The organism is Fusibacter paucivorans (assembly GCF_018390735.1).
Lineage (GTDB): Bacteria > Bacillota > Clostridia > Peptostreptococcales > Acidaminobacteraceae > Fusibacter > Fusibacter paucivorans.
Genome location: NZ_JAHBCL010000022.1, coordinates 1 through 57,671 on the forward strand (window position 1 = coordinate 1; position 57,671 = coordinate 57,671).

The 57,671-nt window shown below is 42.4% G+C and carries 49 protein-coding genes and 1 other annotated feature (1 of these 50 running past the window's edge); of the genes, 36 read left to right on the forward strand and 13 right to left on the reverse strand.

The window, feature by feature from the left end; translation table 11 throughout:
• Positions 1-357 precede the first annotated feature (357 nt).
• Positions 358-2,907, forward strand: coding sequence for an HD domain-containing phosphohydrolase (locus tag KHM83_RS12765; protein ID WP_213237411.1), 2,550 nt, complete (start codon positions 358-360; stop codon positions 2,905-2,907).
• A 137-nt stretch (positions 2,908-3,044) separates the two neighbouring features.
• Here KHM83_RS12765 and KHM83_RS12770 read toward each other — a convergent pair whose 3' ends face one another.
• Positions 3,045-4,646, reverse strand: a complete 1,602-nt coding sequence (locus KHM83_RS12770; RefSeq protein ID WP_213237412.1) for a peptide chain release factor 3 — start codon at positions 4,644-4,646, stop codon at positions 3,045-3,047.
• A 223-nt stretch (positions 4,647-4,869) separates the two neighbouring features.
• Between KHM83_RS12770 and KHM83_RS12775 the strand changes: the two genes are divergently transcribed.
• Both KHM83_RS12775 and KHM83_RS12780 read left to right on the forward strand, forming a co-directional pair.
• A complete protein-coding gene (locus tag KHM83_RS12775) occupies positions 4,870-5,325 on the forward strand; it encodes a GNAT family N-acetyltransferase (protein WP_213237413.1) in 456 nt (151 codons plus the stop codon).
• Positions 5,326-5,369: 44 nt separating this feature from the next.
• Positions 5,370-7,679 carry a methyl-accepting chemotaxis protein gene (locus tag KHM83_RS12780; protein ID WP_213237414.1) on the forward strand — a complete coding sequence of 770 codons (2,310 nt, stop codon included), beginning with the start codon at positions 5,370-5,372 and terminating at the stop codon, positions 7,677-7,679.
• Positions 7,680-7,831: 152 nt separating this feature from the next.
• On the opposite strand, the gene KHM83_RS12785 is transcribed toward KHM83_RS12780, so the two are convergent.
• The 3 genes from KHM83_RS12785 to KHM83_RS12795 all read right to left on the reverse strand — a co-directional run bounded on the left by KHM83_RS12785 (position 7,832) and on the right by KHM83_RS12795 (position 9,976).
• Positions 7,832-8,197: a rhodanese-like domain-containing protein gene (locus KHM83_RS12785; RefSeq protein WP_213237415.1), complete on the reverse strand. Its 366-nt coding sequence runs from the start codon at positions 8,195-8,197 to the stop codon at positions 7,832-7,834.
• Positions 8,198-8,427: 230 nt separating this feature from the next.
• Positions 8,428-8,790: a hypothetical protein gene (locus KHM83_RS12790; protein WP_213237416.1), complete on the reverse strand. Its 363-nt coding sequence runs from the start codon at positions 8,788-8,790 to the stop codon at positions 8,428-8,430.
• Positions 8,791-8,803: 13 nt separating this feature from the next.
• On the reverse strand, positions 8,804-9,976 hold the full coding sequence (locus KHM83_RS12795; RefSeq protein ID WP_213237417.1) for a cation:proton antiporter: 1,173 nt from the start codon (positions 9,974-9,976) through the stop codon (positions 8,804-8,806).
• A 271-nt stretch (positions 9,977-10,247) separates the two neighbouring features.
• On the opposite strand from KHM83_RS12795, the gene KHM83_RS12800 reads away from it, so the two are divergent.
• The 8 genes from KHM83_RS12800 (at position 10,248) to KHM83_RS12835 (ending at position 20,073) form a co-directional block, all read left to right on the forward strand.
• Positions 10,248-11,357 carry a GGDEF domain-containing protein gene (locus KHM83_RS12800; protein WP_213237418.1) on the forward strand — a complete coding sequence of 370 codons (1,110 nt, stop codon included), beginning with the start codon at positions 10,248-10,250 and terminating at the stop codon, positions 11,355-11,357.
• Positions 11,358-11,689: 332 nt separating this feature from the next.
• On the forward strand, positions 11,690-11,929 hold the full coding sequence (locus tag KHM83_RS12805; protein WP_213237419.1) for a (2Fe-2S) ferredoxin domain-containing protein: 240 nt from the start codon (positions 11,690-11,692) through the stop codon (positions 11,927-11,929).
• Between the two features lie 5 nt (positions 11,930-11,934).
• Positions 11,935-13,647, forward strand: a complete 1,713-nt coding sequence (locus tag KHM83_RS12810) for a [Fe-Fe] hydrogenase large subunit C-terminal domain-containing protein (RefSeq protein WP_213237420.1) — start codon at positions 11,935-11,937, stop codon at positions 13,645-13,647.
• On the forward strand, positions 13,647-14,831 hold the full coding sequence (locus KHM83_RS12815) for a SpoIIE family protein phosphatase (protein WP_213237421.1): 1,185 nt from the start codon (positions 13,647-13,649) through the stop codon (positions 14,829-14,831). The genes KHM83_RS12810 and KHM83_RS12815 overlap by 1 nt, the downstream gene beginning before the upstream one ends.
• 28 nt (positions 14,832-14,859) lie before the next feature.
• Positions 14,860-16,287: a 4Fe-4S dicluster domain-containing protein gene (locus tag KHM83_RS12820; RefSeq protein ID WP_213237422.1), complete on the forward strand. Its 1,428-nt coding sequence runs from the start codon at positions 14,860-14,862 to the stop codon at positions 16,285-16,287.
• 289 nt (positions 16,288-16,576) lie between these two features.
• Positions 16,577-17,482 carry a DMT family transporter gene (locus KHM83_RS12825; RefSeq protein ID WP_213237423.1) on the forward strand — a complete coding sequence of 302 codons (906 nt, stop codon included), beginning with the start codon at positions 16,577-16,579 and terminating at the stop codon, positions 17,480-17,482.
• Positions 17,483-17,614: 132 nt separating this feature from the next.
• On the forward strand, positions 17,615-18,823 hold the full coding sequence (locus tag KHM83_RS12830) for an EAL and HDOD domain-containing protein (RefSeq protein WP_213237424.1): 1,209 nt from the start codon (positions 17,615-17,617) through the stop codon (positions 18,821-18,823).
• 242 nt (positions 18,824-19,065) lie between these two features.
• Positions 19,066-20,073, forward strand: coding sequence for a hypothetical protein (locus tag KHM83_RS12835; protein WP_213237425.1), 1,008 nt, complete (start codon positions 19,066-19,068; stop codon positions 20,071-20,073).
• A 291-nt stretch (positions 20,074-20,364) separates the two neighbouring features.
• On the opposite strand, the gene KHM83_RS12840 is transcribed toward KHM83_RS12835, so the two are convergent.
• Both KHM83_RS12840 and KHM83_RS12845 read right to left on the reverse strand, forming a co-directional pair.
• Positions 20,365-21,570, reverse strand: a complete 1,206-nt coding sequence (locus tag KHM83_RS12840) for a thiolase family protein (RefSeq protein ID WP_213237426.1) — start codon at positions 21,568-21,570, stop codon at positions 20,365-20,367.
• 153 nt (positions 21,571-21,723) lie between these two features.
• Positions 21,724-22,788 (reverse strand): LacI family DNA-binding transcriptional regulator, encoded by a 1,065-nt coding sequence (locus KHM83_RS12845; protein WP_213237427.1) that lies wholly within the window; start codon positions 22,786-22,788, stop codon positions 21,724-21,726.
• A gap of 327 nt (positions 22,789-23,115) precedes the next feature.
• On the opposite strand from KHM83_RS12845, the gene KHM83_RS12850 reads away from it, so the two are divergent.
• From KHM83_RS12850 to KHM83_RS12865, 4 genes are all read left to right on the forward strand, one after another.
• Positions 23,116-23,526 (forward strand): MarR family winged helix-turn-helix transcriptional regulator, encoded by a 411-nt coding sequence (locus KHM83_RS12850; protein WP_213237428.1) that lies wholly within the window; start codon positions 23,116-23,118, stop codon positions 23,524-23,526.
• 34 nt (positions 23,527-23,560) lie between these two features.
• The gene (gene lon, locus KHM83_RS12855) at positions 23,561-25,948 is read left to right on the forward strand and encodes an endopeptidase La (protein WP_213237429.1); all 2,388 of its coding nucleotides are present in this window, start codon (positions 23,561-23,563) and stop codon (positions 25,946-25,948) included.
• 431 nt (positions 25,949-26,379) lie between these two features.
• Positions 26,380-26,772, forward strand: coding sequence for an OsmC family protein (locus KHM83_RS12860; protein ID WP_213237430.1), 393 nt, complete (start codon positions 26,380-26,382; stop codon positions 26,770-26,772).
• A gap of 24 nt (positions 26,773-26,796) precedes the next feature.
• Positions 26,797-27,411, forward strand: coding sequence for a glucosaminidase domain-containing protein (locus KHM83_RS12865; protein WP_213237431.1), 615 nt, complete (start codon positions 26,797-26,799; stop codon positions 27,409-27,411).
• Between the two features lie 103 nt (positions 27,412-27,514).
• Here the strand turns inward: KHM83_RS12865 and KHM83_RS12870 are convergent, their stop codons facing one another.
• Positions 27,515-27,823, reverse strand: a complete 309-nt coding sequence (locus tag KHM83_RS12870) for a hypothetical protein (RefSeq protein ID WP_213237432.1) — start codon at positions 27,821-27,823, stop codon at positions 27,515-27,517.
• 82 nt (positions 27,824-27,905) lie between these two features.
• On the opposite strand from KHM83_RS12870, the gene KHM83_RS12875 reads away from it, so the two are divergent.
• From KHM83_RS12875 to KHM83_RS12895, 5 genes are all read left to right on the forward strand, one after another.
• Positions 27,906-29,684 carry a DUF4153 domain-containing protein gene (locus tag KHM83_RS12875; protein ID WP_213237433.1) on the forward strand — a complete coding sequence of 593 codons (1,779 nt, stop codon included), beginning with the start codon at positions 27,906-27,908 and terminating at the stop codon, positions 29,682-29,684.
• A 173-nt stretch (positions 29,685-29,857) separates the two neighbouring features.
• Positions 29,858-30,508 (forward strand): HAD family hydrolase, encoded by a 651-nt coding sequence (locus KHM83_RS12880; RefSeq protein ID WP_213237434.1) that lies wholly within the window; start codon positions 29,858-29,860, stop codon positions 30,506-30,508.
• A gap of 322 nt (positions 30,509-30,830) precedes the next feature.
• Positions 30,831-32,120, forward strand: a complete 1,290-nt coding sequence (locus KHM83_RS12885; RefSeq protein WP_213237435.1) for a glutamate-cysteine ligase family protein — start codon at positions 30,831-30,833, stop codon at positions 32,118-32,120.
• Between the two features lie 110 nt (positions 32,121-32,230).
• A complete protein-coding gene (locus tag KHM83_RS12890; protein WP_213237436.1) occupies positions 32,231-33,562 on the forward strand; it encodes a glutathionylspermidine synthase family protein in 1,332 nt (443 codons plus the stop codon).
• A gap of 14 nt (positions 33,563-33,576) precedes the next feature.
• Positions 33,577-34,584 (forward strand): TRM11 family SAM-dependent methyltransferase, encoded by a 1,008-nt coding sequence (locus tag KHM83_RS12895; RefSeq protein ID WP_213237437.1) that lies wholly within the window; start codon positions 33,577-33,579, stop codon positions 34,582-34,584.
• A gap of 41 nt (positions 34,585-34,625) precedes the next feature.
• Here the strand turns inward: KHM83_RS12895 and KHM83_RS12900 are convergent, their stop codons facing one another.
• The gene (locus KHM83_RS12900) at positions 34,626-35,078 is read right to left on the reverse strand and encodes an Rrf2 family transcriptional regulator (RefSeq protein ID WP_213237438.1); all 453 of its coding nucleotides are present in this window, start codon (positions 35,076-35,078) and stop codon (positions 34,626-34,628) included.
• A 256-nt stretch (positions 35,079-35,334) separates the two neighbouring features.
• On the opposite strand from KHM83_RS12900, the gene KHM83_RS12905 reads away from it, so the two are divergent.
• The 7 genes from KHM83_RS12905 to KHM83_RS12935 all read left to right on the forward strand — a co-directional run bounded on the left by KHM83_RS12905 (position 35,335) and on the right by KHM83_RS12935 (position 43,984).
• Positions 35,335-36,267 (forward strand): alpha/beta hydrolase, encoded by a 933-nt coding sequence (locus KHM83_RS12905; RefSeq protein ID WP_213237439.1) that lies wholly within the window; start codon positions 35,335-35,337, stop codon positions 36,265-36,267.
• 285 nt (positions 36,268-36,552) lie between these two features.
• Positions 36,553-38,724: an ATP-binding protein gene (locus tag KHM83_RS12910; protein ID WP_213237440.1), complete on the forward strand. Its 2,172-nt coding sequence runs from the start codon at positions 36,553-36,555 to the stop codon at positions 38,722-38,724.
• 12 nt (positions 38,725-38,736) lie between these two features.
• The gene (locus KHM83_RS12915; RefSeq protein WP_213237441.1) at positions 38,737-40,062 is read left to right on the forward strand and encodes a sigma-54-dependent transcriptional regulator; all 1,326 of its coding nucleotides are present in this window, start codon (positions 38,737-38,739) and stop codon (positions 40,060-40,062) included.
• Between the two features lie 426 nt (positions 40,063-40,488).
• Positions 40,489-41,721, forward strand: a complete 1,233-nt coding sequence (locus KHM83_RS12920; RefSeq protein WP_213237442.1) for an SLC13 family permease — start codon at positions 40,489-40,491, stop codon at positions 41,719-41,721.
• A gap of 171 nt (positions 41,722-41,892) precedes the next feature.
• A complete protein-coding gene (locus KHM83_RS12925; protein ID WP_213237443.1) occupies positions 41,893-42,747 on the forward strand; it encodes a VIT1/CCC1 transporter family protein in 855 nt (284 codons plus the stop codon).
• 33 nt (positions 42,748-42,780) lie between these two features.
• Positions 42,781-43,236, forward strand: a complete 456-nt coding sequence (locus KHM83_RS12930) for a hypothetical protein (protein WP_213237444.1) — start codon at positions 42,781-42,783, stop codon at positions 43,234-43,236.
• Between the two features lie 82 nt (positions 43,237-43,318).
• On the forward strand, positions 43,319-43,984 hold the full coding sequence (locus KHM83_RS12935) for a hypothetical protein (RefSeq protein ID WP_213237445.1): 666 nt from the start codon (positions 43,319-43,321) through the stop codon (positions 43,982-43,984).
• A gap of 72 nt (positions 43,985-44,056) precedes the next feature.
• Here the strand turns inward: KHM83_RS12935 and KHM83_RS12940 are convergent, their stop codons facing one another.
• Both KHM83_RS12940 and hydE read right to left on the reverse strand, forming a co-directional pair.
• The gene (locus KHM83_RS12940) at positions 44,057-44,605 is read right to left on the reverse strand and encodes a gamma carbonic anhydrase family protein (protein ID WP_213237446.1); all 549 of its coding nucleotides are present in this window, start codon (positions 44,603-44,605) and stop codon (positions 44,057-44,059) included.
• Positions 44,606-44,699: 94 nt separating this feature from the next.
• Positions 44,700-45,797: a [FeFe] hydrogenase H-cluster radical SAM maturase HydE gene (gene hydE / locus KHM83_RS12945; RefSeq protein ID WP_213237447.1), complete on the reverse strand. Its 1,098-nt coding sequence runs from the start codon at positions 45,795-45,797 to the stop codon at positions 44,700-44,702.
• A 244-nt stretch (positions 45,798-46,041) separates the two neighbouring features.
• Between hydE and malQ the strand changes: the two genes are divergently transcribed.
• The 4 genes from malQ (at position 46,042) to KHM83_RS12965 (ending at position 49,969) form a co-directional block, all read left to right on the forward strand.
• Complete coding sequence (gene malQ, locus KHM83_RS12950; protein WP_213237448.1) at positions 46,042-47,550, forward strand: 4-alpha-glucanotransferase; 1,509 nt, start codon at positions 46,042-46,044, stop codon at positions 47,548-47,550.
• Positions 47,551-47,571: 21 nt separating this feature from the next.
• The gene (locus KHM83_RS12955) at positions 47,572-49,020 is read left to right on the forward strand and encodes an aminoacyl-histidine dipeptidase (protein ID WP_213237449.1); all 1,449 of its coding nucleotides are present in this window, start codon (positions 47,572-47,574) and stop codon (positions 49,018-49,020) included.
• Between the two features lie 344 nt (positions 49,021-49,364).
• Positions 49,365-49,688 (forward strand): NifU family protein, encoded by a 324-nt coding sequence (locus KHM83_RS12960; RefSeq protein WP_213237450.1) that lies wholly within the window; start codon positions 49,365-49,367, stop codon positions 49,686-49,688.
• Positions 49,685-49,969 carry a hypothetical protein gene (locus KHM83_RS12965; RefSeq protein ID WP_213237451.1) on the forward strand — a complete coding sequence of 95 codons (285 nt, stop codon included), beginning with the start codon at positions 49,685-49,687 and terminating at the stop codon, positions 49,967-49,969. The genes KHM83_RS12960 and KHM83_RS12965 overlap by 4 nt, the downstream gene beginning before the upstream one ends.
• On the opposite strand, the gene KHM83_RS12970 is transcribed toward KHM83_RS12965, so the two are convergent.
• Both KHM83_RS12970 and KHM83_RS12975 read right to left on the reverse strand, forming a co-directional pair.
• Positions 49,937-50,161, reverse strand: coding sequence for a hypothetical protein (locus tag KHM83_RS12970; RefSeq protein ID WP_213237452.1), 225 nt, complete (start codon positions 50,159-50,161; stop codon positions 49,937-49,939). The two genes, KHM83_RS12965 and KHM83_RS12970, sit on opposite strands and share 33 nt — an antisense overlap.
• 91 nt (positions 50,162-50,252) lie before the next feature.
• Positions 50,253-51,227: an acyltransferase gene (locus KHM83_RS12975; protein WP_213237453.1), complete on the reverse strand. Its 975-nt coding sequence runs from the start codon at positions 51,225-51,227 to the stop codon at positions 50,253-50,255.
• 425 nt (positions 51,228-51,652) lie between these two features.
• Positions 51,653-51,853, forward strand: a binding site (T-box leader).
• A gap of 62 nt (positions 51,854-51,915) precedes the next feature.
• On the opposite strand from KHM83_RS12975, the gene proS reads away from it, so the two are divergent.
• Positions 51,916-53,364: a proline--tRNA ligase gene (gene proS / locus KHM83_RS12980; protein ID WP_213237454.1), complete on the forward strand. Its 1,449-nt coding sequence runs from the start codon at positions 51,916-51,918 to the stop codon at positions 53,362-53,364.
• Between the two features lie 213 nt (positions 53,365-53,577).
• On the opposite strand, the gene KHM83_RS12985 is transcribed toward proS, so the two are convergent.
• Entirely contained in the window at positions 53,578-54,579 is a 1,002-nt protein-coding gene (locus KHM83_RS12985; protein ID WP_213237455.1) for a LysR family transcriptional regulator, read from the reverse strand.
• A 350-nt stretch (positions 54,580-54,929) separates the two neighbouring features.
• On the opposite strand from KHM83_RS12985, the gene KHM83_RS12990 reads away from it, so the two are divergent.
• From KHM83_RS12990 to KHM83_RS13005, 4 genes are all read left to right on the forward strand, one after another.
• On the forward strand, positions 54,930-55,478 hold the full coding sequence (locus KHM83_RS12990) for an HD domain-containing protein (RefSeq protein ID WP_213237456.1): 549 nt from the start codon (positions 54,930-54,932) through the stop codon (positions 55,476-55,478).
• Positions 55,479-55,701: 223 nt separating this feature from the next.
• The gene (locus KHM83_RS12995) at positions 55,702-56,724 is read left to right on the forward strand and encodes a tripartite tricarboxylate transporter substrate binding protein (RefSeq protein WP_213237457.1); all 1,023 of its coding nucleotides are present in this window, start codon (positions 55,702-55,704) and stop codon (positions 56,722-56,724) included.
• A 32-nt stretch (positions 56,725-56,756) separates the two neighbouring features.
• Positions 56,757-57,299 carry a tripartite tricarboxylate transporter TctB family protein gene (locus KHM83_RS13000; RefSeq protein ID WP_213237458.1) on the forward strand — a complete coding sequence of 181 codons (543 nt, stop codon included), beginning with the start codon at positions 56,757-56,759 and terminating at the stop codon, positions 57,297-57,299.
• Between the two features lie 3 nt (positions 57,300-57,302).
• On the forward strand, positions 57,303-57,671 hold the start of the coding sequence (locus tag KHM83_RS13005; protein ID WP_213237459.1) for a tripartite tricarboxylate transporter permease. 1,140 nt of this gene lie beyond the right edge of the window; only the first 369 of its 1,509 coding nucleotides appear in the window; its start codon is at positions 57,303-57,305; the stop codon falls past the right edge of the window.

Sequence of the window (57,671 nt, forward strand, 5' to 3'; positions counted from 1 at the left end):
AATGAACTTGGATCGGAAGCTAAGGTCCTTTTTGTCTCAATTTTGGATTCGATTAATTTTTGCATTACGAATCAAAAATCTGGCTGCTGTAATTGGATTCTGATCCGTTCAGCAAGCCCTACTTATTGGAAAATAATTCGAAATAGTGCGCATACGTATAAAATAAAAACGACAACTGTCGACTTTGAGCACAACTGTTGTTTGACAAGTAAAGCGGGATTCGCTAGAATAAAATAATAATCATTATCGAAAAGCACAGCTTACGGCTGTGCCATTTTTTGTATGCTTGCATCATTGCAAAGCAGTATTTGTGCTTTATGAAGATAATACTGTCTTTGAACGTTTAGGAGCGCCCTAATGAATCGAGTTGTTAAAACGATCTATGTGACGATTATTGCATTGTTGGTCGTGTCGCTGTTTATACTTAATGTCAATTATTATAAAGCAGATGCCTATATTGATGAAGAAGTCTCTATGAGGATTTCTCAGGCTTCAGATCGCATTAATAGTGAAATCGATCACTGGGCGATTACGCATCGGACGATTTTAGAAGGTCTTAAAGACGTGATCCAAACGGCAGGGCCTTCAAAAGCTGAAGCAATAAAAAAACTGTTTATTGAAACCGTTGCTGAAAATCCAACATTTACATCAATCTATTTTGGTATGCCGGATCAAACACTTTGGTTTTCACACGACTGGACGCCAACGCCTGGTTTCGACCTAACCGTTAGGCCATGGTATGCTGAGGCGGTTGAAGCCGGACATAGTATCTTGACAGAGCCGTTTGAAGATGCTTACACAGGCGAACCTGTTGTCTGTATTGCCATACCGATCTATTATGAAGACGGAAAGCTGATGGGTGTTTTAAGCGGTGATATTCTCATCGAGACCATTGAAACGGCGCTGGAAGATTTTACTTCTGAAATTGGCGGTGTTTCATACCTCGTCGATTCTGACGACAATAGCATTATTCAGTTTGGTATGATCGATGGTGGTGTTGGCTTTTCACAGCTTATGCAATATTACGAACAGCTTGATGAATCTAATCGTCAAAATACGAGCCTTGATGCCGTCATCGCTGGAACAGACGGCTTTTTTCTAAATTATGCAATTAGAGGAACTGATTGGCACTTATTGAGCTTCTCACCGATGACTGCCCATAATGCACATGCCAAAGATCTGAGAATTGCGGTAAGCCTTCTCATTATTTTGCTCATTGGCACTTTTCTCGCCTTTCTGGCCTTGCAGCGTAAACATGTTGTACAACCCCTTGTAAATCTAGAAAATCAAATTGCGGCAATTGATGTTGAATCGTTGTCGGAAACCTATACGATAAACCTTGGCGACAACGGTCTCTTTGAACGCGTCCAAAAACAGATTAATGCACTGTTATACAAAATTCAAATGCATGTCGTACAGATCAGTTCAGACAAAGAGGAGCTGCATGCACTCAATGAAGAATTGGAGGCTTCGTTCAGCCAGATGGTAGCGGTAGAGCAGGAAGTTTCGATGCAGAAACTTAACTTCGAAGCCTTATTTAAAAATTCACCAAATGCCATCGCCATGTTTGATCAGAATCATCGGATTATCGATATTAATAATGCATTTGAAACGCTCTTTGGCTATACTTTAAAAGAGGTTTATGGTGTGAACTTGGATGAAGTTGTTGCACAATCAATGGATTCGGAAGCTTTTCTAAGAACGGAAGATGTTTTTCGAGGCGATTTGGTAGATTTTGAATCGGTTCGGTACAATAAAGAACGAGAGCCGATCGACGTGCGGATCACAGGCGTCTCAATAAAGTTTGACGGTAAAGTGATTGGTGGATATGGTATTTATACAGATATAACGACCAGTGTTGACAGAGAAAAGCATCTCGATTTTGTCAGTAAACACGACTATTTGACGGATGTTTTTAATCGCAGACATTTTGAAGAGGTTATTGCTAAGTGCGACAAAGAATCTGCATTGCCGCTGTCGCTGATTATGGTTGATGTTAATGGACTGAAGCTCATAAATGATGCTTTTGGCAATGAAATGGGTGATCGGATGCTCAAGATGACGGCTGATTTTTTAAAAACGCAGGCAGCGGCTGTTGAAGCCCCGGTGTTTCGGATCGGCGGCGATGAATTTGCCATTGTTTTAGAGCGGACAGAAGGCCATCTGACAGAGCGATTGACGAAAAATATCCGGAAGCTGTGCAAGACGCAGAAACTTGGAGAGCTTCAACTTTCGCTCGCGATTGGATGGGCAGAGCGGATGTCTCTTGAGATGCCAATGCAGCAAGTGCTGAAAGAAGCCGAAGATTTCATGTTTAAACATAAACTTAATGAAAATCCAAGTATTCGCGGTAAGACGATTAATACAATCATGAATACACTGCATGAGAAGAGCAAGCGTGAAGAACAGCATTCTAAGCGCGTGAGCGAGATCAGTTATGCACTGGGAAAGGCCTTGGGCTTAAAGCAGCGTGATTTAGATGCGCTTCGCATGATGGGACTTTTACATGATGTCGGCAAGATTGCCATTGACGATAAGATACTCAATAAGGCGGGAAAATTGACGCCGGAAGAATACGAAATCATGAAAAGACACCCTGAGATTGGTTATCGCATCTTAAGTTCCGTCAATGATCTTTCAGAGATTGCAAGTCACGTATTGGCACATCATGAACGTTGGGACGGCAAAGGCTATCCAAAAGGGCTTCAGGGGGAAGCGATTCCCTATTTGGCACGTGTTATATCAATTGCCGATGCCTATGATGCCATGACGAGCAACCGCAGTTATCGACAGGGGCTCTCCGTTGCTGAAGCCATTGACGAATTAAAGCGCTTTTCGGGGATACAGTTTGATCCGGAAATCGTCGACGTTTTTATTCAGCTGATTTTGGAGTGGGAAGAAGCATGATGTCAAACATCCGCGTGAGGATGACAGCCATGTCGGCAGATAAGTAAATAAATACACAGGTTAGCACTAAAAAAGGGCTCATTCATCAGGATGTGATACATCTTGTTGAACGGTGCCCTTTTATTTTAGGAACCCTATTAATAAAGTGATGTCTCATGCAGGATGAGCCCCTTGTTGCGGTCGATGAGCTGATTGATGGACCATTCGTTCTGAAAGAGTAAGACTGGCTGTTCCAGATCATTTTGAACCAGCAGTGTATCCATGGTAATGGAAAACTTATCTGGATTAAAAGTCTTTGGATCAATCCATCGAATATAGCGATAAGAAAGCGTTTGGATGAGCATATCGACATTGTATTCATGTTTTAATCGGTACTCGAGAACCTCAAATTGAAGAACGCCAACGACGCCGACGATTAGTTCTTCCACACCGATGTTCGGCCGTTTATAGACTTGAATGGTCCCTTCTTCCGAAAGCTGCTGAATACCTTTCAGGAATTGCTTCCGTTTAAGCGAATTCTTGATGGTCACTTTTGCAAAATGCTCAGGCGCAAAAGAGGGAATACCCTGAAAAGCCATGGTCGTGCTCTTTTCGCTCAGTGTATCGCCTATATTGAAAATGCCCGGATCGTGAAGACCGATAATATCGCCCGGATATGCTGTCTCAACGATGATGCGGTCCTGCGCGAGAAATTGCTGTGGCTGTGCAAGCTTGATTTTTTTGCCGGAGCGAATATGATTAACTGTCATGCCTTTTTCGAACTTGCCGGAACAAATTCTGAGGAAGGCAATACGATCGCGATGTGCGGGATTCATGTTTGCCTGAATCTTGAAGATAAAGCCCGTTAAATCTTCAGATGTCGGCGAAATTTCACCCTCGTTGCTCTCGCGAGGCCGCGGCGGCAACGACATTTTCAAGAAATCTTGCAGAAACGGTTCAACGCCGAAGTTGGTCAATGCGCTTCCGAAAAAGACAGGTGTCAAATCGCCGGCGTGAATGCGTTCTAAATCGTAGGCATCACCAGCGACATCAAGCAGTTCTATATCGCCAAGCAATTGCTGATGCAGGGAGGTACCAAGCAGTTCTTCAAATTTTGGATCATCCAAATCCCCGGCGATCGTTTTGGTTTTGCTCTGACCGTGATTGCCCTCGCCAAATAGTTCAATTTGACTCTTTTGACGATTGTAAACACCTTTAAAGTGTTTGCCGGCACCAATTGGCCAATTGATGGGACACGACCGAATATCGAGAACTTTTTCGATATCTTCAATGAGTTCGAAGGGATCAAGACCTTGGCGGTCCATTTTATTAATAAAGGTAAAAATAGGAATGCCGCGCATTTTGCAGACGTGAAAAAGTTTCTTGGTCTGCGCTTCGACGCCTTTGGCACTGTCGATAACCATGACGGCACAATCAGCTGCCATCAAGGTACGATAGGTGTCTTCACTAAAGTCCTGATGCCCAGGGGTATCCAATATATTAATACAGCAATGATCGTATTCAAATTGAAGAACACTCGACGTAACGGAAATGCCCCGTTGCTTTTCGATTTCCATCCAGTCTGAGACGGCATACTTTTGAGCGCGTCTGGATTTGACAGATCCCGCTTCACGAATAGCACCGCCAAAGAGCAGAAATTTTTCTGTAAGGGTTGTCTTACCGGCATCGGGGTGGGATATAATCGCAAAAGTCCTTCTGCGGGTAACTTCGTTTGCGATTTGTTTTAACTTTTCAGACATATTAACCTCAAATTTCTAATAAAGTGTAAGTGCAACCTTATAAAGGGTATCGCGTAATGCTATACCTGTCAATATAATTTTTGTTTATTTTTAGAGAATTAAAGTAGCGCACAAGGTCATTGTGGTGCTATAATCTCATTGATTGCTGTAAGAAAAGCCGTGAGGTGTGAAGGGGGCAATTATCGTACGACAAATTCATCAATAGAGTACAGAGGTGACGCAGATGGCCTATGGATTTTCATTGCTCAATATTCAGCAGGTGAGGGTTATTTCACGCTGGATGATGTCAAAGGCAGAAGGCAAGGTTGATATGAGCGCGTATATTAAAAGTTATGAACGTGGTGACAAAGTGCTTAAGGGCCCCGGAAACTGTCTGGGGTATGCCGTGTTGGATGAGGCATCGCAGCTAATTGGTTTATTTGAGTATTATCGCCGCGGCAAAGATTTTGAAATTGGATTGGCTTTAACACCAGCACTACGCGGCAAAGGAAAAGGCTATGCTTTTATTGAAGCGGGCATTCTATTTGGCGAAAAAATTTTTCCGGAAGCCCATGCAGTGATGCTTGAAGTAAAAAAGAGCAATCGCGTTGCAATAAAGCTCTATCGACAATTGGGATTTTTAGAAATTAAGGACCTTAAGAGTGATATTCGCATGAAGAAAGTACTAAAAAAAGATTAGAAGGCACAAAATGGGATATGACTATCTTGAAAGGGGGATGGTTTATGCTGAAATCCATACAGAGCCGGCTTATCTTTTCGGGCATTCTGTTTGTTGCCTTATTTTACGCAAGTATTTTGTTTACATTCAGCATTTTAGAAGAACAGGAACAGGATGCGCTACTGGTTAATATATCAGGACGCCAGCGTATGCTCAGCCAGCGAATAAGTAAAAATCTATTGCTCCTGCACAGTGATTTTTTAGATGAAGCTTCAAAAGAATCTGTGCAGGCAGAAGTAACGGGTGCCATGACGCTCTTTGATGAGACGCTTAAAGGGTTTGAAGAGGGCGGCGAAGTCACTGACACAGATGGGACGCGTTCGGCGATCAAACCATTAGTGGGTTTTGAAAGTTATTTAGAGGAAATTAGAAACATCTGGACGCCGTTTAAGAGATCGGCTGTTCAGCTCATTGAAGCGGATGATTCGGCGGCACTTCATTACATATACGAAAACAATAATGCGTTGCTCGCAAAATCCAATAGCCTTGTCACCGCTCTTCAAAGCAGTGCGCAGGTAAAAGTGGCACACCTTAAGCGATTTCAGATCACATTTGGGATATTATCGCTGGTTTTATTTGTCATTGTCATCAGCATTTTGAAAAAATTTGTCATTCGTCCGATATCAGAAATTGATTCGGCGCTAAAAGAAGTTGCTAAAGGCAATTATACGGTTCATATCGAACATGGGAGCGACGATGAAATTGGAAGACTGGTGAAATCGCTCAATCAGGTTTTGACGCATATCAACAAGAGCGCTGCGCAATTGTTGGCGCTTTCACAAGGAGAGGCGGTTACCAAAGCGGTCGATGTACTCGAGACGGATACGCTGAGCTTAGCGCAAAATGCATTGATTGACAATGTTGATGCGCTATTTACGGAAATAAATATGGTATCGCTTTCTGTGGCAAAGGGTGCGCTGAGTGATAGAACCGAAATCGTGAAATTTGAAGGTCGATGGCGAGCCTTGCTCGAACAGGTCAATCAAATTTTAGATCAGTATGAAATGCCCATTAAGGAAATCATTCATATGGGTGAAGCGCTTTCGGTTGGTCAGTTGGATGTGACAGTACAAGAAGCGTATGAAGGTGACTTTAAGGTATTGATGCAGAGTCTGCTTCAAATAAAAGAATCAGTAGAAAGTCTTATTCAGGAAATTAAACTGCTTATCCATGCGGCAGAAATGGGCGATTTGAAAGCGCGAAGTGATAGCCGTGTGCTGCGCGGCGAATATCGAATGGCGCTTGACAACATCAATTGTCTGCTCGATCTCATTATTAAACCGATTAATGAATCAGCTGCGGTTCTCGGCAATATTGCTACCGGACAGTTTGATCGTCGCGTTGAAGGCGATTACAGGGGTGATCATGCGATTATCAAAGATGCGTTGAATGATACAGTCAATAGCATGAAACTCGTTCTGAATGATCTAACGTCACAGATGAGCTATATGGCAACGGGTGATTATACAAAACGCATTGACTCGGGTTATCTTGGTGAATGGGCTGACTTAAAGACAGCTTATAATCAAACGGTCGGCAGTGTTCGATATGTGCTCAATCAAACGCGTGATTCTTCAAGAGCAGTTGATGGCGCCGCTGAAAGTTTAGGGGTATTAAGTCATGAATTGTCTCAGGCGTCTACAGAGCAGAGTGCCTCAATTCGTGATATCATGCAGTCAGTTGACGGTTTTGCTAATCAGATCCACAACAATGCCACCAATACGGCAAAAGCAAACGAACTGATTAAGCAAGTGGATACCAAAACGGAAATCTGCAATCAGAGTATGCTTGGATTAGAGCAGTCTATGCAAAAGCTATCTGAATCGTCAGCGGCTATTTTAAAACTCGGTTCCGTGATCAACGAAATTTCACTTCAAACGAATTTGCTGGCGCTTAATGCCGCGGTTGAAGCAGCCAGGGCCGGTGAGCACGGGAAGGGCTTTGCCGTCGTTGCAGAAGAAGTTCGGAATCTCGCTGTCCGAAGTGCGGCATCTGTTGAAGAGACGACAGCGCTGGTCGAACAGTCACTTGTCGATATCAAGACGAGCAAGCTTAAAACGGGAGAGACTGCTGAAGATTTACGTGCGATACAGGCGGATATGCAGCGCGTAACCAGTCTGATTGAAGAAATCAAGCGCACGTCACAAATGCAGTCGGATACGAGTCAGCAGATTCTTTCAGGTATTGAACAGATTTCCATTGCAACAGATATTAGTTCCAAGACAGCTGAAAAGACGGCAAATGCTTCGGAGTCGCTTATCCGGCAATCAGAGAAAATGAGTGAACTCATGGGACAGTTCATACTTGATTCATAAGCTTTTAGCATCGCTGCTTTACGGTTCAATCAACGGAAAGATTTATAAAGTGTATTGTTTAATTTAAAACCCGGCATTTTTGAAATGCCGGGTTAATGTTTAGCGGATTGTTTAAAATCTGCAATGCAATATGAATTGATTGATGATGTGGCCTAACCTCTGTAAGCGGCAATGCCGCCGCGAAGGTTGATGACGTCTGCCATACCGACCTTGCTGAGTACTTTGCATGCTTTAATGCTTCTGCTGCCTGAGGCACACATGACGACGACGGGTTTATCCGGTGTGATTTCTTTTAATCGACTGCGGATCTGATCCAGTGGAATGTTTTTAAAACCTTTGACATGATGCTGTTTATACTCTTCTGAGGTTCGGACATCAATAAGCTGAAGCCCCTTTTTATTTTTTGAAAGCATGGATTCGAGTTCAGTACCAGTTACCATTTTAATGTTTCGTGTCGACCACTTCTGATAGAGCAGATAGAGTATGATGGCGATGACGACTGCGATAATATTATACATAAGTGATGCCTCCCAATTTATTATACCCCCCTGCATAGGGGTATGGTTATCATAACACTTTTTTGCTTGTTTGAAAAGGATAACATTAAAAATAGGGAACAAAAAAGACCTTTGAATTGAATCAAAGGCCATTTTGAATGAAAGTAACAAAAGTTGTGTTATACGGTTGAAAAAATTGCATCATTTTGGTGAAAGATCAGCTGAAGACTGTTATGCAATTTCCCTTGTTGTTAATTTTCGAGATTTTCAAGTTTAAAACCGTGACATTCGACGACGGGTACGACAAAGATAAAGCCGATTCCCCCTTTATTGAGTTCGTCCATGCGCAGTTCTTTTTTGATGAGCGATACAGCTTTGTTCAGTTTTTCCTCATCGCGAATAACGCTGATAATAGTCTTGTTGTATGGTTTGTCGCCGTCAACCAATTTTCGAAGGCCGGCAAAGACGGGGATGTTAATATTGTTTTCTAAAAGTACTTTGCCCATGCCGATGCTGTCAAGTGTGGTTGCACCGCAGCCGACTTCAAAAAAAATGTTGTGTATGGCCTCCAACTTGGAAAGATCATTTAGAATTAGAAACAATGCGTAATTCATGGGAACCTCCATCCTAAATATTTGTTTCATGGGCCTTTGTGATGGCGTATTTCGTCATCATAGGACCAATTATTTCAGTCGCAATGGTTGTTGCGAGCAAAATGGTAACCACCAGTGTTCCCAAATCTGTTCCTGGAAACTCGCGACTAACGGTAATCGCGAGACCGACGGCAACACCCACTTGGGAGAGCAGGCCAAATCCAATATACTGTTTAACAACTTTAGGTGCTTTTGATATTGTAGCGCCAAGTGAAGCACCTGAAACTTTGCCTATAATTCTGAAAAGGAAGTATGCGATGCCCAGCAGTCCGATTTGCGGAATATAAAAAATGTTCAAGCGTGCACCTGCCAAAATGAAGAAAGCAGCAATAATTGGCGGTGAAAAGTTTTCAATCAGCGAAAAGGCCTTGTGCTTTTTCGAAGAAAGATTGGCGACAATAATGCCCAGTGACATGGCTGAAAGCAACGGTGACAAATGGAATGTCGTGGCCATACCGTCCATTAATAGCAGTGCGCCAATAATAAACGGCAGCATTTCCATGTCTTTTTTCGACAGTCTGAGTAGATATGTCAGAACGATGCCCATCAAGCAGCCAACGACGATTGAGACGATAATTTCTTCAAGTGGCAAAAAGAGGACTTTGTTCAAGGTGATGACATCGTGGTTGACAAAAACTTTAGCAACCGATGCAGCCATGGCATAGATAATAAGACAGATGGCATCATCCACGGCAACAACACCCATCAGTGTACTGGCGAGTGGGCCCTTTGCACCATACTCTCTTAAAACCATTACCGTAGCGGCGGGGGCAGTTGCTGCTGAAACAGATCCTAAGATCAGTGCGACTTCGGGTTTTTGTGTAAGCGCGTAAGATATCAATGTTACAAAGAAGAAGGCCCCCAAGGCCTCGCAGAGCGCAATGACGAAAATTGATCTGCCGAGTTTTTTTACAACAGACAGTTCGAGTTCACTGCCGATATTAAAAGCGATGATACACAGTGCGAAATCACTGATTGAGGAAAATTGACTGATGGCATCAGCATTTAAAAGATTAAATCCTGAAACGCCTAAGATGAGGCCGGCGATGATATAGCCTGCCACAGAGGGAACCTTGAGCTTGTTCATGGCTTTGCCGCACAAGACCCCGAAAATAATTGCGATACCGATTCGTATGAACGGATTCATGAGAAACACTCCTTTAACACGATAAAATCATACATTCCATTTTATGCTTTTCCAAAAAAAATGCAACACCTGTGGCAGATATTTAAAATAAATCTTACGTAGCGGTAGATGATGATGCCTAAAAGATAGTGGAAATGCAGGCTAAGATGATGAAATTTCCTAATCAATGTAAAAATTTGTTCTGAGACTGGTATTATAACTTTTAAATGTGTAGAATACTACTATATAGTGGTCGTACAAAAGGCCTGTTTTTTAATAAAGGTGGAGAAAATTGAAAGCACTCTTTGCATATATCAAACGGCAAGTCAGGCTGTTTACTCTTGAAGATAAGCTCTTTGCGATCTTGTTGGTCTTTGGCATGATCCTGTCTATTGTCAACGTCGTTATCAATAATGCCATTGGCTTTCGTTTTGATGCGAATTACAAATGGTTTGTTTTTTTCGCATCAACGGTTCTCGCATTTGTTTACCAAATTAGAGGCGGTAGTGCGAAATATGTGCGTAATGTAATTTTTTTTGAAATCGTTTATCTGTTTTTACCCAACGGCTGGCTGTTAACACGCGGCAATTCGTATTCTACGATGTCATATCTTTTTTTAATCACTGTTTTGATCTGCTTGGTGCTTGAGGGAAAAAGCCGTCTTTTCTTTATTTTTTCAGAACTTGCCATCGTCATTGGACTGCTTTATTATGAATACGTACAGACGATTTCGCAGACAAATGCTGACGATATCGTCTTTAGGATTGATTCGCTGTTTCAAGTGCCCGTGGCAATGATCACGACGATTTCTATACTTGTCCTATTCTCCAATGCACACCGGAAAGAGGAGCGACAGCTTCAGGAATACAGTAATCTTATGGAAGAGAAGAATCGCATTTTGACAGATATTACTGTAACAGACGAATTGACGGGTGTTTATAACAGGCGTTATGTTTTTCAGAAGCTTGAAGAAATAAAAAGTCATTTAGATTTAATGGCATACCAAGTCCATATTGCCATTGTAGATATTGATAATTTTAAGACAATCAACGATGCATTTGGACATGTAACCGGCGATCAGGTCCTGAGGAAGGTTAGCGCTATTATGCGCGAAGTCGTTGCGCAAAATGGTTATGTTGGACGGTATGGTGGGGATGAATTTGTGATTATTCTCAATGATATATCGCATGCAGAGAGCAAACTTATTATTGAGTGCCTGCGGCAGGAAGTACAGGCAATTACTGATTTTAAGGACTTTACCGTGACTGTTAGCGGTGGGATGAGTCGTTTCTATCCATATGACGGCATTGACGATGTGTTGAACAGAGCAGATGCCATGCTTTATAAAGCCAAAAGCGAATCGAAGAATCGCATGATGCTTGAGAGTCAAGAGAATATATAAAAAAGGATACATTGAGATTCTTTTTTTTATGATATAATGTTAAAATATTAACAATTTATTTGATTCGTATGATAGTTCGTTCTGAAATCGCTAAAGTTTGCATATCTAAATGTTACAAAAAAGACATAATATCAACGTGGCTAATCGGATCAATTGTCATTAAGTGGGAGGTTTGTCGCCAAAAGAGATCATTAGTCCGCTGCGATTATGACGAAAATGTCATAATTTAAAAAGAAAAATTTTGAAAGAAGGAATTTACAAACTTTAAGTATTGTGATAATATTAACGATGTAGATAATGTATAATGTATACAATACAATGGAGGAGATTTCATGATGGAAATCAAAGTGTGTATCGGAAGTGCCTGTCATCTTAAAGGTTCTTATGATGTGATCAAGACGCTGCAAGCGTATATCACGAAACACGGTTTGGAAAATCAAATCAACTTAAAGTCCTCCTTCTGCTTGGGGAAATGTGCAGAGGCGGTCTCTGTGCAAATCGATGAGGAGGACATTATTTCGGCGACACCTGAAACAATTGAAGGAATCATAAATCAACGTATGAAGGGGTAATCGTTATGAAATTCATTGAATTCGACGTGGAAAAATGTGATGAATGTTTTAAATGTTTGAGAGTTTGTCCGACAAAGGCCATTGCCTTTACGAAAAACCGTCGGCACATTATTGATGATCTTTGTATTAAATGCGGTCTTTGTCAATTACAGTGTCCACATGGTGCATTGACCATTAAGCTTGATCTTCAATACGTTAAAAACGCTATTTTAGCAGGGAAACGTGTTGTCGCGTCCATTGCGCCGTCATTTGCAGGTGCTTTTAAAATGCAGGAGACGGGACAAATGGCGAGTGCTCTAAGAACACTTGGTTTCTTCAAGGTTGAAGAAACGGCAAGAGGGGCTGAAATCATTTCAGAACTCTATGAGACACGTATTAGTGAGAGCAAACTCGATAATATTATTACCAGTTGCTGCCCGTCGAGCAATGATCTTATTCAACGCTATTACCCTGAAGTACTGCCTTATGTGATTCCGGTTGTTTCACCAATGCTTGCACATGGTTTTGACTTAAAGACGCGGTACGGTGATGATATTGTCGTCGTGTTTATTGGACCATGTCTTGCTAAGAAAGCTGAAGCTGTAGAAATTGAAGATAGCATTGATGCGGTTATTACGTTTAAAGAACTTGAAAACTGGTTCTCTGAAATGCATATTACGCTAGATGCCTGCGAACCGATTTCCTTTGACACGCCAACAACGCGTCGAGGGAAATCCTATCCGCTTGGGGGCAGCTTGTGGAAAAAGGATCTGAAAACGCGAATCAATCCACAGTATCAGTATATGCATGTTGACGGAATAGAAAATTGTCGAACCTTCTTAGATTCCCTTTCAAAAGGTGAACTGAAAGGTTACTGTGTGGAACTCAATATTTGTACGAACAGCTGTATTAATGGTCCCGATATGCCGACAGAATCCGGCAATGTCTACAAACGACGGGACAGACTGGAACACTATGTCGTTCAGAGCCCCGAAACAGTTGCGTATTTGCCGGTAACGACAGAAAGCAATTGCTTTAACAGAACATTTAAAGCAAAAGATGTTTCCAACTTGGCTGTTAACGAGCATCAAATCGCCGAAGTGCTTATCGAAATGGGCAAATATACGGAAAAAGACCAGCTCAATTGCGGCGCATGCGGATACGCTTCCTGTTATGAAAAAGCAGTTGCCATCGTGAAAGGCCATTCAAGCATTGACATGTGTTTAGACAGATTACGGCATAAGGCAGAAAGCCTCCAAGCCATTATTTTTGACAACAGCCCCAATGCGATCTGCATCTTGGACAGCGAGAGGCGTATTCAGGAAGTTAACCCTGCATTTAATGAGATATTCAATGCTTCAAAAATCAAATTAACCTATTGGCCAATTGCGGCTTTTATTGACGATCCGATCTTTGACCAGATTACGGAAAACCAACATCATCGAATGAGTAAAAAAATCTATGTCCCAGAGGTAGAGCGTACCTTCTTTTCAAATGTCGTCAGCATTCAGGGAGGCAACATCCTCGTGGGCATATTTACAGATATTACTGATGCAGAACACAGTAAAGAAGAGCTTGAACGCGTCAAGCGCGAGACGATGATCACCTGCCAGGCCGTCATCGAAAAACAAATGCGCGTTGCTCAGGAAATTGCCAGTTTGCTCGGAGAGACCACGGCTGATACAAAAGTCGGTCTCAACAAACTTAAGCAGCTGGTACTGATTAATGGAGGCGAATAATGCACCATTTCATTGATGTCGCCCATCATTCTCTCAATAAGCACGGCGAGGAGTTATGCGGTGACAAAGTTGAGATTTTAAAGACAGAAGACAGAACGATCATCGTCCTAGCCGACGGCTTGGGCAGCGGCGTCAAAGCAAATATACTCGCGACAGTGACGACGAAGATCGTGATGACGATGCTGCGAAGCGGGGCAGAACTCGATGATACCATCGATACCATTATCAACACATTGCCGATTTGTTCCGTCAGAAAAATCGGATATGCGACATTTAGCATTATTGAAATTGACAACGAGCTCAATTGTCGAATGATTGAGTTTGACAACCCGCCGATTTTCTTCATGCGCAATCAGAAAATGGTTGCACTTGAAAAAACAGAACTCATCCTGTCTGGGAAAAAACTGAAACGATCTCAGGTTAAACTGGCAGTAGGCGATACATTGGTACTATGCAGCGACGGTGTTATCCACGCTGGCGTCGGTGTCCTTTTAAACCATGGCTGGGAATGGTCGCATGTCGCGGCATATTTGGAAGACCAGCTGCATCACTCGTCAGAATACCTCAACCGTCGACTGATTGATACCTGCAATAAGCTGTATGATCAATCGCCCGGCGATGATACGACTGCTGTAACAGTGATGATTAGAGAACCGCAGTATATTAATGTCCTTACAGGTCCTCCAATATCGCCGAGAGAAGATAAAGCGATTGTCGATCAGTTTATGAATTCTATTGGCAAACATGTGGTTTGTGGCGGGACGGCTGCCAATATTGTTGCAAGAGAATTGAATGCTACTGTTGAAACGACACTGGAATACTGTGATCCTAAGATACCGCCAATTGGTTTTATTAAGGGCGTTGATCTTGTCACAGAAGGTGTTTTGACGTTAAAAATGTTATTGAGTAAATTAAAAATGATCAATCGAACCTGTGAAGAACCGGATCTCAGCAAAAAGGACGGTGTGACCAGATTGCTGAAACTCTTTATTGAAGATGCAACCAATATTGAGTTCTGGGTTGGACATGCCATCAATCCCGCGCATCAGAATCCGGATTTTCCAAAGGACTTAGGTATCAAGATCAATGTTGTCAAGGAATTGATCGAAGAACTTTCCACGATGGGAAAGCAGGCGCGAATGCTCTTCATAGATGGCGATTTTAGTAACCAGCGAGAGGCATAAATTAGATGCATAATGATAGAGGCAAAACATGAGAAAATATGAAAATCAAGTACAGATGGTAAAAAGTGAAGTTTTAAAAATGGTTGCGCGATATGCTTTTGAAGGCACGCTTGAATCGAAGCTTCCAGAGATCCCCGTGCTGGTCAATCCCGGCCCGGAAGCGCGATTTAGATGTTGTGTATACCACGAGCGCGCGGTTACGGCCGAGCGTGTCAAGCTTGCAATTGGCGGCAATCCCTATGTGCCAAATGTCATTGAAGTGATCGAACCAGCTTGTGATAAGTGCCCCGTGGACCGTTATTATGTAACGGAAGCGTGTCGAGGCTGTCTTGCTCACCGATGCCAAGGCAGCTGCCCAGTAGGTGCCATTAGCATCGAAAATGGCAAAGCACATATTGATCAGGAAAAATGTGTCGAATGCGGCAGATGTAAAGAAAGTTGCCCATACAATGCAATTGCAGATGTGATGAGACCGTGCAGACGTGATTGTCCAACGGATGCGATTAAGATTGACCATCGCAAAAAAGCGGTGATTGATCACGATAAATGTATTTCTTGCGGCTCATGCGTCTATCAATGCCCTTTTGGTGCAATCCAAGACAAATCAGAAATCACAGAAGTCATTCGCTCTCTAAATGACGCTGATATAAATCTTTATGCAATGGTGGCACCAGCTGTATCAACACAGTTTGAATATGCCAGCTTAGGCCAAGTTGTACAGGGACTTAAGCTTTTAGGGTTTAAAGATGTTGTCGAAGTTGCATTGGGGGCAGACATTGTAACACTTCATGAAGCAGAAGAACTGTTGGAAATGAAGAATCTCGGCAAGACGATGACGAGTTCTTGCTGCCCCAGCTTTGTGATGTATGTTGAACAGCAGTATCCTGAACTGCTGCCGCATGTTTCAAAAACCATATCGCCAATGATTGCCACAGCACGCTTGATCAAGGCGACAGACCCAACGGCTAAAGTGGTTTTTGTAGGACCTTGTATTGCAAAGAAAAAGGAAAAAAATAAAACGGCAGATACAGATTTTGTTCTGACTTTTGAAGAACTGGCAGCACTTATTGATTCCCGCGATATTGATCTTGAAACGTTGGAAGGAGCGCCTTTAGATAACGCTTCTTACTATGGTAGAAAATTTGCTGCCAGTGGTGGTGTAAGTGGTGCGGTTGTCGGACATTTGAAAGAAAAAGGCGTTTCAGATGTCAACGTAGAAGCATGTGATGGTATTGCCGCATGTGACAAAGCGTTGAAGCTTTTGAAATTTGGAAGACTAAAAGCTGATTTCATTGAAGGAATGGCTTGTAAGGGCGGTTGTATCAAAGGGCCGGTTACCATGCACCATGGTCCCAAAGATTTAAAAGCACTTGATCGCTATGCAGGTGAGGCAAAAGAGAAGACCTCAAACAGTGCCGTCCAAGTTTTTGAAAATTTGAAAATTGAAATGCTATAAACCGGGGGATCCCGTTTAGCGCTATCCATCATTAAGCGTACGGCGCCAGTCTTGATACGATGAAAAAACTGGCGCACCGTACGTTTTTTTATTGCATGTAGAGAGCGTGTGAGATGTTGATTATTTTCTTGAAGAACAGTAAAATAGAATTAAACAATGACAAAAGCGTTAAACGCATACAACAGATGAGAGAAAGCCGGTGTTCACAGGCGAAGTGTATTGTGAATCCGGTTTCTTTTAGGCGCATTTGCTATCCTTTGGGGCGATGCGGTCAATCATGAGGTTTAATATGAAAGATAAGCACTTAACACTTTTTTCCGATGCGGCACTTTTGCTGGTAGCGGCGCTTTGGGGCGGCGGTTTTATCGCCGTTAAAGACGGGCTCAATGCATTGACGCCAATGGTATTAGCAGCGCTTCGGTTTATGATTGCAACGATTATTTTTACGATTTTTTTTCATCGTAGAATTGGCGGCATAACACGTTCAGAATGGCTAAAGGGAAGTATCGTCGGTTTTTTTCTCTTTCTTGGTTTTGCTTTTCAAACAGTGGGGTTGCAATATACGACAGCTTCAAAACAAGGTTTTTTGACGGCGACCTATGTGATTATGGTTCCTTTGATTCATTGGGGAATCAGCAGGAAAATGCCGAAGAAGAAGGTGTTTTTGGGAAGCGCATTGACCTTTGTGGGAATTGGACTGGTTAGTTATCAGGGGGCGCTCTCTTTGAATGCAGGTGATACGCTGACGCTTATTTGCGCCGTGTTTTTTGCGCTTCACATTATTGCCATCGATGCTTTTGGCAAGGGGATGTCTTCGCTGAAATTGTCGTATTTGCAAATGCTCGTCGCGTCAGTGCTCTTTGTGGTTTCAGCGATTTTTATGGAGCCGCTGCCTCGAGAATTATCTTGGCAGGCATGGCGTGCCGTGCTCTATTTAGGCGCTTTTTCGACATGTCTGTGTTTTACACTCCAGACAGTTGCTCAGCGTCATACACCGCCCTCACATGCGTCCATGCTGTTATCGCTGGAATCCATTTTTGCTGCCATTTTTGGTATTTTAATACTGGATGAGGTGATGACATCACGTATGATCTTTGGCTGTGCCTTAATTTTTATCGCGATTTTACTCATTGAACTCCAGCTCCCGAAGCGAAAATCTATCTCAGTGGAACCCGCTGAGGCAAAGACGCAATGATATTAAAAAACATTTTGAGAATGCAAACATTGTAATGTTTACAAATCATTCACAATGAAGCTGCATGAAATATCATGCAGCAGGCATACATATAAAGGCATTGAGATGTTTCATAGATAAAGGGGAATGCGTATGTATATTGCAAGGCAACCGATTTTTAAAACAAATTTGGATGTATATGGCTATGAATTGCTCTATCGATCTGAGGAATCGACACTTGTATTCGATGGTACAGATGCGACAAGGGCGACAGCAGGTGTGCTCGCAAGTCTCTATGAGGCTGGAATTGAGGAAATTACCAATCGAAAAAAAGCATTTATAAATTTTGATGCACACTTTTTGCACGAAGATCTGCCGGATTTTATTGCAACGGATGCAATGGTTATTGAAGTACTTGAAGATGTTATTGTTGATGAGTCGCTCATTGAGCGGATTAAACTGCTAAAGACAAAGGGTTACCGCATTGCGCTGGATGACTTCGTAGAAGATTTTGAATCTTATCCGCTCGTTCCCTATGCCGATATTATTAAATTCGACCTGCTCTTAACGCCATTGGATACGATTCGCACTCAGGTTGCCGCTGCACTTATGCAGCATAAAGTCCTGCTGGCAGAAAAAATAGAAACAGAAGACGTTTTTAATGAAGCAAAAGCAATGGGCTTTACCTTGTTTCAGGGCTATTTTTTCAGCAAGCCCGTCGTGATGAAAAAATCGGCCTCAAAGCTCAATTCAAAATCGCAGTACCTCAATATACTCAATGAACTCAAAAAGGAAGAGCCCTCTTATCAGGTGATGGCTGAGATTATTGAAAAAGATGTCAACTTGGCTTACCGGCTGATGCGCGTCATCAAGTCGCGTTCTGGTGATGACCTCGTTTATTCGATTAAACGCGCACTGACTTATATGGGGCTTCGGGAAATCGAACGCTGGGTCAGTATTTTAATGGTGCAGGATCTTGGCTCAGATAAGCCAAAAGAACTGACAACGCTGTCTCTTATTCGTTCAAAGTTTGCAGAATCCATCGGTGTTCATTCAAACCTTAAGCGCGTTAAGCATGAAATTTCCATGATGGGGCTCTTTAGTACCATTGATGCAATGCTCAATCAATCAATGACAGATGCACTTGTTGATATTGCACTTCCGAAAAACATTAAAATGGCACTCTGCGATCACACCGGGCCGCTCTATCCAATCTATGCGCTGATGCTGGCTTATGAAAATGCAGATTTTGATTTAGCAGCCGCAGAGGCGAAAAAAATTAATATTCCAACTTATGCGCTGATGACAGACTATCTCGAAGCTGTCAAATGGGCAAATGAAATGACGTCGATGATTAACTGAAAAATTGTTTTTCAACAGAATAATATTCTGAAAATTCATAAAGTTTTGCCTCGAAATTGCCGATAAATAGTCTGTACATATGTAGGGCAACTGCATCATATCCTCAAGTTGAGCCTTTGTCGCAATATGTTGAATTTTAGCCTTGCGAAGGCTGTCTATATTGTGGTGAAAGGATTGAAATGATAATAATGTAATTGCCTCGGGTAGCATGGAAGCTATGGATTGACGCAAGGAGGTAAAAAATGAAAATCAGTGGTTATGCGGTTCAGCAAGAGGTTCAAACGAGCCTTACGCGAAGCGCAAGCGAAAAGCTGACGGTTCAGGTGGAAGAAATGCTGGAAGATCCAGTCATTAACCTGAGCCCTCTTGGGCTTGCCAAAAGTGAAAACGTTGAAGACGACAAGAGTTTTGAATTATCTGAAGAAGATCAGGTGAAAGTCAAACTTTTAGAACACGTCTTGTCCGTTATTACCGGCAAGCCTTTTAAATTTAGGATGGTCGTTAAAATTCCGAAGAAAAGGGGTGTGAGCTTTGGGCCGGATAATGTACTTGCAGCCTCGACATTTGCCACTGGCGGCAAAATTCGGAAGCAGAATGTATCGGTTTCATTTGACAGAACCTATGCTGAGGAAGAAACGTTCCAATACCACTCAAACGGCATTGTTCGCACAGAAGATGGCAAGGAAATCTCATTCGACTATCAGCTCAACATGAGCAGAGCTTTTTATGCATCAAATTCGGCAAGGCTTGATTTTACACAGGAAGTAAAGGATCCGCTTGTCATCAATTTTGATGGAAAGGGGATTGCGTTTGATCATTTTGACGTTGAGATGGATATTGATCTGGACGGCCGGAAAGATACCTTTAAAGGGCTTGCACCGGGAAGCGGCTTCCTTGCCCTAGATAAGAATGACAATGGTCGAATTGACGACGGCAGTGAGCTATTTGGCCCGAAATCCGGCAGCGGTTTTTCGGAGCTGTCCGCCTATGATATGGATCATAATGGTTGGATCGACGAAGGGGACTATATCTATAAAAACCTAAAAATTCTACAGTATAACGAAGATGGCAGCTCTGAAATGCTGGCTCTAAGTGAAACGGGCGTCGGCGCGATTTACTTGGGAGCAGTGGACGGCAATTATCAGGTTAAAGAAGCGATGGAATTGTCAGGCGCCATTAAGCGAAGCAGTATATACTTAAGTGAAGATGGTAAGGCGGGCGTTATCCACGAAGTGGATTTGAAGATTTAAGGATTTTACCCTATGAATAGAACACAAAATGACTAGAACACAAATGGGTAAAAAAAGATGTCAAAAAATGTGTAAGATATAAAATGATTAGTAGGCAAAGGAAAAACAGACAATAAAAAACGGCTGTTTCATCGCAATGATATTAAATGCGTTGAAACAGCCTTTTTTCATTAAATACGCTACCAATCGCATTTAATGTGATGCTTGTTTTTATAACGATAGCAATTGCAATAAGCTTGTTACAGAATTGTTTCTATTTAATGATTTATGTGCTGAGATTTTTACCGGTCATTAGATTTCCGTTGTCCAAAGTGATGCCATAGATGGACCGCCGCCAACACAGAGTGATGCACCGCCGACTTTGGCACCGGTTCGTTCCATTTCATAATAAAGTGATACGATAATGCGAAGTCCTGTACAGCCCACTGGATGTCCCAGTGAAATGCCGGAGCCATTGTGATTGATTTTATCAAAATCGAGTTCGATGCCCGAATCTTCCTTGATAGCTTTTTCAACACCTAGAACTTGTGCTGCGAAAGCTTCATTAATCTCCCAGTAATCGACGTCTTCGAATTTCATATCAGCTTGCTTTAAGCATTTAGGAATGGCATAGGCAGGGCCAATTCCCATATATTTTGGATCGACGCCTTCACCACAGATGTTGATCAGTTTCATAAGTGGTTTAATACCAAGTGATTCTGCTTTTTCTTTTGACATGATAATGACTGCAGCTGCGCCGTCATTGATTCCGGAAGCATTTGCAGCGGTCACGACACCGTCTTTTTTGAAAATCGTTTTGAGTGCCCCAACGCTCTCCATGGTTGCATCGGTAATAACGTGTTCATCAGTATCAAAGAACTTGACACCTTTTCGCGACTTAAGTTCTACCGGAACAATTTCGCGTTTGAAACGACCTTCTTCGATTGCCTGTGTCGCGCGTTTGTGGCTTAAAACAGCGAGTTCATCACAGGCTTCTCTGGAAATATTGTATTTTTCTGCGACATTTTCTGCTGTCATTGCCATGTGACCTTCAGAAAGTTCATCGTATAAACCGTCGTGAAGCATGGAATCTTCAATCTTTCCCGGGCCCATACGATAGCCTGAACGTCCTTTTGGCAATAAATAAGGTGCGTTTGTCATGCTCTCAACACCAACGACCAAACCAATATCCGTTTTGCCGAGCATGATGTTGTGACATGCGATTTCCAGTGCGCGCATGCCGGAAGTACAGTTTTGGTTAACGCTGACAGCATTGCTTCGATGCGGCATGCCAATGCGCATGGCAACTTGTCTTGCAGGCAATGAACCTTGCATACCCGTGTAGAGTTGCCCCATGCAGATTTCATCAACCATATCGGCTTCAATCCCCGCGCGTGTAATCGCTTCTTTGCCGACTGTCATTGCAAGTTGTCTGGCAGAAACATCTTTTAAGCTTCCCATAAACTTGCCAATCGCTGTACGACAGGCGCTTACCACTACTACCTCATGAGTTTTCATAAAACCTCCCTCTGTTTTACGTAAAAATTTATCTCAACACATCAATTTGTGATGAAAATGATGTGTTTTGAGCACTGTGTACGGTCACAGTTTGAAGAAAAATAACCAATGACATAAAAAATGTCAACGGTGTGTCTTCCTTTGACCGATAATCTATAGCAATTCGTTGATTAGAATCGTGCTGCGGCGCTTAAATTTCAGATTAAGCGGTTTTGATGGAACGGCTAAATATTCGTACATTTGTTTTGCAGCATAATAAACTTCGATATCCGGCGTTTGGCAGACGAGTGCATCAATCGTATTCGTCGCCATAAGGTGCCGTGTGTCTTCGGTTGTTTCGTGCCCGATAATCGATAATTTGTCTTGAAAGCCTAAAGAAAGTGCAGCTCTGCCGACGTAATTCGTCAGACTGTTGGTAACATAAATACCTTGCAGGTCTTCATATTCGAGCAGGATGCGTTCGGTTAAGTGCTGGACGTCGTCCTGATAGTTTTCGTAGTCATATAGATGATTGCCGCCGCTGACATCGTAGACATTCATGACTTCAATTTCAGGGAACTCTGAATGGAGTTTGTGGAGAAATCCCTGAATGCGTTCATCGATGCAGAGTACTTCGCGATGAATGGCAAAAATAAGAATTTTTCCCTTACCCTTAAGATAAAGGCCCATGAGTTTAGCAGCCGTTTCACCGCTCTTGACGTCATCGACGCCCATATAGGCAAGGCGGCGGCTTTCAGGGCTATCGCTGATAAATGTGATGATGGGAATGCCTGCTTCCGCATAAGCATCAATCGTACTGTTGAGCTTTTGAAAGTGATGAGGGACCATGCAAATGCCATGGACACCCTGATTTTTAAGGGCTTCAAGTGCGTTAACCTGTTCCTCGATATTATAGCTTGACGTCGTGTGGACAACAAATTCCACGCCAAGCGGCTGTAGTTCTTTTTCAGCACGGTCAATGCCGTCTTTGACTTTTGCCCAGAAATAACGTTCAACATCTGGGAAGGTAATACCGATTTTAACTTTGCGTCTTTGCTTGGCCAATGACTGTGCTACGCGATTGGGTTCATACTGCAATTTTGCAACAGCCTCTTTGACGGCTTTTTCTTTTTCAAGACTTACATTGCCGCGATTGTTTAGTACGCGGTCAACAGTTCCGATAGAGACATTCGCAAAGCGTGCGACTTCGCGGATTGTTGTTTTTTTGTCAATAGACATGCTGATAACCTTCTTTGTTATGATTTCTATCCGAAATGCTAAAGATATTAAGTTGTGACCGTTAACAGTCAAAGTTATATAAATACTGTGACCGTTAACAGTTCTTAATTTATTATATGCCTTTTTTGTTTGCGTTGTCTTCGAATTTTATAAAAAAATTAAATTTTTTTGTAAGAACCATTTAAAAGCGGTATAAAAGAATGTTTTTAATTGAGAACACTTAATGTTAATAGTTTTGTAACAAATCCTTCAAAGAATGTTAGTAGATATCCGTTCTCAATTATGATAGTTTGTTAGTATGAAACTAACTAATTTGAGGAGGCAGTTGTGAAAGAATCATTGAGAGAAGCATTAGAGCGTTTGCTGACGCTAAAAGGTGAATGTACTTTTCAAATTTTCAACGACTTGAACGCCGGCCAAATTACAATGACGCAACTCAACTATTTAAAATATGTCGATCAGCTGCATGAAACGACGATTAGCGAACTTTCGGAATCTTTAAATTTAAGCAAACCTACGGTGACTGAAACCATTAAAAAACTGCAAAGGTGCGACTTGGTGCATAAGCGCCAATGTCAGGCAGACGGTAGAAAGTATTATATTGAGCTAACCGATAAAGGTGAGAAGCTGGCACATATGGAACAGCTCAGCGTCGTGCGATTAGCGGAGAAAATCACGTTGGAACTTGATGAAGAGGCTGTTCAAAAACTCATTGAAGCGCTGGAAGGCCTTAAATGATACAGAGATAATAATAAATAAGGAGGTATGGACTATGTATGGCGATCAGGAAAAACGCATTTTAAATGTATTAGGCATTTCGGATATTGTTCTTTTTAAAGGCAATGAAATTACGATTAAAATTAGACGTGAGGCAGGTCATAATTTAGAGCAACGCCTTGTGGAAGACCAGATGATGGCACTTGGGATTTCGGTGAAAGAAGCAAAGGAATCACAGTCCTATGAAATAAAAGACTTCTATAAGTCAGGTGTATTAATGGAAGTTAAAAATATTCGATATGAAAATGATTTCTATGTACTCAATATAAAGGCACTCGAGAAAGTTCGCGTTGAACGTTTTTACGAAGAAGCGGGCGAGCTAATGGCGGAATATGACATTTCGCCGGATGTCAATGATTTGGAAGGTGCACCGCTAGCCGAACTCTTGAAGCATATTAAGGGACTCGTCAAAGATATCAGCATTTATTTTAAGGGATCCGAACCCTTTCTTCAGTATATTGAAGAAATAAATGACATCGAATTGCTGGCAGGTGTACTGCTGCAGTACATGAATTTAACAATGGAAGAGAAGTATCAAATTTTCGAGACGCATTCCCATAGTGAAAAAGGTCTGAAATTGATCGACGCTTTGATGAAGCAAAAGGAATTGTTTGCCTTTCAAAAGGAAATGGCCGACAAGTTTTCAACGGAAGCCAATAAGAACTACCGCAAGGCGTTTTTAAGAGAACAATTGCGAGCCATTCAAGAAGAACTCAATGAGGATGCTCCGAGCAGCAATAAAAAAGATTATCGCGAGATGATTGAAAATAGTACGATGCCGGAAGAGGTGCAGAAAATTGCGCTGGATGAAGTGGCGAAACTAGATGGCCTCTCACCGCAAAGTGCGGAACGCAATGTTGTGATCAATTATCTCGACCTTTTAGTCAATTTGCCTTGGGGTAAATTCAAAGCACCTGAAATTGACATAGAAAGTGCACGTGAACTACTGGAATCACAACACTATGGTCTTAAAGAAGTCAAAGACCGCATTATACAGCATTTAGCTGTATTAAAGCTGAAAAAGGAAAAGCAAGGTAGCATTTTACTCCTCGTTGGGCCTCCGGGAACTGGCAAGACAAGTTTGGGTAAGAGTATTGCCGAAGCGCTTGGCAGACCCTATGTGAGAATGAGCCTCGGCGGCGTTCGCGATGAAGCCGAAGTGAGAGGACATCGCCGCACCTATGTGGCAGCGCTCCCGGGACGCATTATTCAAGGCATGAAAAAGGCAAAACAGACAAACCCAATTTTCGTCCTAGATGAAATTGACAAACTGCAAGTGGCAAATAGCGGCGATCCAGCCAGTGCGCTTCTCGAGGTGTTGGATCCTGAACAGAACAGCACCTTCCAAGATCATTATCTTGAAGTGCCGTATGATCTCTCTGATGTCTTCTTTATTGCAACGGCAAACTCGCTTAGAGGGATTCCGGGGCCGCTGCTTGATAGGATGGAAGTCATTGAGGTTTCCAGCTATACGAATAACGAAAAGTTTCATATTGCTAAAAATCACCTTATACCAGAGGTTCTGGAAGATCACGGTTTAACGCGACATGAGCTTGAGATTACAGATGAGGCATTGAAACAGGTCATCGATGTCTACACGCGCGAAGCAGGCGTTCGGAACTTGAAGCGTCAGATTGCAAGTCTTGCACGTGCGGCATCTGAAAAAATTGTCTTGCATGCTGTTGAACTCCCTTATCGGGTACAGTCAGCAGAATTGGAAACGCTTTTAGGGCATCCGATTGCCAGACATGATGTGATCGGCAAGGAAAATGTGCCGGGTGTTGTCACTGGTTTGGCATGGACGCCGGTTGGCGGTGAAATCCTCTTTATTGAAGGTTCGTTTATGCCTGGCGGCGGTCAGTTGATCTTAACGGGTAAGCTTGGCGACGTCATGAAGGAATCGGCGAGAATTTCACTCAGCCTTGTCAAATCCAGACTGGCAGTTCAAACGGCTGGATTTGAATTTGGCAAACGCGATTTGCATATTCACGTCCCTTCAGGCGCGGTGCCAAAAGACGGTCCTTCTGCAGGCGTTGCACTCTTTACGGCGATTTCATCACTGGTGCTTGGCAGAAAGGTTCCTTCTGATTTTGCCATGACGGGTGAAGTGACGCTGAGAGGCTCGGTCATGCCGGTGGGCGGTATTAAAGAAAAAATTATCGCAGCGCATCGCGCAGGTGTTAAACGCGTTATTATACCAAAAGAGAATGAAAAAGACCTTACCGATGTCCCAAAAGAAGTGGTTGAAGCATTGACATTTTATCCGGTTGAGAATATTGAAGCTGTCGTCAAATTAATCTTTGACATTGACTTGCCGGATGCCAATTTTGTAGAGCAGCAGCTTTGGCAATCTGCTGAAGGCGGCATGCACATGCCTTCATAAAAGCAACGCTTTGATATCCGAGTTCCGACAGATCGGAAACGGTGATGTCGATTAAAGAAGCGTTTCATATAGATACAGTGTGCAGCACATTAATGAGAATAAGGTTGAGCCGGTATTTTAAGCACCATTTATGGGCTTTGAATATCGGCTTTTCACTTTAAAACAGACAAAAAAAATCTCAAAACAAGAAGAATATTCTCGTTTTGAGAAACATGTCACTGGGACACGATGAGGTGGAGGTAAGAAATATTACCTGCTCATATTAAGAAAATTATAGAAAGCTACTGATTGGGATACCCCCTATCGAGGGGGTTGTTATGAGTATATCACGCACCTTTAAAACTTGCAAGCATATTCATATGAAACTGTATGAGAATGTGATAGAATAAAAGCAACGATAAAGATAACGTGTACGTTAGGAGATTGAAACGATGGATCAAAAACATGTGGCGTTAAATTTCAGCCAAACATTTTCAGGGACGTTAACAGCACCTAATACAACGGCGGCAATTGGAGCAGTCGAGGGAACACTCGCACCTTACGATATGTTGCTCGGTGCACTAGGTGCATGCCTTTATGCGACTTTTTTAGAGATCGTCAATAAAAAGCGATTGACATTTGAAGAAGCGGTTATTCGTATTGATGGCGTTAAACGTTCAACGGTGCCAACAACGCTTGAAACGGTTAATGTTGCAATGACGATAAAAGGTGCAAGCAAGGAAAAGGGATTTAATCAGGCTTTGCAGCTTGCAACGGAATACTGCAGTGTCTATCAAACGATTTCTAAAGTGGCCGAAATGTCTTATACGCTGGATTTTCAGTAGGTTTTACCGAAAAGGTGTGATGAAATGGGTTTTAAAATTAATTTTAATACGTCTGCCAAAGCGCCTACGCCTAGTCAGTCTTATTATGATACAAAGGCGCGTTTTCAGTCAATTCTTCAGGACAAGTTAAATGTCAGTAAACCGTCGGCATCTGCATCAACTGCAGCAGCAAACAGTGACAATGATGTATCTGCTTCGGGGACTGTGGATTTCAATGATCTTACCAAAAGGAGCGGTGCGTCGGCAACGATGATTGATCAAGCACTTGAGGGCACCAATATGGCTGGATTGGGTCAGGCTTTTGTGGATGCGGAAGATAAATATGGCGTTAATGCGTTGTTTTTAGTAGGATTGGCGGCACATGAATCAGCTTATGGCAGCAGTCGTATTGCGCAGTCAAAACAAAATCTCTTTGGCTTTCAGGCATATGATGCGTCGCCGTTCAACAGTGCTAAGACGTTTGGTACGTTTGAAGATGGGATCGATTCTGTCGCGGAATATTTAAAAACATCTTATTTGACACCAGGTGGGAAATATTACAACGGCGCGTCAATTGATGCTGTCAATAAACGGTATGCAACGGATCAAAACTGGGCGAATGCCATTAAGAAGCACGTTCAAAATATGACAGGGGCATGATGCGACAAAAACGGTGCTGAATCAGCACCGTTTTATAATTAATAATTTTATTCATAGCTGTTAGTGCGATACCTGACTGATTTGAAATAATACAAAAAAGCGGCTATTCTGCACTTTCTTTGTCATCTTGCATCTGCGACATGAATTGCATGGCCGTTTCAATGCCTTTAGTGAGTTCTTCCTGAATGCGAGCTTTGCATGCTTCTGATTGGCCTTCGCGCACGGTGACGCGTGCAGAAACTTTGGACATTTCGAGTTTGATAAAATCATCGCCTAATGTCTTAACGGCCATATCTTTTAGCATTTTTTTAGAATCTTCTTTGACAAAGTATTCGGAAAGATGATCTTGAATGACGATGACAATTCTGCCGGCATCGTCCAGTTTAATGGATTTAATAAACATTTCTAACATTATGAGGCGCCTCCTTTAAGTGTTCACTTTATATTCTAGCACGAAAGGCGCAGGGGTCAAGTCTATGATAAGGAGGGCATAAATGTCAAAGATCAAACAGTGGTTTCAGTTCTTTAAAGCAAATTTGGCGAAAGGGTTTAAACGCTTTCCCGTAACGATCGGTTTTGCCGTCGCCTTTGTTGTTATTGCTATTTATTTTAGCCATGCTTCGGAAAAAGCACCATACATAGACAAAGTAATGATGGCGCTGGCCATTGGCGTTCCGCTCTCAGGCGTTATGAAAATGCTCGAAGAACAATTTGCTTTTCACAAGTGGCTCGACGTCGCTGTCGCGGTTTCATTTGTGGCGGTTTATGGTTATCTGATACCGTTAAATCCAGATGATGTCTTTATGCGGCAATACACAGCGCTATCGGCAGCTTTGTACAGTTTATTTTTCATTGTTCCTTATCTAAAGCATTCAGTGTCATTTTCTCAATATTTGTTTTACAATATTTCTAAATTTTTTTTGACGGTGCTCTATGCGTTTATTCTCTTCGCAGGGTCGAGTGCTGTTTATTTTACAGTCAATGTCTTGTTCGAACTGCAGTTGCCCGAAGTGGTTTATATGGATTTAATGATGATCTCATTTGGTATTTTTGGGCCGATGCACTTTTTGGGACATCTACCCAAAAGTGAACAGCGTGAGCTGCCGTATGCGATGCTTTTTGAACGACTGTTTACATGGATTGTCCTGCCGCTAATAATGATTTATACGGTTATTCTTCATGCCTATTTTATAAAAATTCTACTGACGCGAACATTTCCGGAAGGAATGATTGGCAACCTTGTCGTCTGGTATGGTCTCATTAGCGTGGTGACACTTTTTTTCCTCAACGAGATTCGATCAAAACAGCAGTGGCTGGCAAAAGTGACAAAGTATTATCCGATTGGCATGATCGCGCCGCTTTGCATGCTCTTTGCGGCAGCGTGGATGCGTATTGATCTCTATGGTTTAACACTTTCCAGATATCTGTTAGTAGTTGCCGGCTTGTTTGAGATCATTGCGGTCGTATTGATCTTTTTTAGACGTGAACGCGCCAATGTACCGCTTGGCATTATCGCAGTACTAATGATACTGTTGTCATTTTATGGTCCGATTTCCGGTGACAGTCTGGCAAGACGACAGCAAAATGAGCGGCTTCGGAGTAAAATTGAGATGCTGGGTGCACTTGATACAAATGGCAATGTAAACGTGAATAATCTCGATGTCTTATCACAAAATGAGATTAGTTTAACGGCGACCTATCTGGCCGATACCTATGGTGTCGACAGTCTCTATCTGGCTGAAGAAAATGAAACGGCAGAAGCATTTGAAAACAGAACGGGAATTGATTTAAGAACCTATCGCTACCAAGTCCCAGACAAGGAAACGTATTTTAGCCATTATGATGAATCGCTTATGTCAAAGGTGATGTTGGATGGCGCCGACTATCTTTTAAAGGTAACATCTTATGATTCTCTAAAAATTGAGCTGGAAGCAATTGATATCAATGTCAATGTTGAGAAAGCGGCATCGTCCGATGTTATTGAAGTTCGTTTTGAAAGCAGTAATGGCGCGGTATCAGAACGTGTTGACTTAACGGCGTGGGTGAAGTCAATGATCGCGCTGGAATCTTTCGAAGACGAACGGGAGATTACTTTAGGTGATGCACAATATGCGATTAAGTGGATTCTTTACAATGTTAATGGCTATCGTACAGCAGAGACAAATGCCGCGCCGGATGAATCAGGCTTGAAAACAAATGATTTAGCCAGTCATCAACAAGAGATGATCATTGAGTATTTTGAAGGCTACTTACGAATTGATAAAATAGATTAACTTAAAGTTCATAGAAAGTAAACGCTGCCTTAATTCAAATTTTAAATTGGCTTGCTACAATAAGGGCATATGATTGCGAAGTTCCTTGCGAAACAGCGATAAGTTTGAGATGCAACATAAGGAATTTTTTGACATTGCAAAGTGACTCAAACTTTGTAGAAGGAGGTTAAAATATGATTAAGGCAGCAATTTTTGATTTTGACGGTACATTGATTAATACTAATGATTTGATTTTTGAAGGTCTCCAATACTTGGCAACACGTTATCGCGGCGAAAAATTACCAACATCCGTATTGAAGGGATTGTCCGGGAAATCACTATTCGACCAGCTCTCTGCAATTCATCCAGATAAAGTTGCGATCATGGAGGCACAGTTTCAGATCTGGTACAAACATAACCACAATACCAAAGCGAAAGTATTTCCGGGTGTGCCGATGCTCTTGAACCATTTAAGCAGCATGGGTATCGAGATGGGAATTGTCACAAATAACTCACGTGAGATTCTGACACTCGGATTGAATCATCTCGGCATAGGCAATTATTTTACACATCAGATCACACGAAATGATGTCGCAAAAACTAAACCGCATCCAGAAGGATTAATGCGTGTTCTCGAAGTGATGTCACTTCGGCCGGATGAAGTGATTTTCGTCGGCGATACGGAAAACGATATTCTAGCAGCAGCGCGCGCCGGTGTTATCAGTGCTTTTGTAGGCTGGTCTGTTTTAGACACGGCTCAGCTTCAAACAGCGCCAAATTATGTTCTGAATGAAGCGGAGGACTTGTTGCACATCGTTAAAATGCACAATGATCTTGTCGCCTAGCAAAATCTATTGGGAAGGCCTATCATTTGGATAGTTTTTTTTGATTCTAAGAGAAGGTTCACTGCCTGAAAAAAATAGATGAGAAGGTAGTGAACCGTTGTGTTTCGGTGATGTAAAATAGATAACTTAACCGCAGGATCTAGTGACAAGCCAAATGACGTTTTAAGTGATGACAACCTGCGTGCGGTAAAAAGGTGTTAAGCGTTTACAAAAAATTCTTTTATTGTTATCAATTCATTAATAAACCTAGGAGCCATAAACTTTACAGGAATCGGGAATAACCGTATAATATTTAGTAAGACGAAAGAATGGAGGCATCCTAATGGACGCAAAACGATATACTGAAGCGGCGTTTATTAATAAAATGACAACTGTTTTTAGACAGCGCGCCGTATCAGAGCCATCGCTTTTAGGCGTTGAATTCGAACATTTTTTGGTAGATTCGAAGACGCTGAGAAGTTATGCTTATGATGAAACGCATGGGCAAGAGGCGCTTTTCAAGGCTTTGAGTGCAAATGGATGGGATGTTTTACTGGCTGAAAAAGGGCGTATTCTGGGATTAAAACGCAATGGACACACGCTGACGCTGGAACCGGGCGGGCAAATTGAAATTAGCTTGAAAGCTTATGATACACTGGCGGCAATTGAAACGGCTTATCTTGAAGTTGTCAATGAATTGAAGGGAATGCTTCTGCCCTCTCAGCGACTTGTGTCACTGGGCTATCATCCGGCAACTAAAATTAATGAATTGACACTTTTGCCGAAACAGCGTTATCATTTGATGTATGATTATTTTAAAGACCATGGCAGATACTGCCATAACATGATGAAGGGAACGGCATCAACACAAGTATCAATCGACTATAAAGACGAAATGGATTATCATAAAAAGAACCGCGTTGCACAAATGTTATCGCCAATTATGGCGAGTCTGTTTGATTCAACACCGATTTTCGAAGGCAAACGCTATGATCAGGAAAACTGCCGTGTTTGTATTTGGCAGCAAACGGATATCAAGCGGTCAAAATTTGTTAAAGGCAGTTTTGATCCAAAATTTGGTTTCGAAGATTATGCAGCATATCTGTTGGCGCTGCCGCCGATTGTTCTTAAAAGCAACGGCGATTATTATGATACGGGAGACCGTGTCCTGCGAGATTTATTAAATGATTACCCACTTGACGATTCTGATTTTGACCACCTAATGGGGATGGTATTTCCCGATGTAAGGTTGAAGGGCTTTTTAGAAATCCGTATGGCAGATGCCATGCCATATCCCTATAACCTTAGCGTACCGGCATTGATCAAAGCAATTTTCTATGATGAGGCGTTGCTGACAAAATATGACCAAATGGCAAATGGCGTCAATGAAACGTGGGTACAAAAAGCCAATGAGGCACTCTTGACACAGATAAATCCAGTCGTTGACGGTATAAATTTTAAGGAAGTTAAGGATATGTTGCTGAATGATGCTCTAATGGTTTTGACGCCAGCTGAAGCGAGGCCGCTGATGATGCTTCGCTCCATAGCGAATGAAAATGGTTCCATAAAGCGTTGGCTGTCGGAAATGTATGAACGGGATAAAGAACGCTTTTTAGAAGTTATTGCACTTTAACATTAGATTAGGGTCGGCGTTTGCCGGTTCATGGTCATGGGCGCATATTCATGCGCTTGTTTATAGAGATAAAACATTGAAAAATGGATACGGATGATGAGGAGCTTATTTTGAAAATCGAACAGAGGTTAATAGATGAGGTACGTACGCATTTGATGAATTATCGTGAAGATGCGAACGCCGTACAGGATGCGGTAAAGCATTCCAAAGCAATTTATAAAGGAGAACCTGTTCCCTATTTGTATTTGCCGAGAATTTTTGATGCAGAGGATGTAGAGACGTTTCAGGAAGCTACAGAAACAATGGCGGCGCTCTGTGCGCATGTCATCAAGCTGTACCAACAGGAACAAAGCATTCGAGACTTTTACCATTTTGATGAAAAGCTGGATGCCTTGATTAGATTGCCGCATTATTATGAGACGCAGGTGCCAATGGGGCGTTTTGATATTTTCTACTATGGTAATGGCGCATACCAGTTCTGTGAACTCAATGCAGATGGTGCTTCTGCCATGAATGAAGAATATGAGCTCAGTAAGATATTGGCGCATACACGTGCGATGCGTGATTTTTCATTTGACGTGCAGCCGACAGCATGTGAGCTGTTTGACAGCTGGGTTTCAGAAGTCGCGGAGATCTACGCGGACTATTCTATACAAACAAATCGCAAACAAGACCGCAATAAGCCAGTGAATGTTGCTATTGTAGATTTGCTGGATAAGGGAAGTCCAATTGAATTTGAAATGTTTAAGGAGGCGTTTGAACGCGCTGGCTATGCTTGTAAAATAGTTGATGCTCGATCACTCGCCTTTAAAGATGATCAGTTATGGGCGGAGGAAATGGCAATCGATGTTATTTATCGCCGCCTTGTAACGAAGGATTTGATGGACGCCTATGATGAACTCGAAGATTTTGTAAAAGGTGTAAAGGCCAACGCTGCATGTCTCATTGGCCCGATTAAAACACAGATTATTCACACGAAGCGTTTTTTTGAATTGCTCTATGCACCTGTTTTGCAGCCTTTTCTATCAGAGGAAGAACAAGCATTTATTAAAGCGCACGTCCCGTATACGGCGCCCTTAACACGCAGTCAAGTGTTTATCGATTCGAAAGACGATTACATTATAAAGCCAGTGGACTATTATGCTTCGAAAGGTGTTTGTGCCGGTAGGGATTATACGCCATCGGAATGGGCAATGCTCCTTGAAGATAAATATGATAACGGCTATGTTGTTCAGCGTTATTGCCCGTATGCACTTGTCGATAATGCCGTGCTAGTGGATGGCACGCTTCAAATGGAGACATTCAGGCATATTACGGGACTTTTCGTATACAATGGCAAGCTGAAAGGCATGTATTCACGCGCTGGACGCAATGCTATTATTTCAGGACTGCACGATGGTTTTACGCTGTCATCGCTAGTTGCAAAACCACTGCCGCTTTAGGAGGATATGAAAAGATGGATTACGGCATCCTCAGACTGCCACATCAAAACAGCCGCTATGACGAAGCTACAGAAAAGTTAATGGCACATGAACTTGCCATTGTGATGAACGGCATAGGTCAGGCTTATATTGCCAAAGGCTACCAGTCTTTTGGCAGCATTGAACTCTTTGTTTTTAACGTTTCAGAAGCACTGTCAGAACGCGTCTTTTCAGCGCTGGAACGGTTATCTTCACGTTTGGCACTATTTGAAATTTCAGGTGATTGGCTAAAACCTGTTGAATCGTATTGGTCACCTTACATGAGATCTGATTTTGCCAGTATTCTTAAATACAGCGGCAAAACCAATGAGGCTTTTACCGGAATGATGATTAATATAGGCATCTTTAGCAGTGATTTTGCAGGAGACTTTAATATGCCGCTGACGGTTTTTGATCCGATGAGCGGACGCGGCACAACGCTCTATAAAGCATTGATGGTAGGGTATCATGCAACCGGCGTAGAACTCAACAAACAAGATGCCGTTGAAATGAATCAGTATGTAAAGCGGTACTTGAAGTATCACCATTATAAACATGAAACGCTGCACCAGACCATTGTCAAAGACGGTAAACAATATGGGACGAAGTATACCATCACGACGGCGGATACCAAAGAACACTATAAAGCCGGTGAACAGCGTTCCTTGCAGTTTGCCAGCGGTGATACCGTTATGTCCAATCTGTACCATAAAAAACGACATGCACATGTGCTGGTAACTGACTTGCCATATGGTGTTCAGCATTCGGGGAAGGTTGTTATGACACTGCTTCAGAAGGCACTGCCGGTTTGGCATGCGATGCTGAAGACAGGCGGTGTTGCGGTCGTCGCTTATAACACCTATCATCTGGATCGAGCAGTACTCGTGGATGCGTTTAAGGCTGCTGGATACAACGTGATGACAGAGGCGCCTTACGATGATTTTGAACATTGGGTTGAACAAGCGGTCAACCGGGATATAATTGTGGCAAAATGTGAACGATAGAATGCGCGTATAAAAGCGACTGAAATATTCTTTTAGAATAATCAGTCGCTTTCTGTATTTTGTATTGAATCACGGTTTAGAAGATCGCTTTTATTTTCAATAATATCCTGTAAAGTGAATTCCTGAAGAATGGCCTGAAACTCATTTTCAGCTTTGGAAATGACAAGTGATATAAAGAGTTCCGTTCCCGTAGAAGGAACCGAATCATAGCTGGTGGACTGTGTTTCAAATGCTTGATATACACTTAAAACGGTTATTTTTGCAGGAGATTTAGTGATGCTGTAGCCACCGTAACGTCCGCCAAAGGAACGAACCAGTTTGGCCTTCATCAATTTGGCTAATATTTTCCGAACCGCAGTTGGATCTTCACCAAGTAAGCCGGCAATATAGTTGCTTTTCAAAATTGTATCTGACTCAGCCATTAATGCCATTGCTCTCAATGCCACATGAAACCATTTTGGACCTAAATCACCGGATTGAGTGACGATTTGCATATAAATGCTCCTTTTTGTCGGGATAATACCAAGTAAATGTGCAGGACTATTATAAACTGATTAACTTTTAATTGCAATAGAGGCTACAAGAAACGCCAAACGATGAATTGAAAATTAAATATTTATTGTCAAATAGATTGACGAATTAATTCAGAAGGGTTAAACTTTAAATGTGCAAAAAAAATCACAAATAAATCGCATTTTTAGCGTGTGCTGGTTTAAGTTTTTATTCCCTAGACAATGAATGGAGGTAGAAATGGCGTTTTCTTTAGATCCAGAAATAAAGGCACTGCTTTCAAAGAGTGCACAAAGTGCAACTTCAATTGAACGAGGCGATTGGCAAACTATTCGGGCGACATACAGTGCGATGTGGAATGCGATGGCTGCAGTTGCCCCAAAATATCCTGATGTGGAAAGAAAGTCATTTTCAGTTATGGTAAAAGACGGTACGATGATTGATCTTAGATGGTATACAAAAAAGGGATCGAATCCCGGGTCTGCTGTCGTCTATGCACATGGCGGCGGGAAGATACTTGGCAGTGTGGAGGGTCACGATTCTATTGTCGCTAATTATGTTAGCCAAAGCGGTGTGCCGTTTTTATCTGTAGAATACAGGCTTGCACCTGAATATCCGGGCGCTGTTTGTACAGAAGATACTTATGCAACTTGTGTTTGGCTTGCCGAACATGCCTCAGAACTTGGCGTTGATCCGACAAGGATTGCTGTTGCCGGTGACAGTGGCGGTGCAGGGATTATGGCAGGTGTTGCTATTTTAGCACGAGATCAAGGTTTTTCGCTGGCAAAGCAAATACTCATTTACCCAATGCTTGACGATCGCACAGTTGAACCGGATCCGCTGATGGTGCCTTTCCTTTCGTGGTCATACGACAATAACTATACAGCTTGGTACGCAATTATCGGGGATGACGTGGGTGGTGATCATGTTTCGCCCATCGTTTCACCAGCCCGCAATAAAAACTTTGAAGGATTGGCACCGACTTATTTAGAAGTTGGTGAACTCGATATCTTCAGAGATGAAACCGTTCAGTATGCTTCAAAACTCTGGCAGGCAGGCGTTTCGGTTGAGCTGCATGTTCATCCGGGATGCAATCATGGGTATGATGCAACGCCCATTCAAGTTGCAAAGCGGGTAATGCAAGATCGCATACGTGTAATTGAAGCGATATAAGTGTGTAGAAGCTTTATAAACACAAAAGCAGCTATGCTTATCACTCAAAAAAATGTATCAATTGCGAATAAATGAATAATGGCTTAGCTTAAGTTATAAAGCTGGGGAATGGAATCATCATCGATTCTATTCCCTTATTTTTATGAAAATTAAGATCAAAAAACAAATGATTTACCGTCGCGAATTCAGATTAATGGTAGAATAGTGATGAACGGCGTCTGCGTGTATCTTATTTATGGGGGGAAAATGCAGCGTTAAAGTATGACATGGGATGGGGGTGTCCACGTGTTTAAAAGTTTGAAAATCAGAATACCGGTGGTTATATTGCTTTACGTCTTATCGGTGATTTTTGTCAGTTCATTCATCATTCTTCACACCGTACGCGTACATTCGATTAATGAGGCGCTAAACAAGAACAGCGTTATCTCAGAAACCATTAACGAAAAAATTGCACTCTATTTGGAGAGTGCAAAAAAGACTATCGTTACAGCCGGTAATTTTTCAAGTCACAGTCTATCTGATGAAGAAAAAATCAAAGAAGAGCTTTCGCGTATTTATGACAACTACGATTATTTTGATTTAATTTTCTACATGGACAAAGATGGAAAGCTTATTTTTTCGAAACCGATCAATGAAAATGCCATTGAACGCTATGAGTATACGGATCGTGACTACTATCAGTATATTATGGCAAACGGCGAGCCCTATATCAGTCGGCTCTATATCAGCCGCGTTTTGGGACAGCCGCATTTTGTCGTGGCAGCCCCTATCTTTGATGAAAATCATAACATATCAGGGCTGATTGCCGCAGGGATTCCACTGGAGAATATCAAAAATGTCATTGCATACAAGGAACGGGATTTTAACGGCGATTTTTGGGTGGTTGATTCTTACGGCGCGCTTATCGTCGGTCCGGAATCAGCAGAAGCCCTGCCGGATGGTGAACAAATAGGCTATATGGCGGACAATCCCGTTACACTAGAAGGGCAGGAGACATCGCTCTACGGTGTGCTTGCGGACAAGCTCGTCGGCATTGGGGAAACAAAAAAGAACGGTCAGATGTATTACGAAGCCATCACATACGTGGAGAACACCGGGTGGATGGTTATGGTTGAACAGAGTGAAGCGGTCATTCTGCAGGATACCCAGAAAATTATGGATCGCCTGATGTCCATTTCAATTTTTACCGTCATTGTCAGTTTGTTTTTAGGCCTGTTGCTGGCATACAGCATCACACTTCCGATTGAGAGCCTTGTGAGTAAAGTGCGAAAACTGAGTTATAGCGGTTATGCACCAACACTCTTTGAACATCAGTCTAACGGTGAAATCGGTGAGCTGTACGATGCCTTTAAAGATATGACGGTACAGCTTGACAATAAAGTCGTCGAACTGGAAGCGTCTATTAAACGGGAATTTAACCTACAGCAGTATTTGAACAACATCTTGATGAGTGCGGGCAATGGTGTTCTCGCCATTGATGCCAATCGCGAAATTACTTTATTCAATCATGCGCTTGAAAACATCACAGGGTTATGGAAGCGCGACTACGTGCACTTCCCTTGTGAAACGCTGTCGCAGGCGATCAAAATAGACCTTGGCGGCATTATTGACGAATATGAGAAAAATAATGACAATACCGCAAACTATGAGCAGGTGCTCATTCGCAATCAACAGGAATCCATTCATTGTCGAATCAACATCTCTTCCGTTGCCAATGCGAAGGGAGATGTCGTCGGTTACGTCTTCCTCATTCAGGATACGGAAAAAGAGAAAATGCTGGATGAAGAGCTGAAACGTGAAGATCGCATTAGCATTCTCGGCGAATTCACATCATCAATTATTCATGAAATTGGCAACCCGCTTTCGGGGCTCAGCAATTTGCTGGAACTTTTCCGAAACGACGACGTTACAGAAGAAGAAAAAGAACACATCCTCGATTTGTTTGAGAAGGAACTGAAAGATCTCAATGATATTGTTCTAAACTATTTAAACTTTGCGCGGCAGAATAAAAGCGGCAGTACTGTTGTGAATCTTGGCAAAATCGTTGATGAAGCAGTTAATATTTTGAAAATGGAACTCATCAATCATAACATCAGCATTCGCAGAAATTCTGACAGTGAACATATTGAAATCAAAGTCAATCGCCGCGGCTTAAAACAAACGCTGATTAATATTATGAAAAATTCCATACAGGCTATTCGAGATGAGGGCAGCATCAGTATTACGCTCAGAAAGCGCGGGGAAATGGTAGAAATTATCATACGAGATACGGGTGTCGGCATTCAAGAAGCGGATATTAACAATATCTTCGAACCGTTTTATTCGACGAAGCAATCCGGCAATGGGCTCGGTCTATCCATTGCTTATAAAATCATACGCGACATGGATGGTGAAATTGCCGTCGAAAGTAAGTTAGGCGTCGGGACGACGTTTACAATATCATTGCCAATGGCTTAGGGGGGGCGAAACGTGAAAATATTGATTATTGACGACGAGGAGAGTATTCGATATTCATTGGGATTAAAGCTTTCGAAGATCGAAGGCGTAGAACTGTTAATGGCGGGAACAGGCGAAGAAGGACTCGAAATATTAAAGCGGGAAGCGATCAAACTTGCCATCATTGACATTAAATTGCCAGGCATTGACGGCATTGAAGTATTGAAGCAAATTAATCAGATCAAAATTGACACGGTTGTCATTATGATTACGTATATGAGTGAGGTAAGACTTGCGGTCAAAGCGATGAAAATGGGCGCCTATGATTACTACACAAAGCCTTTTTCGCTGTCTGAGATTAAAAAGTCGGTTGAAAGCGTGCTAGCATTTATTCAAAAGCGTTCTGAAATCGAAGTTGATCAATCAGGCATCAATGGATTTATCGGTTCGGATGAGAGCATTCTTCAAATCAAGGACACCGTTAAACGCATTGTGAACAGCGGAATCAATACCAATATTCTCATTCAGGGAGAAAGCGGTTCCGGTAAAGAAGTGATCGCCAAATACATTTACGACAGTTTTGGCAGTAATCGACCCTATGTGGCGCTGAACTGTGCAGCCGTCCCCAAATCGTTGCAGGAGAGTATTCTCTTTGGCTACGAAAAAGGTGCTTTTACCGAAGCGAGAGAACAGCGAATCGGCCTGCTCGAAAAAGCAAATGGCGGCATTCTATTTCTTGACGAAATTGGCGATATGGATCTTGATCTTCAGGCAAAACTATTGCGCGTCCTTGAGAACAAACAGTTTAAGCGCGTCGGGGGTACAGACGATATTGCCTTTGAAGCGATGGTTATATCGGCAACCAATAAAAAGATTCGCGAAGAGATCACCTATGATCATTTCAGACTCGATCTTTATTATCGGCTAAATATTATTCCGATCAATGTTATACCACTCAGGCAACGGCGTCAGGATATTCCGCTGCTGGTTTCACATTTTATCGATTACTATCAGCAGAAAATGAATACATCCATTATCGGCGTGACAGATGAAGCGATGGCGCTTTTAACCTCCTATGAATGGCTTGGCAATGTCAGAGAACTTAAAAATACCATCGAACGGATTATGATTCTCTCTGACAGACGGTACATTGACGTGGATGACCTGCCTAAAGATGTATTTTTTGAAGTTGGCAGCAACACTGGTATGGATGGCAATCTTGAAAATGCAGAACGGGAAGTGATTGTTCAGAGCCTCGCGAAAAATCAGTACAACATTACGAAAACAGCGAATGATTTAGGTATTTCAAGGACGACACTTCGCAATAAAATGGAAAAATACCGTATTGATAAACCTTAAAAAGCCATTAGGATGCGATCATTTCATAGGAAATTGATATTGTGCATCGTGAAATGGCTGTCAAGAACAACGATAAGGGAATGGCTAACGAAAAGGCAAGTTGATTTAGATAACAACTTTATAAAGCATTGATATTTGACAGGGCAGTGGCTGAAAATTGACCGGAGTGGTTTATTTTTAGCCACTTTTTTTGTTGCGAATGATGCGGTTTTCAATTGACCTGAATCTGGTTCAAACCTTTGGAAAATCAATAACCAAGGGGGAAAACAAATGTTGTTTGAAAGACTGGCATCAAATTTGCGAAATATATAAGTATGGCGCGGGGAGGTGTTATAGGGCGCCGCTTTCCACAGCATTATTGTGATAGGGGAAGAAATCAAGCACTGCATTTATCGACATTATAAAGTTTTTTGGAGGGGGTTTCATATGAACATTCAGCTTATTACGTTGATTGCACTCGTCGTTGCAATCTTTATCGGGTTCAAGCGAAAGGTTAACACGGGGCTCGTCGGCATCGCTTTTGCCTATGTCGTCGGATATTACATTGCCGGCATGTCGGCGAAAGAAATCTATGTATCCGGTTTTCCAACGAAATTATTCATTATTTTATTGGGCATGACACTGCTCTTTAGTATTGCAAAAGTGAATGGTACTCTTGAACTCATTGCCAGAAAAGTTTCGGCAATGGCCGGGGGCAATACAAAACTGCTGCCGATCTTCTTTTTTATCATGTGTACTGTGATTGCTGCAGCGGGTCCGGGACCGATCGTCGTACCGGCGCTGATGCTGCCGATTGCCATGGAAGTGGCTAAAGAAGAGGATATTTCAGACCTTTTAATGGCGACTATTGTTATTGCAGGCTCATTGGCCGGCGGCTTGTCACCGCTGTCTCCTTCCGGCATTATTGCGAGCAATCTTGCGGCAGAAGCAGGGGTTACCAATTATACGCCAATTTTCATAAGCGTTATTTTGACATCGACATTACAGGCCATTGTTTTTTATTTTGCATTTGGCGGTCATAAACTTAAAGGGCGTGCCACAAAAGAAAAAGCGACGATTCAATTTAATAAAGAACAGCTCCAGACAGTGGTTGTCATTTTGCTTGTAATCGTTGCCATTCTCATCTTTAAGCAAGATATTGGCATGACGGCATTTCTTGGTGCCGCTGTCCTGTTGCTCTTATCGCCAAAAGTACAAAAGGACGCCATTGCCAATGTTCCTTGGCCAACGTTACTCCTAATTGCAGGGGTTGCCATTTTAGTCAACGTCGTGAAGGTATCCGGCGGTATTGATGCGCTTTCTACTTTCTTGGCAGGCATTATGAGCAAACAGACAGCACCGGCGATCATGGCGATTATGGGTGGTCTGATGTCATCTGTCTCCAGTGCTTCAGGCGTTGTTATGCCAACGCTGATTCCTACCGTTAATGGTATTGTTGAACAAATGGGCGGCACGATCACTGCTTCGTCGCTGATCTCAGGGATCGTCGTCGGTGCACATGTGGTCACATATAGTCCGCTCTCAACACTTGGTGCACTTGCGATGGCATCTTCCACCGATCGCGTTGACAAAGAGAAATTCTTTGCAAAGCTCTTGGCACTCGGCTTTGGATCCATTCTCTTTGCAGCACTTTTAGGCTTTATCGGTTTATATCGATAAGCGCTGTGACTTTGTTAACCGTAAATTTTTATATACCCAATCTAAAATCCAATGCTTTATTGGTACCTCGGTCAAATGCGATCGAGGTTTTTTCATTAAATTGGTATGATATTTTCTAATAACGGATGCGAAGGAGATTAAAAAAAGTTAAAATAGGCATAGGAGGCTTTTATGAAACCGGAGTATTTAATTGAACAGCAAAACGAAATAAATGCACATCATATATACCGTAAAATAGCAGGCCGTATTAAGGATGCTCACAATAAAGACATCTTGCTCAAGATCAGCAAGGATGAGTTAAACCACTATCATCGGCTCAAAGCGCAGACGCAGCGCGAACTAAAACCCAACTGGCTGCTGATTAATTTTTATGCAGTGATCAGTTTTTTTCTGGGATTTACCTTTAGCGTTAAGCTAATGGAAAAAGCAGAGGATGCCCAACAAGCAAAATATCAGGAGCTCTACGATGATGATCCGCTTTTAAAGGCCATTATTGAAGACGAAGAACGTCATGAAAAGACACTCATTGATATGCTGGACGAAGAACGGCTCAACTACGTCGGATCGATTGTCCTAGGTCTAAACGATGCCCTCGTAGAGTTAACTGGGGCGCTGGCAGGGTATACATTTGCGTTTCAAAATGCTAAAATCATTGCATTGACAGGTCTTATTACCGGTATTTCCGCATCCTTTTCCATGGCGGCATCTGAGTTCTTATCAACACGTCAGGAGGGTGAAAGTGAACATGCACTTAAGTCGGCAATTTATACGGGGATTGCCTATGTATTTACGGTTATATTGTTGATCACGCCATACCTGCTCATTGGAAATCCGTATATCAGCTTAGCAACGATGCTGGTGGTAGCGGTGTTGATTATTTTTGGATTTAATTATTATATTTCTGTTGCAAAGGACTTGCCGTTTAAACGACGTTTTTTTGAGATGGCCGGTATAAGTTTGACTGTTTCGCTGATTTCTTTTCTTATTGGTGTTGTCGTTAAAGTCGTCTTTGGATTCGAATTATAATGGTAGAAAGACAGAATCTGGGGAGGAAGCAATATGTATGATATTAGAGATGTCGTCCAGAAGGCCATTGGGCTTTCCGTAAGGAAAAAGGAAATCTATGAACAGCAGTGTCAGCGCGTTGAAGACCCAGGACTGCAATTGGTCATTCGCATTATCGTGAAACAGATTGATAAAGATATCGAACACTATCAGGCGATTATTGCCAATATTACAAATGAAATGGCAGGGGCTATTGATTTTGGGACTTATGACAAAATTTCTTCTTTGGTCAATCAGTTTTCAAATGTAATGATTGCGCCGGATATTCAGACACGGCATGATTTTATGACATTCGTTATTGCACTCGAAGAAAGTCTGTATGCACTTTTAATTGATATACAGGGACGGATGGTTGTCAACGAAGTTGTTGCGGCTTCGGTATCTTATTATGTACTCAGTGAGTTAATTGAAGAGAAGGGCGATTTTGTTAAAAAGCTGAAAAGCCTATAGTGTATAAAGTGGACGCAGGATGAATGTTTGGGTAATGTTATCGACATTGGGTAATTAATAATATTACGATTTGGAGGTTTAAATGACTGAAAGAAAAAAGGCTGAAAAGCCTAGGAGCATGCAGACGCTTTACGCATTGAGCATACACATGAAATATGGTGAAGTGCTGCATGTGGAAGGCATCGACCGCGAGGAGCGAGACCAGTATCTGGCGCTTGCCAAAGCGGCGGGCAGTACCATGCTCCTCGAGACAAAGCATGAAGTTCGACAGCTTCGCAGTGATGATATCGCGAAGGTTTCCATTATCTCCTACAATGCAAACTACATCAATACATGGCATCTCGCAAAGCGCATGCTGCTTGGTGAATCCTCTATCGGGCGTTGGATTTTCGGATTTATGATTAAATTTTTTGTTTTTCTGTGCTTTGTTATTGCCATCGCGCAGCTTGGCCTTCGCGTGATTGACGGGACCATTATGGATGTGCTCTTTGACCCGACACAGTTTGTTGCTGTCATTGATGCGGCGCTGGTTCAGATGAAGACAGTCTTTAATTATGTCGTCGTGTTTATGATACTCTTGCATTTGCTTGATATGGTACTGGCACTCAGGAATGATTATTATATTAATCAAGATGGTGCGCCGTGGGTTGAACAGACGACGGCTGCTAATTTTATTTTAACAGGTGGTCTCATTGTCGGGTTCTTTGTTGTAAAAGCCGTGATCGGCGGCGTTATGGCGATGCTTTGATGAAAAATGACAAAAAAGAGGTTCATTGCAACGGCGAAAACCGAAGCGATGAACCTTTTTATCATTAAACACTTATAATATTTTTTCACCATGATAAATTTCGCCGCCGGCATCTTTTAGAAAACCATAATTGACAGTCCAATGTGTTTTGTACTTCACGGCTTGTGCATGGATCATATCCATATGACCCGGTACTTGTCTTACGACGCGTGCCGGAATGCCGACAACCAATGAATGCGGCGGGATGATTTCATTTTCTTTAACCACTGCACCGGCAGCGATAATGCTGCCGCGGCCGATAACGGCGCCATTTAAAATCGTCGCACTCATGCCGATGAGGCAGTGATCTTCAATGGTGCAGCCGTGGATGACGGCGTTGTGGCCAATGGTGACAAAATCACCAATGACCGCTTCAAGATGATCGGCAACGTGTACGACGGCATTGTCTTGGACGTTTGAGTAGGCACCGAGGGATATGGCGTTGACATCGCCTCTAAGTACGGCATTAAACCAGACGCTGCTGTATTGGCCAAGTGTGACGCGTCCGATGACGCGTGCGCCGTCAGCAATAAAGCTCTCGGGATCGCATGTTGGGCGAACCCCTTTGTATTCATAAGTCATAAGACCTCCTTGACGGTTTTTGCGCTAAGGCGATAAGTGACACAGCCACTGCATGTGTATCGTAAAATTGATGCAGGTGGACCGTATGTGTTTTTTAGGCGAGCCTAATAATATCAGCATACCGTTTTTCAGGTGAAATTTCAACGGAAGATGTTTGATAGTCCGGATGATCGCCTCTTCCCATATCGACGCGGAAACCTGCACTGACAATTCGCCGCTCAATACATTGACGGCAGTGTGCAGCTTCATCTCCCGTACAGATTTTATTGTCGTAAAGCGCATACTGTTCTCGAACATCTGTTGGTGAAAGATTGGGCATGACGACATTGGCGCCTGCGCGCAGCGCTTTTTCCCTTCCTTTGGAGTCCAGTGTGCCAAGTGCTGTTGTCGAAGGCAAAAGCACTTGGGGGAGTAAGAGACGCGTCAGCGCCACCATGATTAATGTCATGCGTACAGAGCCATGCGGTACTTGACCAAGCGGTGTATCCTTTTGCGGAATAAAGGGACCGATTCCCACCATTTCAGGCGACAATTGCTTGAGAAAACGAAGGTCGGCAACGAGATCAGCATGAGTCTGGTTGGGGAGTCCCACCATAAACCCCGCCCCGACTTGATAGCCAAGTGATTTAAGGGTATAAAGACACTGGATGCGGTTTTCCTGAGACATACCGGGATGCAGTGATGCGTATAACGATGGTGATGCGGTCTCGTGGCGCAGCAGATAGCGATTTGCACCAGCCTCTTTCAGACGCATATAGCTTTCGCGTGATCGCTCGCCAACGGAAAGTGTTACCGCACAGTCAGAAAAAGATGACTTTATAGAGCGGATTATATCGACGAGGCGGTCATCGGTATAAAATGGATCCTCACCGCCTTGAAGTACAAAAGTACGATACCCTAGGGCATGACCTTCTTCGCAGCATTGCAGAATTTGTGCTTTGTTGAGACGATAACGTTCAACTTGCCCATTATCAGCACGGATACCGCAATAAGCGCAACGCTGTTTGCAGTAATTGGTAAATTCTATAAGGCCGCGCATATAAACACTGTCGCCGTAATGCAGCTGTTTTTTGCGGCGGGCACTTTCAAAGAGGTAATGGACATCGTCGTCTGACATGCCGTCAAGGAGCGCTAAAAGCGCTTTATCACTCAAATCCGACTTTTCAAATAACTGATCAATATGTGCTTTCATCAAAGCCTCCAAAAAAAAATAAAAATGCTCCTTAAGAGCATGAAATGATCGCATGAAAATGGGTATCATTGCCTACGAGATCAGAATCAACTTCTCAATAAGGTAATCGTAATAAAAGGCTCGTCCCAAAAGCAAGAAGCACTCATTGAGAAAAGCTATTTGTTAATAATTTATCAAGGATTTGTCGCTTTGTCAAGCAATTGCTTTTATGTTATGCTAACTACGTATAGAAACGAGGTGCACAATGAAGCGCAGCAGCGGTATTTTAATGCATGTATCATCACTGTCAGGTGCTTACGGCATTGGTGATTTTGGGGAAGGGGCCTATACATTTCTCTCATTTTTAGAACGAGCCAATCAAGCTTTCTGGCAGATTTTGCCTTTGGGCGTTACCGGCGTTGGCGATTCACCTTATCAGTCCTTTTCTGCCTTTGCGGGCAATCCCTATTTTATTGACTTAGACGCTTTGGTTAAAGAAGGCTTCCTTGATACGAAAGCAATTGAGCATTTTTCGTTCCACAAGGCGCCATCTCCCATTGATTATGAAGCGCTTTATAGAGGGAAAATGTCTCTTTTGAGAATGGCATTTGATAAGGCTCAAGCGCCGCTCGCACATGCGCTTGATGTTTTTTATGAACGCGAACACGATTGGCTGGATGACTTCAGCACATTTATGGCGTTAAAAGCGCATCACAACGGTGCCATGTGGTCTACGTGGGAAGTCGCGTATCAAAATCATATGTCGGAAGCCGTCTTTCAATTTAAGCAGACACATGAAGAGGAGAGACGATTTTGGATTTTTACACAGTATCTTTTCTATGATCAATGGTATCGGCTTAAAAGTACCGCTAATGACAAGGGCATTCGCATCATTGGCGATCTGCCGATTTATGTTGCCGAAGACAGCGCGGATGTCTGGGCGAACCCCACTTTGTTTCGGCTCGGCGAAGACAATCGGCCTGAACAAATATCTGGATGTCCGCCGGATGCATTTTCCGAAACGGGCCAACTGTGGGGGAATCCGATTTATCATTGGGAACGTATGGCGGAAGATGGCTATGCGTGGTGGATTAAACGTTTTAGACATAGTTTTGAATGTTTTGACAAAGTTCGTATTGATCACTTTAGAGGGTTCGAGTCGTACTGGTCTATTCCATATGGCAGCGAGACTGCCGAAACAGGTAAATGGATAAAAGGGCCGGGGAAAGCTTTTTTTGATGATATTTTTATGGCGCTTGGTCCGCTGGATATTATCGCTGAAGATCTTGGCATCTTGACGGAAGCCGTCGTGAAACTTCGTAAGGAACTCGGTTTTCCAGGGATGAAGATCTTGCAATTTGCTTTCAGCGTTGATTTTGAGAGCACTTACCTGCCGCACCATTACATGGCAGAGGATGTTGTCTATACGGGAACGCATGACAATCAAACGATTATGGGATGGTATCAAAATGCGCCGAAAGCGGAAAGGCGATTTGCAAAAGATTATTTGAAACTCAGTCGTTCTGAAGGCATTCATTGGGGATTTATCAGAGCGCTGATGGGTTCATCGGCAGGGCTTGTCATCATTCCCATTCAAGATTATCTAGGACTGGATGATTCAGCGAGGATGAACTATCCTTCAACGCTCGGCGGCAACTGGCAATTTCGTATCAGTTCAAAGATGCTGACAAAGAAATTGGCAAAGTCAATTGCTGCAATAACAGCGCTCTATTGCCGGAATAAGCAAATACCGGAGAGTGCGATAAGATCATAAAAATTAAAGGAGATGACCGACATGGATCATTTGGAAGCATTACTGCAGGATGAAGTCTTTAAACATTTCCTGGCACTGACAAAAATTCCGAGAGAATCGGGCAGTGAAAGAGCTGTTAGTGACTATTGCGTGCAATTTGCAAAAAAATTAGGACTGGAAGTGATTCAAGAACCTTCAATGAATGTCATTATAAAAAAACCCGCTTCTAGTGGGTATGAAAAACATCCAACCGTTATTCTACAGGGACACCTTGATATGGTATGTGTTAAAAAAGACGATTATGCATTTGATTTTGAAACACAAGCTATTCCGCTCGTGTTGGATGGGGATACGCTTAAAACCGAAGGCACGACCCTTGGCGCTGACAACGGAATTGCTGTTGCCATGATTATGGCAATACTGGAATCAAAGACGATGCAGCATCCGCCAATACAAGCACTTTTTACTGTTGAAGAAGAAACAGGGATGGGGGGCGTCATGTCCCTTGAGCCTTCAAATTTATCGGGGGACATGCTGATTAATATTGACGCTGAAGAAGAAGGCGTTATTTTGGCATCGTGTGCAGGAGGCGTCAACAACATCTTAGAGTGGCCGATTAAATGGCAGAAGCCAACGATGACAGAGGCGTTTTCACTAAAAATTCAAGGCCTAAAAGGCGGTCATTCCGGTATCGAAATTGATAAGATGCGTGCAAATGCCATTAAGCTTGCAGGCAGGACACTTCAAACACTGATGAAGACAATTTCATTCGAACTCGTCAGTGTTGAAGGCGGCGAAAAAATGAACGCCATTGCAAAATTTGCGACAATGACACTGCTCGTTCACCCAGAAGCAGTGGCATTGTTGGAGGAAACTGTTTCGAAACTTTCTCAGCAGTTTAGAGGTGAGTATCTCGGATCAGATGCAGAGGTTCAGCTGGCGCTGGTAAAAGCGGAAGTTCCTGAAAAGTGCTTTGACTCAGAGACGACTAAAGCGGTGGCGGAAGGTCTCTGTTTAATGCCGTTTGGCGTACAGAGTATGAGCAGTACCATTGCAGGACTTGTTGAAAGTTCATCAAACCTCGGTGTGCTCACGACTGAAGAAGAGATTGTAAAACTGACGAATTCCGTAAGAAGCTCTATTGTTTCCCTCAAAGATGAAATCAGTGACCGTGCGGCGATGATTGCATCGTTGACAAGCGCTAAATGGTATCAAATTTCGGATTACCCAGCATGGGCGTACCGGGAGATATCACCACTTCGAGACTTAATGACAGCTGTTTATGAAAAGCGATTTGAAGAACCGCTGAAAGTGGATGCCATCCATGCGGGACTAGAATGTGGCTTCTTAAGTGAAAAACTTGGCGATATTGATATGATCGCCATGGGGCCGAATATGCATGATGTTCATACGCCTTATGAAAGCGTCAGTGTTTCATCAGTGAAACGCGTTTATGAATTCTTGTGTGATGTCCTTGAGCAAATAAGATAGCAATGATTTGATGTTATAATGCATCGATGATGACAAAATGCAAAAAGCATCCAATCGTGTTGGGATTGGATGCTTTTATAATTTTTAGAGCTATCGAGTAGAGGCATATAAGAAGCAAAATGATGCAATAATGCAACGAATGTATCGGCTGAATAAAAACCCAAAAATGACGCCAAGCAGCATAAAGCCCACCATCAAACGCTTTCAGACGTATGGGCAGCCATTGGCACAAAGATTGCGTTGTATATGTAATAGCATGACAGATGAGTATAATGAGTTGTTTATAGACAATAAACAGCCGCATATTTATTGACAAAAAATGCGTAATGTCGACAGGAGGGACGATGGACGAGCGTATATTAAATGATGGCGATAAGAGGCTAACGGCAGTTAACGAGATGGCGGACGTACTGATTAGGCCAAAACTCAGAGAACACAACGGCGATATGCACATTATCGGCATTGAAGATAACAGCCTAAAGATAAAATTGACGGGGGCTTGCAGCGGCTGCCCGCAGGCAGATTTATCCACCAAAGCCTTTATAGAAGCGACGTTGAAATCGCAGTTTGAGTGGCTTGAAAGCGTTGCAGTCATTCAGGATGTGAGCCCGGAACTCATTGATTTTGCAAAGGCAATTTTAAATGGCAAAGTTGGGAAAGCTGAATGACGGAAGATAAAAAGGTTAAGACGATCGGCGTCAAATTTTGTGGCGGGTGCAATCCAAAGTATGATCGAAAGGCCGTTTATCACCGTCTGCTTCATCTTTATGGTGAAGCGCATATTCGATTAGCAGATCCCAAAAGACATGATGCGATCCTCTGCGTTATATGCGGCTGCCCCAGCAAATGTGCTGCATACCGTGCATATCGCTATGATCGCATCGTTTGGATTGATTCTAATGAAGAAGCTGAAGGTTTACTGCTTAAATTCGGGGATGCCCCAGAATGACGAATCATCAGATGCTGTGAAGGTTGTTTCTGAAGGCAGGGTGTCTTCTATCTGAATACCGTAGAAAGCAGCTTCGTCATGATAAGCAGTATACTGATCGTGCTTAAATTGCCGGCTGACTGTAAGACTCAACGCAATAAGGCAGAAAAGCAGGCTTAGCTCAATAATTGTACGTTTTTTTAGGTGTTGCATAGTGAATACTCCTCAGTTCTTGTAATGGATAGGCCAATGCCTACGCAAATTATCATATAGTGGTTGGCCTAATAAGTCAAGATGGGATCATTTAATATTTTGTGAAGTGTTTATAGCGAATATACCACATAGATGCAGGGATAACCGTTAGAAAGATGAGGGCTGTCGCTAGTAAACTTTGACCAATGATGGAATAATAGGCTAGTTTGATACTGATATATCCTCCTGCCATAATGGCCAGTGGATGGGCATAATAAATGTGTTCAGTGGCGAGAGCAAACTGATGCGCCGTGGATGAAAGCGGATGATTGGGAAGCCAATAAAAGAGAAATGCACATGCGGCTAAACTGTAAAAGGTATACAGCGAAGCCGCTCCCCATTGCGGCATTGAAATGCCAAAATCAATAGCGCCGATAAAAGTACCCGTGTAGATGAGGCCAAGCAAGAGTACTGCCACTGCTGAGAAGCGTTTATACTGATTGAGGTGATGCATGGCAAAACCAAATAGATAATAAGCGATATAGCTTATAAAGAGGCGGTCGCTATAGGGAATTGTCAAAAATCCGACTAAAAGCTGTAGAAATAATGACGCCAGCCAGAATGGCACGACGCCAAATTGGCGTGCGCCTTTGATGAGAAGCGGCGAAAAAATCGTCAACTGAATGAGAATGATCATAAAGTAGAGATGATAAACCATATCGCCCAGTATGAGGTGTTTCAGATAAAATTGTGGTGAAAGCGGATATCCGGCGGTTTTTACGAATACGAGCATATAGAGAAGCGTCCAGAGTGCATACGGCACAACGAGATGTTTTATTTTTTTGACATATCGTGCCGGCTGAAATGGTTTTGCAGGCTGGTATGCTAAAAACCCACTGATAAATATGAAAACCGGTACAGAAGGTTTGGCGATTCTGTTGGCGAAGATGAAAACAAGCTGTTGAATACTCATCGGTCTTAGTGTTATCACCGGTGTTGCAGTGACGTGAATGACGATGACGGCAAGACAGGCTACGATTCGCAATCGGTCAACTTTGGGATAGTATGTTTTTTTTGATTCGATCATGCGATTTCAGCCTCCTTTGCCCAGTGATTAATCGAATATACCTGCACCTATAACAGGTCCATTTCATAGATCAGTCAGCCCTGTAATTTACTGATTTTCAGCAGGCAATACGTGGGTTTCTCGTGCTATTATAGCATATGCGCAAGAGGGCGTGAAATAAATAGATATAAAAATAGGTATAAAAAAAACACCAACAGCATGTCGGTGTCCAAAGTTATTTGCAGTTCCGGGGTCGTACAAACTGGGTTTGTATGTTGAAACTGAAATTAGTTTAAGCTGGATTTCTTAACGTGAGCTTTTCTATTTCTTAAATTTTTCTAAAATTGATGTGTGCCTTAGTTGATACATGAAAACTTTCCAGAAGGACTTCGGAACGGATGTGTTGACAAAAAGATCAAATCATACTATATTATAAAAAAACGCATATGAAGGCATTGAAAAGGCCAGTAGATTGCGGCGCACGGATAGAGAGGATATTCACCGGCTGAAAGGTATCCCGTAAGCGAGCAATTGAACCCTACCTTGGAGCTTGCAGAAAATCTGCACGGGTCATTCCGATATAAATGTTCAAGTGGTGTGCTTAAGTGCACACAATTAGAGTGGTACCGCGAACCTTCGTCTCTAGCTTTGGCAGACGAGGGCTTTTTTATTTTCAGAAAAAGTGTATGTAAAAAAATGAGGAGGCAACATGGCTACAAAAGATTCAAAAGCATTTGTCAAAGACATCACGCCAATGGAAGAAGATTTTGCCCAGTGGTATACAGATGTCATTCGAAAAACAGATCTCGTAGATTATTCTCCCGTCAAGGGCTTTATGGTCATTAAACCCTACGGCTATGCTCTGTGGGAAAATATTCAACAGTTTTTGGACCGACGTTTTAAAGAAACGGGGCACGAAAACTGCTATTTCCCATTACTGATTCCAGAAAGTCTGCTTAACAAGGAAAAAGAGCACGTTGAGGGCTTTGCGCCAGAAGTTGCATGGGTAACACACGGGGGCAGTGAACCGCTCGGCGAACGCCTTTGTGTCAGACCGACTTCTGAGACGATTATTTGTTCCATGTATTCGAAATGGCTGACTTCTTATCGGGAATTACCATATCTCTACAATCAATGGTGTTCTGTCGTCAGGTGGGAGAAAGCAACACGTCCTTTCCTCAGAACATCGGAGTTCCTGTGGCAGGAAGGCCATACGCTGCATGAGACGGCAGAAGAGGCACAAAAAGAAACACTTCAGATGTTGGATATCTATCGTGAAATGGCAGAAGACCTTCTGGCGATTCCAATGGTCGTCGGTCGAAAATCAGATCGTGAGAAGTTTGCAGGTGCAGAGGCGACTTATACCATTGAAGCACTGATGCACGATGGCAAAGCGCTTCAATCCGGCACTTCGCATAATTTGGCGCAGCATTTTACCAAGGCGTTTGATATTACGTACCAAGGTAGAAACGGCGACCTTGAAAACCCTCATCATACTTCTTGGGGCGCGAGTACGCGTCTGATTGGCGGCGTCATCATGGTACACGGCGATAATCGAGGTTTGGTACTGCCGCCTAGATTAGCACCAATACAAGTCGTCATCGTACCAATTGCGCAGAAAAAACCAGGCGTGCTTGAACGTGCAGAAGCACTAAAAAATGAATTAATTGCCGCTGGCATCCGCGTCAAGCTTGATGACAGCACCAGCAATTCGCCTGGATGGAAATTCAATGAATATGAAATGAAAGGTGTGCCGCTCCGTGTCGAAATTGGGCCTAGAGATATTGAAAATGGCGTCGCCATGGTAGCAAGGCGCGATAACCATGTCAAAGAAAGTTATGCACTCGAGGGCTTTGCAGCGCAGATGCAGACACTTTTAGACCAAGTTCACGGCGACATGCTCGAACGTGCGCGTGCGAGCAGAGATGAGAAGACGTTTACATTTGAAACCTACGAGGAGTTTAAGCAAAAGATGGCTGAGACGCCGGGCTTTGCCAAAACGATGTGGTGCGGCGATGAAGCATGCGAAGCCAATGTCAAGGCGGATACAGGCGTAACCATTAGATGTATTCCTTTTGAACAGGAAAACCTCGGTGACACATGTCCATTCTGCGGCAAGCCTGCTAAAGAAATGGTTTATATGGCGAAAGCTTATTAAAGTGACAATTTAAGATCAATTCAGCATCAATTCAACATCAATTCAATATTGATTCAATATTGATTAAACATGACTATATTAATATGAAGAGAATATAAAAAGACGCGGGCAGGCAATAATCTGTCGGCGTCTTTTTTAATACGCAGAATAGATGAATTTTTTGAAAGTAGATCAGCATTTAACGCAATACATATTGATGATGGATCGCCAAATTTAAAATTGCATCGTTGAAACTTGCTGATACAATAAATCATTACTGTGTCGATTGATATGGGTCCGATATAATTGAAACACTTTGTAAGCAATATCAATAAAATCTTTTGTATATTCTGGAAGGGTATAATCCGTTCGATAAACGAGAGACAGCACATTTTCGTCCATATCATCACGTATGGGAAAAATGTGAAAAGAATCCCCCAAGCTATCTATTTCACGCGTGTTCTGATAGAGTGCAACCGGTGAAAAAATACCAACGCCATACCCTAATTTTGTTAACTGGTAGAGTAAATCCTGTGATTCTGCTTCAAAGGCAAAATGCGGATTGATGCTGTATCCGGAAAAGAGACTGTTGAGACGTTTGCGCAAACGGTTGGATGAACATAATGTAATGAGCGGCAGATAGGCAATATCTTTTAAATCGGCGCCCTGCTCGAATTTTTGCATCATTTTACGCCAATTATTAGGGAAGCTTCTCTGTAAAAAATCTTGAGACATGCAACATTGCATTTGTTCACGGGCCAACTCGATGAACTGCTGATTGTGCGTTGCAGGAATATCAATACCAACATAAAGGTCAATTTTACCAGACTGCAAAAGTTCCTGAAATTTGTCGCTGTTGCCGTCAACGAGTTTGATCGAAACGTTCGGGTAAGTTTGATGGTATTGACTTAAAATCATCGGAATAAAAATTTTGCCGCGAAGGCGTGAAATCCCAATGGTGAGGTGTGCATAGCAATCGGCGCTGATATCTGATAATTTTGAACGCAGACACTTTTCGGAAGTCAGAATTCTGTTGCCATAATGAACAAATTGTTCGCCGCCTTGTGTAAGGCGCAGCGTGGGTTTTCGCTCAAATAACTGGATGTTGTACTCGCTTTCCAAACGTTTGATATGACCGCTTAGAGCCTGTTGGCTGATATACAAACGTTCTGCGGCGCGTGTGAAATTCATTTCTTCAGCAGTGACTAAGAAATACTCAATGCTCTTTAAGTTCATTTGTACCCTCCAATTTAAATGGGGTTATTACTTGGAAGTACGACATTAAAATATAATAGTTTGTGCTTTAATAATTATAACAGATAATTAACAGATAAATCAATATGCCGCAATTCGCTAAAATGTGTATACTTCAAATCTGCTGAATAGAAATTGCATACATGTTAAAAACTGGTTTGTATTTATTGGTAAACAATCTTTTGGTTGTTGGGCGGGTAATTTTTTACTGTTGGGAATAGCGCGAAAACTCCATTAATATTAAATTGTATCATCCAAATGATTTGAAAATCACAAGGGTCATTGTATTTTCACGGTATGATATCTCAAAATTTACAGGAAGGAGGGCATCTTTGAAAAAAGAAGTAATTTATGCATTATTTCCAGAGTTAATGGAAATTGAAGACGAAACTTTGAGAGCTGCTAGTGTACTGGCGTTTCAGCTGGCGATTGAAAAAGGCGGTTGGCGAGAAGATACCGTTGAATTGGTTCCAGTGACGGTTAACTGGAAGATGTGTAAACGCAATTTGATCAATCATATTCATGATGTGACGAAAACATGCATTGACAATTATGAAAATCTTCATCCATTGTATGCAGCCAATGGCATTGCTTTTGATCGTGATATTATCATTGCAGGAGCACTGCTTCACGATATTGGAAAGTTCCTGGAGTTTACTTTGGAAGATGGAAAACCTGTCTTAAATAAAGAGGCGTCTTTAATGCGACATCCACTATCCGGTGCGCTGCTTGCGGCACAGGCGGCATTACCGGAGAAAATTGTTCATCTCATTGCGATGCATTCTTTTGAGGGTGATCAGTCAAAGCAAAGTGCAGAGTCTGCATTTGTACGATCAATTGACGATTTTGTCTTTAAATGTACAGTCTTTGGCATACACTGATGAAACGACAATAAAGGGATCAGTCATTATCGTTTTAAACAAATCATGGCTTTCTAAATGCAACAGTGATTAGGTATGGGAGCCTAGTGACAGCAAGTAGAAGTCGGTTTTTGCGAAAAAATAATGGTTGTTTCCTTAAGTATGAAGGGTTTAAAAAAGCATTGTGTAGCATTGGCACTACCAAGAAAAACGTGTTGAGTAAATGAAAACGGGAGGCAAAAAAATGAAAAAAATATTTTTAATTGTTCTTGTCGTACTTACAGCAATGGCTTTAATGGCATGTGGGGATACTAAACAAAGTGAGGCGCCGGCAGCAGAGCCCGCAACTCAAGCATCTACAGAATCGACATCTACGGAACAGGAACCTGAAGAGGCATTTGAATGGCCAACGCGTCCGGTTAATGTAACGGTAACGGCTTCTGCAGGCGGTTATACCGATATTATGATAAGAAAAATGGGAGAAGCTTTTCAAGAAGCTACGGGGCAGCCTTTTGTCATTACAAATGTATCCGGTATGAGCGGGTATGAAGCTGGCAGAACTGCAGAGCCAGATGGCTATAACTTCAGCACAGCATCGACATCGCTGCTCACGTATAAACCAATGGGAACTTTGAATTTTACTTGGGATGCTTATGAACCGGTAGCATTATTGGGCATGGATGACACGATGGGCATCGTTGTAAATGCAGATTCACCATATCAGACAATTAACGAGTTATTTGATGCGATTGAGGCTAATCCGGACAGTATCATTTGCGGTTCTTCAATGACGGGATTCCCTTATTATTGGCGTCTGGCACTTCAAGAGTCACTTGGCTTTGAGATTTACAGTGCTTCTATTGGTGATACAGCTGAGCGTAATGTCTCATTGATTGGCAACCAAGTTGACTGTATTATTACACCTTATGCAGCGGTTAAAGCCTATGTAGAATCAGGTGATTTTAAAGTTTTGGCGATTGCAGCAGAAGAGCGCAGTATTATGTGCCCAGATGTACCGACGATGTTGGAATGCGGCTATGATTTCACATTTTCAAGTCAATTCGGTTGCTTGATGGCGCCTATTGGGACGCCTGTAGAAGTACTCGAAGCGTGTAATGAAGTGTTTAATCAAATGTTCAGTGATGAAGCAAAGGCCAAAGAGTTTAAAGAACTTGGCTATGCCGTTTATCCCGGATACGATTTGGATGCCATTGATGCATTCCTGACGAAAGGTCAAAGTGATATTGAAAAATGGGCGACTGAATAAGAAGCTTAAAATTTGATTGGCAAGGTGGCTTAATGAAAACAATCAACATATTTACTTTAAAAACTGTCAAATTCTTATATCAATATGCAAGCATCGTCATTGGCGTTGTCCTCTTAATTGTTTCAAGTGTGATGATGTATTTTACCAAAGATATTACGGTTGTGTCGAATGGGCTAACATCAATCGATAATGCCGTCTTTATGCCAAGAGTCGTCTTTGGTGCGTTAATTCTGTTGAGTCCTTTTCACATCGTTGCCGGTGTTCGTCGCATTAAGACGAACATAAGCAACGGTCCAAGCGATGAAGAATTTGAGGAGATAGCAAATAAAACACTTCGCTCTTTGACGGCGTTGCTGTTACTCATTGTCTATGTTTGGTTAGTGGGCAAGCTTGGTTTTATTATTTCTGCTATTCTATATCTTTTTGCAGCAATGATGTTTATGACAAAGAAAGAAAATCGAAAACCCATCCTATATGTGGTGGTATCTGCAATTTTAGTGATTATTGTTTACTACTGTTTCAAACATTATTTATACATTAATCTGCCAAATGGGATTTTGAAAGGGGTGTTTTAAGCGATGATCGATTTATTTGTATCGGCTTTTTTAAATCTCATGACAGTATCAAATATTCTTTTGATGTTGGTGGGCATTGTGGTTGGCATTATTTTTGGTGCCATACCGGGATTATCGTCTTCAATGGCGATTGCACTCTTTTTGCCGATTACTTTTGGACTAAGCCAATATGCAGCATTTGCATTACTAATAGCACTTTATATCGGCGGGGTGTCCGGTGGCCTGATTTCGGCGATTCTGATTAATGTTCCGGGTTCGGCCATGTCTATAGCGACTTGCTATGATGGTCACCCCATGGCGGCGAATGGCCGTGCGCATCGTGCGTTGGGAACGGGGATTGTCTTTTCATTTATTGGAACGATTTTTGGTGTC

What these genes read in the sequence shown, in the direction of transcription:
- KHM83_RS12925 (WP_213237443.1), top strand. Translation starts at nt 41,893, where the DNA reads ATGAAACCGGAGTATTTAATTGAACAGCAAAACGAAATAAATGCACAT.
- KHM83_RS12965 (WP_213237451.1), top strand. Translation starts at nt 49,685, where the DNA reads ATGACGGAAGATAAAAAGGTTAAGACGATCGGCGTCAAATTTTGTGGC.
- KHM83_RS12865 (WP_213237431.1), top strand. Translation starts at nt 26,797, where the DNA reads ATGGGTTTTAAAATTAATTTTAATACGTCTGCCAAAGCGCCTACGCCT.
- KHM83_RS12985 (WP_213237455.1), bottom strand. Translation starts at nt 54,579, where the DNA reads ATGAACTTAAAGAGCATTGAGTATTTCTTAGTCACTGCTGAAGAAATG.
- KHM83_RS12830 (WP_213237424.1), top strand. Translation starts at nt 17,615, where the DNA reads ATGTATATTGCAAGGCAACCGATTTTTAAAACAAATTTGGATGTATAT.
- KHM83_RS12835 (WP_213237425.1), top strand. Translation starts at nt 19,066, where the DNA reads ATGAAAATCAGTGGTTATGCGGTTCAGCAAGAGGTTCAAACGAGCCTT.
- KHM83_RS12975 (WP_213237453.1), bottom strand. Translation starts at nt 51,227, where the DNA reads ATGATCGAATCAAAAAAAACATACTATCCCAAAGTTGACCGATTGCGA.
- KHM83_RS12820 (WP_213237422.1), top strand. Translation starts at nt 14,860, where the DNA reads ATGAGAAAATATGAAAATCAAGTACAGATGGTAAAAAGTGAAGTTTTA.
- KHM83_RS12840 (WP_213237426.1), bottom strand. Translation starts at nt 21,570, where the DNA reads ATGAAAACTCATGAGGTAGTAGTGGTAAGCGCCTGTCGTACAGCGATT.
- malQ (WP_213237448.1), top strand. Translation starts at nt 46,042, where the DNA reads ATGAAGCGCAGCAGCGGTATTTTAATGCATGTATCATCACTGTCAGGT.
- KHM83_RS12875 (WP_213237433.1), top strand. Translation starts at nt 27,906, where the DNA reads ATGTCAAAGATCAAACAGTGGTTTCAGTTCTTTAAAGCAAATTTGGCG.
- KHM83_RS13000 (WP_213237458.1), top strand. Translation starts at nt 56,757, where the DNA reads ATGAAAACAATCAACATATTTACTTTAAAAACTGTCAAATTCTTATAT.
- KHM83_RS12880 (WP_213237434.1), top strand. Translation starts at nt 29,858, where the DNA reads ATGATTAAGGCAGCAATTTTTGATTTTGACGGTACATTGATTAATACT.
- KHM83_RS12995 (WP_213237457.1), top strand. Translation starts at nt 55,702, where the DNA reads ATGAAAAAAATATTTTTAATTGTTCTTGTCGTACTTACAGCAATGGCT.
- KHM83_RS12780 (WP_213237414.1), top strand. Translation starts at nt 5,370, where the DNA reads ATGCTGAAATCCATACAGAGCCGGCTTATCTTTTCGGGCATTCTGTTT.
- proS (WP_213237454.1), top strand. Translation starts at nt 51,916, where the DNA reads ATGGCTACAAAAGATTCAAAAGCATTTGTCAAAGACATCACGCCAATG.
- KHM83_RS12805 (WP_213237419.1), top strand. Translation starts at nt 11,690, where the DNA reads ATGATGGAAATCAAAGTGTGTATCGGAAGTGCCTGTCATCTTAAAGGT.
- KHM83_RS12860 (WP_213237430.1), top strand. Translation starts at nt 26,380, where the DNA reads ATGGATCAAAAACATGTGGCGTTAAATTTCAGCCAAACATTTTCAGGG.
- KHM83_RS12825 (WP_213237423.1), top strand. Translation starts at nt 16,577, where the DNA reads ATGAAAGATAAGCACTTAACACTTTTTTCCGATGCGGCACTTTTGCTG.
- KHM83_RS12870 (WP_213237432.1), bottom strand. Translation starts at nt 27,823, where the DNA reads ATGTTAGAAATGTTTATTAAATCCATTAAACTGGACGATGCCGGCAGA.
- KHM83_RS12895 (WP_213237437.1), top strand. Translation starts at nt 33,577, where the DNA reads ATGGATTACGGCATCCTCAGACTGCCACATCAAAACAGCCGCTATGAC.
- KHM83_RS12920 (WP_213237442.1), top strand. Translation starts at nt 40,489, where the DNA reads ATGAACATTCAGCTTATTACGTTGATTGCACTCGTCGTTGCAATCTTT.
- KHM83_RS12785 (WP_213237415.1), bottom strand. Translation starts at nt 8,197, where the DNA reads ATGTATAATATTATCGCAGTCGTCATCGCCATCATACTCTATCTGCTC.
- KHM83_RS12935 (WP_213237445.1), top strand. Translation starts at nt 43,319, where the DNA reads ATGACTGAAAGAAAAAAGGCTGAAAAGCCTAGGAGCATGCAGACGCTT.
- KHM83_RS12790 (WP_213237416.1), bottom strand. Translation starts at nt 8,790, where the DNA reads ATGAATTACGCATTGTTTCTAATTCTAAATGATCTTTCCAAGTTGGAG.
- KHM83_RS12845 (WP_213237427.1), bottom strand. Translation starts at nt 22,788, where the DNA reads ATGTCTATTGACAAAAAAACAACAATCCGCGAAGTCGCACGCTTTGCG.
- KHM83_RS12885 (WP_213237435.1), top strand. Translation starts at nt 30,831, where the DNA reads ATGGACGCAAAACGATATACTGAAGCGGCGTTTATTAATAAAATGACA.
- lon (WP_213237429.1), top strand. Translation starts at nt 23,561, where the DNA reads ATGTATGGCGATCAGGAAAAACGCATTTTAAATGTATTAGGCATTTCG.
- KHM83_RS12905 (WP_213237439.1), top strand. Translation starts at nt 35,335, where the DNA reads ATGGCGTTTTCTTTAGATCCAGAAATAAAGGCACTGCTTTCAAAGAGT.
- KHM83_RS12810 (WP_213237420.1), top strand. Translation starts at nt 11,935, where the DNA reads ATGAAATTCATTGAATTCGACGTGGAAAAATGTGATGAATGTTTTAAA.
- KHM83_RS12765 (WP_213237411.1), top strand. Translation starts at nt 358, where the DNA reads ATGAATCGAGTTGTTAAAACGATCTATGTGACGATTATTGCATTGTTG.
- KHM83_RS12775 (WP_213237413.1), top strand. Translation starts at nt 4,870, where the DNA reads ATGGCCTATGGATTTTCATTGCTCAATATTCAGCAGGTGAGGGTTATT.
- KHM83_RS12815 (WP_213237421.1), top strand. Translation starts at nt 13,647, where the DNA reads ATGCACCATTTCATTGATGTCGCCCATCATTCTCTCAATAAGCACGGC.
- hydE (WP_213237447.1), bottom strand. Translation starts at nt 45,797, where the DNA reads ATGAAAGCACATATTGATCAGTTATTTGAAAAGTCGGATTTGAGTGAT.
- KHM83_RS12900 (WP_213237438.1), bottom strand. Translation starts at nt 35,078, where the DNA reads ATGCAAATCGTCACTCAATCCGGTGATTTAGGTCCAAAATGGTTTCAT.
- KHM83_RS12940 (WP_213237446.1), bottom strand. Translation starts at nt 44,605, where the DNA reads ATGACTTATGAATACAAAGGGGTTCGCCCAACATGCGATCCCGAGAGC.
- KHM83_RS12930 (WP_213237444.1), top strand. Translation starts at nt 42,781, where the DNA reads ATGTATGATATTAGAGATGTCGTCCAGAAGGCCATTGGGCTTTCCGTA.
- KHM83_RS12955 (WP_213237449.1), top strand. Translation starts at nt 47,572, where the DNA reads ATGGATCATTTGGAAGCATTACTGCAGGATGAAGTCTTTAAACATTTC.
- KHM83_RS12960 (WP_213237450.1), top strand. Translation starts at nt 49,365, where the DNA reads ATGGACGAGCGTATATTAAATGATGGCGATAAGAGGCTAACGGCAGTT.
- KHM83_RS12795 (WP_213237417.1), bottom strand. Translation starts at nt 9,976, where the DNA reads ATGAATCCGTTCATACGAATCGGTATCGCAATTATTTTCGGGGTCTTG.
- KHM83_RS12970 (WP_213237452.1), bottom strand. Translation starts at nt 50,161, where the DNA reads ATGCAACACCTAAAAAAACGTACAATTATTGAGCTAAGCCTGCTTTTC.
- KHM83_RS12770 (WP_213237412.1), bottom strand. Translation starts at nt 4,646, where the DNA reads ATGTCTGAAAAGTTAAAACAAATCGCAAACGAAGTTACCCGCAGAAGG.